The sequence below is a fragment of the Pseudoxanthomonas sp. LH2527 genome (genome assembly GCF_022539275.1).
Taxonomy (GTDB): domain Bacteria; phylum Pseudomonadota; class Gammaproteobacteria; order Xanthomonadales; family Xanthomonadaceae; genus Pseudoxanthomonas_A.
The window spans coordinates 62692-120362 of the sequence record NZ_JAKZBW010000007.1 but is presented as its reverse complement, the minus strand read 5'-3'; the positions used below and the strand labels follow the sequence as shown (position 1 = coordinate 120362).

Here is a 57671-nt window from a genome sequence, read left to right as displayed (position 1 = left end):
GGAGACACCGCGATGCAACCCCGCCTCTCCCACATCCACCAGATCGCCCTCACCGTCGGCAACGTCGATAGCGCACTGGCGTTCTACCGCGACGCGCTGGGCCTGCCCTTTCTGTTCCAACCCGCGCCGACGCTGGCATTCCTTCAGGCCGGCGATGTGCGACTGATGCTGACCACACCGCAGGGCGCGGGGGCGGTCGGTGCCAATTCGATCCTGTACTTCCGCGTGGACGACATCGTCGCCACGCAGGCCGCCCTCGTCGCGCGCGGCGCGACGGAAGAGCGGCCGCCGCAACTCGCCGCGCGCATGCCGGACCATGAACTGTGGACCGGCTTCCTGCGTGATCCGGATGGCAACCTGGTGGGGCTGATGGAGGAGAAGCGCTAACCCGCGACAGGTGCGCTTACCGCGCAGCTGCGGGCGACTCGCGCGCGGGCTCGGCGGGTGACGACTGGGGAGACGCGACGTGCATCGATGGCTCCTCCCGCGCTGCCAGTTCCCTGGCGACATCCGCCTGGAACTGGCGTGCCCAGGGGCCGCGCAGATATTCGCCGAGCACGGCCGACATCGGGTCGCCTCCGCTTGTTGGTCCTGCCCGCGAGACGCGCTCCACGATGTCATTCAAGCCGGGCCACACGGACCGGTCCGCTGCCTCTTCGACATATCCGCCCACGGCTTTCCCGGTCGCCTGCGACGACGCTCCGGTGCGGCGCTCGAACTGGGCGTCGAGGGCCTCGTCGATCGGCGCCTTGCGGTTGCAGTCGTCGACCACCGCCTGCCGGCAAAGCCGCTCCGGCGCCAGCGTGTCCACATGGTCGCGCACGCCGTCGCGGTCGTAGCCACGCGTGCCGTACAGGCCGCCCATGTGCTGGTCGGAGCGGTGGATCACGTACTGGTCGGGATCCTCTGGCAGGGGACGCTTCTCGAGATACGGCGTGTCGCTGAGGCGGTTGAGGAATTCGACGCTCAGGTTGAAATTCTCGATGCCCAATCCGTTGCGGGAGTAGGTGTCCGCCATGTCCCCGTGAGACCCGGGGCGGACGAGGTTGAGGCTGCGGTCGTCTTCACTGAATCCCAGCGACACGTGCAGGGTGGCCTTGAACAGATCACGACGCTCGTTCTCAGCCGTCAGCTGGAACGTCGTCAGCGTAGACGGAGGCAAGCGGCGATCATGCTCCTCAACCCCCGTTTGAACGGGGTCGATCATCAGCGCCACTTGCGGCGTCACGCCTGGCTGCACGAGCAGGGGGCGGTCGGCGTACTCGATACGGGTGATCAGGTTCTCCCCGTTCACACGATAGTCCGCACTTTCCGGATCGCGTATGCCACGCTCATGGATCATTCGCTCAAGCGCCGCCATCTGCTCGCCGCCGCGACTGAACCCGATGCCGGCGACACGGATCTGCGCCGCCGGATCCTCTCTCAGCCATTCCTTGGCCTGCACGCAGAACTGGAAGTAGGCCGTCTCGACCCGCTCGTCAAAGGTGTGTCCGAAGCGCCCATCGAACAACTTTTCCGGTGTCCTGAGCCATCCATTCTGTGTAAATGTCCCTTCCACATAGCCTGCCGCCACTCTTGGCGGCCTGGCTTCTTCTATCTGCTTGTAGATCTTCGCGACCGCGCTCCAGTGCGCGGGATCATCATCGAACAAACTGTTCCCGGTCCCATCCAGGCCGGCGATATACAAACGTTCGTGCGCATTTCCTTCGCGAAGAAACAGGGGAACACGAAGCTTGGCCAGTTCGGCCTCGGCTTGACGATAGCTTTCGCGGCCCGCTTCTCCGGTGCGCTCTACCTCTATCCTGCCGTCCCGATCCTGCGCCTCTTCACTCGATTGCATGGCGAGCGCTCCTTGCTCAGTAGTTCCGACTGAATACCTTGATCAGGTCATTTCGGAAGTCGCTGTACCGGTTCCCCGGCTCTTGCAACTCCCTGGTGGAGATGTGCGCCCGCATGTAGACGCTGATCGTGCGATCGTTGACCTCAAGAATGATGGCAGGCAGCAATCCCGGGCCTGGCCCTTGCTCCGATATCTCCTCCTGCCTGAGATTGTGCCGGACCAATCCATCCCGGAAGATCTCGCCGATATCGATCTCCGCCTCAAGCGGTGTCCCGTCCTTCGAGCGCCATGTGACGCGGGCCGGGGGCGGGAAATTCGGGATGGGGCCACGGCCCGCGCTCAACAGCTTGTCGAGCGGTCGTCCATACGATGCGACCGAGGGCGACGGTCTGTCTTCCGATCCGTGACTGAAACCCCGGTAGAGGATCGCGCACGATTGGGTATCGAAGCAGTGCCCACCAAAATAATGCGCCCTGAACTTCAACGGCCACTCGGCGCCGACGTTGGTGTAGTGGCCTTCCGGCAGCGCGGAAGAAGGACCGGGTGAGGTCGATGTGGCCATGGTGGCGTGGCATCCTGTCGTGGCAACGGAGATCAGCGCGCTGGTGGCGATACTCCGGATGAGGCGTCGTTCCATGAAGACGTTCCGTGCCGGGGGCGCAGCGAACGTAGCGCGATGCAATGCGGCGCGCAACGTCGCCAGCCGGGTATCCGCGTGTAGCTTGGCTGTTGCGGCATCAGGGCCGAGGGCGAACGTGAGAGTCACCCGACGCATGACGCATGACGCAGGGCCGCGACCGCTCCGTTCGCCGACGCAAGCGACGAAGGCTGACGCTCAGCCTTCGCGCGCCGCGAGCAGGGTGGCTACCTGTTCACGCAAGGCGGCGACCTCGCCCTCCAGCGCCGCGACGCGCGCTTCGAGTTCCGCATTCGCAGGCTCGCCCGCGGACGACGACGGCAGCCGCGCCGCGATCGCCGCCACGTCCACCGGACCGCCGAGCAGATGCATGTAGCGATCCTCGCGCTGTCCCGGACCGCGCGGGATCTGCACGACCAGCGCAGGTTCGCGCTGGATCAGGCGGTCCAGGTGATGGCGCACGTCATCGGCGTCGGCAAACTTCAACAGCCGCTCGCTGCGCGCGAGCAGTTCGTGCGTGGTCTGCGCGCCGCGCAGCAGCAACAGGCCCAGCAGCACGGCCTGCTGCTGCGGGATGCCGAAGAACGCCGCGGTGCGATGCTCGTAGCGCTCGGCGCGCGAAGAGAACACCTGCTTGGCCAGGCCCTTCTGCTCCAGCTGGCGCAACGCATGGTTCACCGCGCCCGGGTCCAGCGTCATGACCGGATCGCGCGCGGTCTTCTGGTTGGCGGCGGACTGCGCAGCGTTGACCGTCAGCGGATAGGTCTCCGGCGTGGTGGCTTCCTTCTCGATCAGGCAGCCGAGCAGGCGGGCCTCGGTGGCATTCAGGACGAGCGCGGTGTCTTCCATGGAGGCATCGGGAACAGGAACGGGCCGGCAGGATAACCCGCGCGCACCGGCATCGACCGACGGGTGTAACAGCGGTCGGCTAGAATTCCCGCACATTCGAAATGGGATCTTCCATGCGCGTTTCCCTGCTCGCCGCCGGCCTGGCGGCTTCATTGCTGACCCTGGCCGCCTGCAAACGCACCGAGCCCGTGGCCGCACCAGCCGATGCCGCCGCGCCTGCCGCCACCGCGACGGCGGCCAAGCCCACCGGCACGCACGACAACCTCAACGCCGTGGCGTGGGTGCAGACCTCGGTCGAGTACCGCGCGATCACCACGCAGACCTTCCGTGCCGCCGCCGACCACCTGGATGTCGCGCTGAAGGAAAAGAACTGGGACGCGCTGGTCCCGGGCGAGCGCGGCAACGCCGCCGCCGGCCTGAAGCCGGCCGTGGTGATGGATGTGGACGAAACCGTGCTGGACAACTCGCCCTACCAGGCACGGCTGATCCGCGACGGCAAGGAGTACGACGAGATCAGCTGGGACCAGTGGGTCGCCGAAAAGAAAGCGAAGCCGCTGCCGGGCGTGGTCGATTTCGCCAAGGCCGCGGCCGAGAAGGGCGTGACCATCCTGTACATCTCCAACCGCGCCGTGCACCTGAGGGAAGCCACCCTGGCCAACCTGCGCGAGGCCGGCCTGCCGGTCGCCGACGACAGCGTGTTCCTCGGCCTGGGCACGGTGCTGGAAGGCTGCGAGCAGAACGGCAGCGAGAAGAACTGCCGCCGCCGCCTGGCGGGGCAGCAGTACCGCGTACTGATGCAGTTCGGCGACCAGATCGGCGACTTCACCGAAGTGGTGGCCAACACCGGCGACGGCCGACAGGCCCTGTTCGACGAGTACGACGACTGGTTCGGCGAGCGCTGGTGGATGCTGCCCAACCCGACCTACGGCTCGTGGGAGCCGGCGCTGTTCAACAACGCCTGGGACCAGCCGCCCGCCGCCCGCACCCAGGCCAAGCGCGACGCCCTGGACTACGCGCCGTGAGCGCAGCCGGTCCCGTTGCACTCAGCGCGCGCGAGCGCCTGATCTTCGCGCTGGACGCGCCGTCCGGCGCCGACGCGCTGGCCTGGGTCGACCGGCTGGGCGACGCGGTGCAGTTCTACAAGATCGGCATGGAGCTGCTGGCCAGCGGCGACTACTTCACCGTGCTGGATGAGCTGGCCCGGCGCGACAAGCGCGTGTTCGTCGACCTGAAGTTCTTCGACATCCCCGCCACCGTGGCCGGGGTGATCCGTGGCCTGTCGCGCTGGCCGGTGACCTACGCCACCATCCACGGCTGGCACGCGGGGATGATGGAAGCCGCCGCCGGGGCGCGGGCCGGCGAGTTGCGGCTGCTGGCGGTGACCGTGCTGACGTCGATGGACGGTGGCGATCTTCGCGCCATGGGCATCAACAGCGGCGAACCGGCGGACATCGTCGTCCAGCGCGCGCTGGCGGCGCAGTCGGCCGGCATCGACGGCGTGATCTGTTCGGGGCAGGAGGCGGGGATGATCCGCGCCGCCACGGGTACGGGCTTCTCCATCGTCTGCCCGGGCATCCGCCCCGGCGGCCCGGTGAGCGACGACCAGAAGCGCACCGTCGGCGTGGCCGAGGCCTTCGCACGGGGCGCCGACGCCATCGTCGTGGGCCGGCCGATCAGCCAGGCCGCCGATCCGCGTGCCGCGGCCGAGGCGATCCAGGCCGAGATCGCCGCTTCGATCAATTAAATCAATAGCTTGCATATATCTATTTCAGGTATTGCCTTAGCATTCGGGCGCAGGTAGGCTGTGCGCATCCGGTCCTTGGACCGGAGATGTGCCACAACACTTCGTCCTCCGGTTTCGGCCGGACTTCAGGAGGTCCGCGACGTCGCAAGACGGCCGGCCTCCTTTTTTATTGGGCGGGAGTAGGGAATGGGGAATAGGGAATGGGAACAACTGCGGCGTTCGCAGTCCCTGCACTCCATTCCCCAATCCCTACTCCCCATTCCCGACCTCCCAACTGCGACCGCCATCCTTGCCGCGTCGGCCGGCGCCCGCGAAGATGCGGAGCGACTGGGGAGTCACACCGCATGAAGCCGAAGCCGTCCGCGTCCGTCCTGCGCGTGCTGGCAGCCGCCGGGCTGTCGCTGCTGCTGCTGGCCGCCTGCAGGAAGCAGGCGCCGGAGGAGTTGGCCGGTGCGGCCAGCGAGCCGGCCGCCAGCGTGCGCCAGCTGGCGACCCATCTGCAGAACAACGACCTGGTCGGCTTCACCCGTGACGCCGTGCCGCCGGAGCTCCACGCGCGACTGGACGCCGCCTGGCGCGCCGGCCACAGCCGCTGGCCGCTGACCGAGCTGCCACTGGAAGACAAGCTGGTGCCGATGCTGGTCGCCCTGTCGGCCAAGGACGCGGAAAAGACCCTGCAGCGCAGCTTCGACCGCCAGTTCGCCCGCCAGGACCGCGACCTGAAGGAAGCCGCGCGCACGCTGGGCCTGTTCGGCGTGCAGTACGTGAAGAACGAAGGCGATTACACCCAGGAAGAACGCGACCACTACGCGCAGGTCATCGCCGCGCTGGGCGAGTGGGCGCAGCAGGCCCCGCTGGGCGACCCCGCACTGGCGCGCGCCACGCTCGCACGGCTGGCACCGGCGGCACGCCGCAGCGGCCTGACCAGCGAACAGGCCCTCAACGACGCCGGCATGGCCGGCAGCCTGCAGCGGCTGACCCCCGTCTTCGTCGAGACGAAGGCGACCTTCGCGCGCTACGGACTGCCGCTGGACGCCACCTTCACCGACCTGCGCACCGGCCTGGTCGAACAGAAGGGCGACACCGCCACCGTGCGCATCCACTACCCGCTGGGCGAGCGCGAGATCGACACGGTGGTCAGCCTGACCCGGCGCAACGGCCAGTGGTACCTCACCGACTACCTCCGGCATGCCGAAGCCGTGCTGGCGGCAGTGCCCGCGCCGACCGCCCCGCCGGCGGCGACGCCTGCCGACGGTGAGACGCCGTCCCCGCCATGACGGCCTGCAGGCGCTGGCCGAAGGCGTTCTTCGCGCTGGCCGGACTGCTCGCATGCGCTTCCCCCGTGCATGCGCACTCGGGCGGCCTGGACAAGAACGGCTGCCACACCCAGCGGAAGACCGGCGAATACCACTGTCATCGGCACAGCACGCCGACAGGGTCCCCTTCCGTCGCGCCCACGCGCGTTCCCCGGTTTGCGCCGTCCGCGCCCTCCCAACTGCGCGACACGGCACCCACCCACCCCTTCCGCAATTGTGACGAGGCCCGCGCCCACGGCGCGGCGCCCGTCCGGCGCGGTGATCCGGGTTATGGGGCGCATCTGGACCGGGACAACGACGGCGTGGGATGCGAGCCCCGGCGCCGGCGCTGAACGCCCCGCTTTCAACGGCTCGCGCCTCTCCCCGGGATGCCGGCGAGCCCGCCCGGCGCCATGAATGAGACACGCCGCAGCCGGTAACCGCTTTCCAGCCGGCCATGGGCGTGGGCCATAATGCGGCCGATGCCTGAACAGAACTCCCTGCCGTTTCCGGACGGCCCGACGCCGACGCCGCCCGAGAAGACATCCGCGGCGGCGAACGCACCTGCGCCCGGCACCTCGCCGGAGGCCGCGATCGCTGACGATGCGCCGGTGACCGCGGGCCTGCCGATGGCGCCGTACGGCGCCACCCGGCAGGCCAAGCGCCCACTGTGGGCGCGGCTGCTGGGCCGCCTGGCCGATCCCTGGCTGGCGTTGAACATCGAACCCGGCGTGCCGGCCGACCTGCTGGACGGCCGCCCGGTCTGCTACGTGCTGGAAGACTACGGCCTGTCCAACGCGCTAATCCTCGACCGCGCCTGCCGCGACGCCGGCCTGCCCTCGCCGCTGATGCCGCTGCCGGTGGGCGGCAATCCGCTGGGCCGCAAGCGCGCCTACGTGGCGCTGTCGCGCCGCAACGCCAGCACGCTGATCCCCGACCAGGTCAGCGCCAAGACCCATTCCGGCTCGCTGGCCAAGCTGCTGCAGGCGCATCGCGCCAACCCCGCGCTGGACGTGCAGCTGGTACCGGTGTCGATCTTCGTCGGCCGCGCACCGGACAAGCAGAGCGGCTGGTTCTCGGTGCTGTTCTCCGAGAACTGGGCCATCGTCGGCCGCTTCCGCCGGCTGCTGGCGATCCTGCTCAACGGCCGCGGCACCATCGTCCGGTTCGCGCCGCCGGTGTCGCTGCGCGGCACGGTCGATGAAGGCCTGGAACCGGAACGCACCGTCCGCAAACTCTCGCGCGTACTGCGCACGCACTTCCACCGCATCCGCGAAGCCATCATCGGCCCCGACCTGTCCACGCGCCGGCTGCTGGTGGACCAGGTGCTGGCCGCCGAGCCGGTGAAGGAAGCCATCGTCGAACAGGCGCGGCGCGACAAGTCCAAGCCCGAGGACGCGTGGAAGAAGGCGCACGCCTACGCCTGGGAAATCGCCGCCGACTACTCCAACCCGGTGGTGCGCTCGGCCAGCTTCCTGCTGAGCCACGTGTGGAACCAGATCTACGACGGCGTGCTGGTCCACCACCTGGACAAGTTCAAGGAAGCCGCGCCCGGCCACGAAGTGGTCTACGTGCCCTGCCACCGCAGCCACATGGACTACCTGCTGCTGTCGTACCTGCTGTACGAGCGCGGCATCGTGCCGCCGCACATCGCCGCCGGCATCAACCTCAACCTGCCGGTGGTGGGCACGCTGCTGCGCAAGGGCGGCGCGTTCTTCATGCGCCGCAGCTTCCGCGGCAACCCGCTGTACTCGGCGGTGTTCACCGAATACGTGGCGCAGCTGGTCTCCGGCGGCTATTCGCTGGAGTACTTCATCGAAGGCGGACGCTCGCGCACCGGCCGGCTGCTGCCGCCGAAGGGCGGCATGATCTCGATGACGCTGCGCGCGTTCCTGCGCCAGCCGCGCAAGCCGGTGCTGTTCCAGCCGGTCTACATCGGCTACGAAAAGTTGCTGGAAGGCACCAGCTACCTGGACGAACTCAGCGGCCGGCCGAAGGAGAAGGAATCCATCTGGGCCGTGCTGTGGGGCATCCCCAAGGTGCTGCGGCAGAACTACGGCCAGGTGGTGGTGAACTTCGGCGAGCCGATCCCGCTGAACGACGCGCTGGCCACGTACGCGCCCGAGTGGGACGGCAAGCCGGTGGGCGAAGAAGAAAAGCCCGCCTGGCTGTCCGACATCGTCGACGCCCTGGCACAGCAGATCCAGGTCAACATCAACCGCGCCGCCGACGTGAACCCGATCAACCTGCTGGCGCTGGCACTGCTGTCCACGCCCAAGCACGCAATGGGCGAAGCCGACCTGATCGCGCAGATCGAGCTGTCGAAGGTGCTGCTGGCCGAACTGCCCTACTCCGACCGCGTCACCGTCACCCCGCACTCGCCCGACCGCATCATCTCCCACGCCGAGGAGATCAACATGCTGCAGCGGATCAAGCATCCGCTGGGCGACGTGCTGAGCGTGGACGACGACACCGCCGTGTTGCTCAGCTACTACCGCAACAACGTGCTGCACCTGTTCACGGCCTCGTCGTGGATCGCCTGCTGCTTCCAGAACAACCGCCGCATGAGCCGCGCCGGCGTGCTGCGGCTGGGCCGCACGCTGTATCCGTTCCTGCAGGCCGAGCTGTTCCTGCCGTGGAGCGAGGACGAGTTCGCCGAGCGGATGGAACGCACCATCGAGGTGTTCGTCCGCGAAGGCCTGCTGCAGCAGGTCAACGACGACGATGGCGGCATCCTCGCGCGCAGCGCCGGCCAGACCGACGAAGTGTTCCGCCTGCGTGCGATCGGCCACTCCCTGCAGCAGGCGTTCGAGCGTTACTACATCGCCATTTCGGTGCTGGTGAAGAACGGCCCCGGCACGCTGGGCGCGGCGGAACTGGAAAGCCTGTGCCAGCAGGCCGCGCAGCGCCTGAGCCTGCTGTACGCACCGGCCGCGCCGGAGTTCTTCGACAAGACCCTGTTCCGCGGCTTCATCCAGAAGCTGCGCGAACTCAAGCTGGTCTGGCCCGACGAGAACAGCAAGCTGCTGTTCGACGACCGCCTGGATGCCTGGGCGCGCGACGCCAAGGCCATCCTCGGCCGCGAACTGCGCCACACCATCGAGAAGGTCAGCCCGGAAGCCGCCAAGCCGGCCGAGCCGGTGGCGGCGCCGCTGGACTGAGCGCACGCCGGCGGTCGAGGAAGCTCAGCCGCCCAGGGCGTGGAACGACCGCGTCAGCCACGCCTTGGCGGGCAACGCGCGCGCGGGCTCGCGGATCAACCGGTGCAGCGGCGAGCCGCATTCGGACAGGTAGGGCTCGTCCTCCATCACCAGCACCATGCGCAGCAGGTCCACGCCACCGGGCAGGATCGCCGGCGGCAGGTATTCGCGGAAGCCGTAGTGCTCGAACACGCCATGCAGGAACGGCTCGCAGGCGATCAGGCAGAACTGGATGCGCGATTCCTGCGCCCAGCGGTAGACCTCTTCCATCAGCCGGTCGACCACCGGCTTGTTGCGCTGGTCGGCCTGCACGGCGAAGCGAGTGCCCACCGCCACCTGCGACAAGGGCCAGGTCCGCGCGAAGTCGTCGATCTGGAACAGGCTGCCGTACTCCACCTGCACTGCCAGCGGCGAGAAGTCATGCAGCCGCAGCGTGGCGATCGCCTGCGCACCCTTCTCCACCGCCAGCGTGGTGCCGCACGCATCCAGGCCGTCGGTGACGCGCCGGCTGCGGTCGCCGAACTGGCCCTGTTCGTGGAAATACACTTCGCGGCGCAGGCGCGGCACGTCGCCCAGCGGCTCGCCCGGCAGGATGCGCAGCATCCGCAGCCCGATGCCGGCCAGCGCCGCGTCGGCCGACGCCGAGGCGATCCGCGCCTCGCGGGCGGACACCGGCATCCGGTGGTTGAACGGCTTGTCCTGCTCCATGCCACTCCCTCGCCACCGCGCGTCAGCGCAACGGCTTGTCATTGGGAACCGCGGCGCCGGCAGGACGGCAGACGGTCAGTCGGTAGGGGAAATCCCCACACCCGGCTATGAAGCAAACATCGGGCCAACTGCACGCACGACCGCGCGCGGGCCGGAAACGACCGCCATGCGGCGTTCCGGCAGTGTCCACATGCGCGATGGGCGACGAGCGCAACGCCGCGGGTGACGTCCAGCGTCAGATTCGAGCTTCGACCGTCCGGCCGGAGCGACACCGTGGCGTCAGGCGGGTTCGTCCGGGATCAGCGCGCTCTCCAGCCGCGCGATGCAGTCCTTCAGCCACAGCTTGCGCTTCTTCAGCCGCTTGATGGCCACCTCGTCGGCATCCCCTTCCTCCACCAGACGCACGATGGCGTCGTCCAGGTCACGATGCTCGGTCCTGAGTGCGGCGATCTTCTCGGCGATGTCGGCGGGGTTGTCGATTTCCACGCGGCGAGCGTACACCGCCAACGGCGGGAGCGTCACCGCGCCCCGGTACAATGGCGCCATGAGCACCGTCCTGCCCTTGCCCGACCCCGTCCTGCGCCGTCCCGCTGCCGATCCGCGCCGGGTCGCGCACGAGCAGGGCAAGCTGGCCAGGCGCCTGCGCCGGCAGGTGGGCCAAGCGATCGCCGACTTCGGCATGATCGAGGAAGGCGACAAGGTGATGGTGTGCCTGTCCGGCGGCAAGGACAGCTACACGATGCTGGACATCCTGCTGCAGCTGCAGAAGAAGGCGCCGGTGCGCTTCGAGCTGGTGGCGGTGAACCTGGACCAGAAGCAGCCCGGCTTTCCCGAGCATGTCCTGCCGGACTACCTGGAACGCATCGGCGTGCCGTTCCACATCATCGAGCAGGACACGTACTCGGTGGTCAGCCGGGTGATCCCGGAAGGCAAGACGATGTGCTCGCTGTGCTCGCGCCTGCGCCGCGGCTCGCTGTACCGCTATGCCGAGGAGAATGGCTTCACCAAGATCGCGCTCGGCCACCACCGCGACGACCTGGTCGCCACGTTCTTCCTCAACCTGTTCTTCCACGCCAAGCTCTCGGGCATGCCGCCCAAGCTGCTGTCGGACAACGGCAAGCACGTGGTGATCCGCCCGCTGGCCTATGTGCGCGAGGACGACATCGCCGAATACGCCGAGGCCAAGGGCTTCCCGATCATTCCGTGCAACCTGTGCGGCAGCCAGGAAAACCTGCAGCGCAAGCAGGTCAAGAAGATGATGGACGCCTGGGAACGCGAGACGCCCGGCCGTATCGAAACCATCGCGCGCGCGCTGGGCGACATCCGCCCGTCGCAGCTGAGCGATCCGAAGCTGTTCGATTTCCTCTCGCTGGGTCACCGTGATGGCGCCGCCTTGCCCGATGTGCAGGCGTGGCTGGCGGGCGAACCGCACCCTGCCCTGGCGAACAAGGACACCTGACCTCGCCACACCCCGCCGTCATCCCGGCGAAAGCCGGGATCCATTCTGCTTCTGCTGTCCGCCAGCCCGCTGAAGCACAAGAGCGATATGGATCCCGGCTTTCGCCGGGATGACGGGCAAAACAACCGCACGCATTCCCCTCATTTACCGGACCCTGATTCCCCGATGTTCTTTCGCAATCTGACCCTGTTCCGCTTCCCCACCACGCTTGATTTTTCCCAGCTCGATGAACTGCTGCCCGAAGCCGCGCTCAAGCCGGTCGGCCCGCTGGAGCTGTCCTCGCGCGGCTTCATCTCGCCGTTCGGTCGTGGCGAAGAGGCCCTGTCCCATCGCATCAGCGACGCCATCTGGCTGAGCGTCGGCGGCGAGGACAAGATCCTGCCCGGCGCGGTGGTCAACGACCTGCTGCAGAAGAAGCTGCTGGAGATCGAGGCGAAGGAAGGCCGCAAGCCCGGCGGCAAGACCCGCAAGCGGTTGAAGGACGACCTGCTGCACGAGCTGCTGCCGCGCGCGTTCGTCAAACCCTCGCGCACCGATGCGCTGATCGACCTGGAGCATGGCTTCATCGCCGTGGATGCGTCCTCGCGCAAGACCGGCGAGAACGTGGTGTCGGAAGTGCGCCGCGCGCTGGGCAGTTTCCCCGCGCTGCCGCTCAATGCCGAGGTGGCGCCGCGCAACGTGCTGACCGGCTGGATTGCCGGCGAGCCGCTGCCGGAAGGCCTGTCGCTGGGCGAGGAGTGCGAGCTGAAGGACGCGATGGAAGGCGGCGCGGTGGTGAAGTGCCAGAACCAGGAGCTGCAGAGCGACGAGATCGCCAAGCACCTGGAGGCCGGCAAGCAGGTCACCAAACTGGCCCTGGTGCTGGACGACCACGTGTCGTTCGTCCTCGGCGAGGACCTGATCGTGCGCAAGCTGAAGTTCCTCGACGGCGCCGTCGACCAGCTGGAGAACACCGAGCACGACGACCTGCGCGCCGAGCTCGATGCCCGCTTCGCGCTGATGGCCGGCGAACTGAAGCGGCTGTTCCTGGTGCTGGAGCACGCGCTGAAACTCAGCAAGGCGGAGTGAGCTCCGCTCTGCGCGATGCCTTCGCCGCACACCGCTTCCGCTACCATCGCGCCATGCCGTCCCTGCTCCAGCGCCTGACCACCCGCACGCCCCGCAGCGTCGAACGCGACACGGTGACGCTGCAACTGGAGGATGGCCGCGACCTGGAGATCCAGCGGGTGCGCGACCCGCGCGCCAAGCGGCTGAAGCTGAGCATCGACGAACGCGGCGCGCGGCTGACGCTGCCCTGGCGCGCCAGCTTGGTGGCCGGCGAGCGCTTCCTGCAGCAGCACCGCGGCTGGCTGGCCGACCAGATCGCCCGCCACGCACCGGACGACGACGTCGCCGCCTTCGTGCCGGGCGTCTCCATGCACCTGCCGCTGCGCGGCGGGGACGTGCCGCTGCACTGGCACGAGGGCCGCTTCGCCCGCATCGAACGGCAGCAGGACGGCATCCACGTGCACCTGCCCGCCCGCGTCAGCGAGGCCACCTTGCGGCGCACCCTGCGCGCGTTCTACGAAGCCGAGGCGCGGGCCGACATCGGCCGCTGGCTGCCGGCCTACCTCGCGGGGCTGCCGCGCGCGCCGCGCCAGATCCGGCTGAAGGTGATGTCCTCCCAATGGGGCTCGCTGGCGCCGGATGGGACGTTGACGCTGGACCTGGCACTGGTGCTGGGCCGGCCTTCGGCCTTCGAGTACGTGCTGGTCCACGAGCTGTGCCATCTACTGCAGGCCAACCATTCGCCGGCCTTCTGGCGGGAAGTCGAGGCGCGTTTCCCCGACTGGCGGGACGAGCGGGCATGGTTCCACGCCGAGGGGCGGCGACTGAAGGCCAGGCTGCACCGGCTGCTGGCGGCGGACTGAGGGCGCGGAACGTGATGTGAGACACCTCATGTCCGGAATGAGATGTACATCACGATTTGAGGGGCAAGCCGATGCCGGCAGGTCCCTGGGGACCCGGCCGCGCGGCCCTCCTTTCCCTTCGAAACCGCCCATGGACCGTCGCCCGATTTTCCCGCTGTCCTCCGTCCCGCCTGTCGACCCGTCGGCTGTCGGCAACCCGGTCGCCACCGCCCGCACGCCCTCGCTGCGCGGGTTTTCCCTGTACGCCATTCCGCCTTCTGAAACGGCCGCCAGCCTCGGCGCCCGACGCGCGCTGATGAGCCGCAAGAGCCTGTCGGTGGAGGAAGTGGGTACGCGCGCACGGGAGCGGCGCCGCGCCGCCAGCAAGATCGAGCGCTTCGACCGCCTCGCCCGGCTGCTGCTGATGCTGCTGGTGGTGGCCGGGGTGGTCGCCTGGCTGGGCAGCGCGCGCGACTCGGTTCCGGCCCTGCTGGCCGGTTATGTGCTGCTGGGCCTGTCGGCCGCCGCGCTGATCGCCCGGGTCACGCGCACCCCCGAGGCCGCACGCCTGCCGCTGGAGCGCTACTACCTGCCGGACGAACAACTGGCCAGCGCCGAGGACATCGCCCTGCTGCGCCGCCTGGCGCAGGAGGACAGCGAACTGGATGCCGCCACCGCAGCGTGGTGGCGCAGCACCGCCCCGATCCGCAAGGGCGACGTGCGCTTGGCGGTGGAGTTCTCCCACGCCAAGCGCGCGGGATCAGGCCTCGCGCAGAAACGCTGAAAACCGCGCCGCCACCGCGGCCGGATCTTCCATGTGCAAGTGATGGGTGCCGGCCATGACGTGCAGCCGGCCGTCCGGCAGCAGCGCGGCGCGCTGCGAGCGCAGGGGCTCGGGGAAGTAGGCCTGCGGCGGATCGGCGAACACGATCGTGGCCGGGCAGGCGATGCCGGCCACCAGCGCCGCCAGCTGCGCTTCGTCCAGCCGCTGTGGCGTGGGCAGGGTCAGGCGCGGATCGCTGCTCCAGACAAAGCCGCCTTCCACCGGCCGCACCCCGCGCTCGACCAGCAGCCGTGCCGCCGGTTCGCTCAACTGGTTGGCCAGCATCCGCGCGCGCACCGGCGCGGCGAGATCGGCGAACACGCGCAACTGCTTGCCCGGCAACGCACGCGCGGCCGCGATCGCCTCGCGCCAGCGATCGGCGGTGCGCTCGACGGTTTCCGCCAGGCCGCCCAACGCTTCGATCGCGACCAGCCGCTGCACCCGCTGCGGCACCGCAGCCGCCATCAGGCTGGCGATGCCGGCGCCCATCGAATGCCCCAGCAGCGAGAACGTCTCCCAGCCCAGCGCATCGGCGATGTCCAGCACCGCGTTGACCGCCACGCCGCTGGTGTATTCCGCGCCCGGCGCGAGATGCGCGCTGCGGCCATGGCCCGGCAGGTCGGGCGCCACCAGGTGCACACCCGGCAGATGCGCGGCCAGCGGCACGAAGCTCGCCGCGTTGTCCAGCCAGCCGTGCAGCGCCAGTACCCGCGTGCCCTCGCCGCCGCCGCGCAGGCCGGTGATGCGCCCGAGCGGAATGTCGACGGCGAACTCGCGCAGCCTCATGCGTCCGCGTCGCCCGCCCGGCAGGCCAACGCGGCCAGCGCTTCCACATGGCGGGCATCGTCGTTGAGGCAGGGGATGTAGCGCAGCGCGCCGCCGGCGTGGGCGAACTCCTCGGCGAAGCCGATCCCCACTTCCTCCAGGGTTTCCAGGCAGTCCACCGCGAAACCCGGACAGACCACGTCGACCTTGCGCACGCCGCGCGCGGCCAGGGCCTGCAGCGTGGTGTCGGTGGCCGGCTCCAGCCAGCGCTCCTTGCCGAAACGGGACTGGTAGGTCAGCGTCCATTCGTCGTCGCGCAGGCCCAGCGCCTGCACGATGGCGCGCGTACTGGCCTCGCAACGCTGCGGGTAAGGATCGCCGTTGCGGGCCAGCCGCTGCGGCAGGCCGTGGTACGAGAACAGCAGGTGCTCACCGGCGCCCTGGCCATCGCGCCACTGCCGGATCGAGTCCACCACCGCGGCCACCCAGCCGGCATCGACCGAATAATCGTCGATGAAACGCACGTCCAGCCCCGCCGCTTCGCGCACCACCACATCGCGCACCGATTCGGTGGTCGTGGTGGAGTACTGCGGATACAGCGGCAGCACGACGACACGCTGCACGCCGTCGGCACGCAGCGCGCGCAGGCGCGTCGCCACGGAGGGCGCGCCGTAGCGCATCGCGTCGTGCACGCGCCAGTCCGGCAACCGCGCCTGCAGGGCCTCGGCCAACCGCCGCGTGTAGACCGCCAGCGGCGAACCCTGGGGCAGCCAGATGCTGGCGTACTTCGCCGCCGCCTTCGGTCCGCGCAGCGGCAGGATGATGAAGTGCAGCAGCGGGCACCACAGCCAGCGCGTCAGCTGCACCACGCGATGGTCGTGCAGGAACTCGGCCAGGTAGCGGCGGACGGCGCGTGGCGTCGGTGCCTCGGGCGTGCCGAGGTTGACGACGAGCAGGGCGGTGGAGGGCGTGTCGGGCATCCGCGTATTGTGGCAGAGCACGCGCCCGGCGCCGTCGCTGTCAGCGCCGATTCATCCGCCCCCGCCTAGTTTCAGGCGGTTGCAGCCGTCTGCTGCGAAACCCCTGTATGGAGCCGCCATGAACCGCACCTCCCGTCGCCTGCTGCCGCCCACCGCGCTTGCGCTGGCCGCCGCCCTGTTCGCCGGCCAGGCCATCGCGGGTCCCAAGGAGGACGAGCGCGCCACCAATGCGGTACGCGTGCTCAACGAGATCCAGCGCATCCCCGAAAACGGCATTCCCGACAAGCTGCTCGACGAAGGCAAGGCGATCATCGTCATCCCCGACACGCTGAAGGCCGGCCTGGTGATCGGCGGCCGTCGCGGCCATGGCCTGATGTCGGTGAAGAATGCCGACGGCAGCTGGTCGCAACCGGTGTTCATCAAGCTCACCGGCGGCAGCATCGGCTTCCAGGCCGGCGTGCAGTCCTCCGACGTGGTGCTGGTGTTCCGCAACGATCGCTCGCTCGACTCCATCGTCAACGGCAAGTTCACCCTGGGCGCCGATGCCGGCGTCGCCGCCGGTCCGGTCGGCCGCAATGCCAGCGCGTCCACCGATGGCCAGCTGAAGGCCGAGATCTGGTCGTGGTCGCGCGCGCGCGGCCTGTTCGCCGGCGTGGCGCTGGATGGCGCGGTGCTGCAGATCGACGATGACGCCAACACCGCCGTCTATGGCAGCGCCGCCACGCCGCGCGCCATCTTCGAGAGCCGCGCCGGCCAGCCGTCGAATGCCGTGGTCGGCTTCCGCGACGAGCTGGAGGAAGTCACCGAGCTGGCCCGCAACAACCGCGGCACGACCGGTGCCGCCCCCGCGGCGGCCCAGGCGCCCGCACCGGCGGTCGCGCCGGTGGTCGTCGAGGCGCCCGCCCAGACGCAGGGGACGCAGGGATTCGAGCCCGTGCAGGACGGCGAAGTGCGCACCGAGCCGCTCGACACCACACCCTGACGGAAGTAATGGGCGATGGGTCGCCATCCCGGCGGCCCGCCTGCGCTATCCTGAGCGCCCCAACTTTCCTGCGAGCACACCATGGGCGGTTTGAGCATCTGGCATTGGATCATCGTGCTGGTGGTCGTGTTGCTCGTCTTCGGCACCAAGCGCCTGCGCAATGCCGGCCAGGACCTGGGCGAAGCGGTCAAGGGCTTCAAGAAGGGCATGAAGGACGACGACAAGCCGGCCGGCCAGTTGAACGACCAGTCGCGCACCGACGAGTCCAGCGCCGCCAAAGAGCGCGACCGCGACGCCAGCTGATCGCGCGGCATCGCAGCCGCCATGTTCGATATCGGCTTCAGTGAACTGCTGGTCGTCGCGGTCGTCGCGTTGATCGTGCTGGGTCCCGAGCGCCTGCCCAAGGCGGCGCGCTTCGCCGGCCTGTGGGTGCGCCGCGCGCGCGCGCAGTGGTACTCGGTGAAGGACGAGTTGGAGCGCGAACTCGCCTCCGAAGAGCTCAAGCGCAACCTCAAGGACGCCCAGGACGCGCTGCGCGACACCGAACAGCGCATCCGCGACAGTGCGAGCGAGACCGAACGCCAGTTCGAGGAGGTCCGCCAGGCGGCGCGGGATGATGCCAAGGCGCTTCGCGACGACATCGAGTCCGCCATCACGCCGCCCGCGCTGGCGAAACCGCCCGCCGCACCGGCGGCCGCGGACCCCGATCCGGTGATCGAACACGAGGGCAGTCCCGCCTCCCCGGCCGATGCGCCTGTCGATGCGCCGCAGGACCAGGCCGCCGAACCCGCGACCGGCACCACCGCCGACCTGTTCCCGCCGAAGGAAGCGCGATGAACCGCGAATTCGGGGGCCAGGAGGCCGAAAGCAGCCTGATGGAACACCTGCTGGAACTGCGTACGCGGCTGATGCGCGGGCTGGCGGGTACCGGCGTCATCCTGCTGGCGCTGCTGCCGTTCGTGCGCCAGCTGTACGACCGCCTGGCGCAACCACTCATTTCCCAGCTGCCCGCCGGCCAGGCGACGCAGATGATCGCCAGCGATCCGACATCCGGATTCTTCGCACCGATCAAGCTGGCGTTCTTCCTCGCCCTGTTCCTGTCCTCCCCGTGGCTGCTGTACCAGGCGTGGAGCTTCGTCGCGCCCGGCCTGTACAAGCACGAGAAGCGGCTGGCGGTGCCACTGCTGGTCTCGTCCATCGCGCTGTTCTATGCCGGCTGCGCGTTCGCCTACTTCCTGGTGCTGCCCAGCGTGTTCCACGCGTTGACGGTGTTCACCCCGGACATCGTGACGCTGGCACCGGACCCGGCCAAGTACCTGGACTTCGTGATGGTGATCTTCCTGGCCTTCGGCGTCAGCTTCGAGCTGCCGGTGGCGCTGGTGATCATGGTGCTGCTGGGCTGGGTGACGCCGCAGCAGCTGCGCGAAGGCCGGGGTTACGCCATCGTCGGCGTGTTCGTCGTCGCCGCGCTGATCACCCCGCCCGACGTGGTGTCGCAGCTGATGCTCGCCATCCCGATGTGCCTGCTGTACGAGCTCGGCATCATCGCGGCGGGCTGGTTGAAACCGCGCCCGCACCCCCACAGCCCCTGAGCGCGCGGGACGCCGGGCGTCCAGCAGCGGAACTACTTCGTTTCATTTCCTGCCCGCTTCGTAGGGTGCGCCCTGGCCCACCGTCGCGCGATGCCGGACGCTCAGACCTCGATCCGCGCCGGTGCCACCGGCACACCCGGCGCGTCCGCGGCGCCGCCCAGCATCTGCCGCCACGCCGCATACGCCGCACCGGCCAGCACCGGCATCACCAGCGCCAGCAGCGCGAACTGCCACAGGCCCATCGCGATGGTCGCGCCGACCGCCAGCGCCAGGATCGACGCCACCAGCAGCGAGCCCATGCCGACGGCGAAGATCGCGATGCCCGCCAGCAGGTAGAACACCAGCATGGCCGTCCAGTTGTGCAGGCAGGCGCGCAGGCTGTTGCGCATGGCGTCCATGACGTGGGCGCCGGAGAACAGGATCTGCGGCGAGGCGACGAACGTCATCCACTTCACCGCCACGAAGACGATCGCCACCAGCAGCAGCCACAGCAGCAGGCGGCCGGCCGGCAGGCCTTCGACCAGCGAGGGATCGGGCTGGCCGCCGGCGGCCGCGATCGTCTGCATCTGCTGGTAGACCTCGGCCAGGTGCTGCAGCTGTTCGGTGCCGACCAGCACGAACAACAGTGCGCCCATCACCAGCGCGGCCAGCAGTTGCGGCAACAAGGTGGCCAGCAGGGCCGGCGCATGGCCGTCGCGGACCGGCTGCAGCAGGTGGGACGGCTGCGCGGCGCGTCCCTGGTCGACTTCGCGCACGGCCCACAGCATGCCGGCGAAGAACAGCGGCCCCGCCAGCACCAGCAGAAACTGCATCGCCAGCGTCATCGCCGGCAGCGTCACCGCCACCAGCATCACGACCATCGACAACAGGCCCCACAGCACGGCCAGCGTGGCCAGCGGCACCGGCGCCCGCTTCAGCAGCGCAAAGCCTGCCAGCAGCCATTCTGCGCCGGCACTGGCCGGCACCTTGTTGATCGTCGACATCGGGGATCTCGGGGGAGGTATGGAACGGAGAGACTCAGCGCGCGTGCAGGCCACGCGCATGGCGGACGAACCGCCGCAACAGTTTGCGGGCTTGCGGCGCCGCCGTCACGCCGCGCGCGATGGTGCCGGGGCAACGGCCCTCGCTGCGCAGGTGGTCGGCACGCGCGTGCACGTAGCCGCGCATGTGGTGGGTGGCGAATTCGGGGTGGAACTGCACGCCCCAGGCACGGTCGCGCCAGCGGAACGCATGGCAGTCGTCCTGCTCGGAGCGGGCCAGCACGGTGGCGCCTTCCGGCGGCCGCGCCACGGTCTGCACGTGGGTCGCGTGCGCGGTGAATTTCAGCGGCAGCGCGGCGAACAGCGGATCGTCCTGCGCCTGCGGATGCAGGTCGATGTGGACGGTGCCGGATTCGCGCCCGGCCGGGTTGTAGGCCACCTCACCGCCCAGCGCATGCGCCAGCAGCTGGTGGCCGTAGCAGATGCCGAGCAGCGGCAGGCCTCCGTGGGCGGCGTCGCGCAGCCAGTCGGCGCTGCGCTCGCTCCAGTCGGCGCGGTCGGTGACCATCGCGGCCGAGCCGCTGACGATGACGCCGGCAAAGCCTTCGCGCGACGGCAGCGCATCGCCGCGCTCCACGTTCGCCACCACCGTCTCGTCGGCGTCCAGTCCGGCGGCCACGCGGATCCAGTGCGGGAAGCCGCCATAACGCCGCATCGAGCGCACCGGCTGGCCGGTTTCGACGATGAGGAACGGGGCTTTCACGGAGGTATCCACGACGGCGGCGAACGGGCGAAAAGGGCGGAAGGACAAGGGCTTGCCCGTATACTAGCCCGCTTTTCCGCAGTGCACGATAACGCGATGACCGGACAAACCATTTCACCGGTAACCAGCTTCCAGGGCCTCAGCTTCCAGGCCCTGATCCAGACCCTGAACGAGTACTGGGCCGATCAGGGCTGCGTGCTGATCCAGCCGCTGGATCTGGAAGTGGGCGCCGGCACGTTCCACCCGGCCACCTTCCTGCGCGCACTGGGACCGGAGCCGTGGAATGCCGCCTACGTGCAGCCCAGCCGCCGCCCCACCGACGGCCGCTACGGCGAGAACCCCAACCGCCTGCAGCGTTACTACCAGTACCAGGTGGTGATGAAGCCCAACCCGGACAACATCCAGGAGCTGTACCTGGGGTCGTTGAAGGCGCTGGGCATCGACCCGCGCGTGCACGACCTGCGCTTCGTCGAGGACAACTGGGAATCGCCGACCCTCGGCGCCTGGGGCCTAGGCTGGGAAGTGTGGTTGAACGGCATGGAAGTCACCCAGTTCACCTACTTCCAGCAGGCCGGCGGACTGGAATGCCGCCCGGTGCTGGGCGAGATCACCTACGGGCTGGAACGCCTGTGCATGTACCTGCAGAACGTCGACAACGTGTACGACCTGGTGTGGACGGTCGGCCCGCAGGGCGTTGTGAAGTACGGCGACGTATACCACCAGAACGAGGTGGAGCAGAGCACGTACAACTTCGAGCATGCCGACGTGGAGGAACTGTTCCACCGCTTCGACGCCTGCGAGAAGGAAGCGCTGAAGCTGGTCGAGGTCGGCCTGCCGCTGCCCGCGTACGAGCAGGTCTGCAAGGCCAGCCACAGCTTCAACCTGCTGGACGCACGCCGCGCGATTTCCGTCACCGAGCGCCAGCGCTACATCCTGCGCGTGCGCAAGCTGGCGCAGGCGGTGGCCGAAGCGTATTACGCGCAGCGGGAGAAGCTGGGGTTTCCTGGCGTGAAGAAAGAATCCGCTTGAAGCCCCTCTCCCACCGGGAGAGGGGTTGGGGAGAGGGTCCGGCGACACCCGGATGGTTGACCGCCACGGACTCCGCCGCACCCTCATCCGCCCTTCGGGCACCTTCTCCCGCAGGGAGAAGGGAACAACTCAAGGTTGCATGCACATGAGCGAACAAACATCCCTGCTGATCGAACTGGGCACCGAAGAGCTGCCGGTCAAGGCGCTGCCGGGCCTGGCGCAGGCCTTCTTCGATGGCGTGATCGCGGCGCTGGAAAAGCGCGGCATCGGTTTCGAGCGCGGCGACGCCAAGCCGCTGTACACGCCGCGCCGCCTGGCGGTGCTGTTGCCGGCGGTGGACGTGGAGCAGCCCGAGCAGAAGTCCGAAGTGCTGGGTCCGTACCTCAACATCGCGCTGGATGCGAACGGTGCGCCGACCAAGGCGCTGGAAGGCTTCGCCGCCAAGGCCGGCATCGACTGGACGCAGCTGGAGCGCACCACCGACGGCAAGGGCGAGCGCTTCGTCCACCGCGCGGTGAAGCCCGGCGCGAGGACGGCCGACCTGCTGGCCGACATCGTGCGCGAGGCGCTGGCCGGCATGCCGATTCCCAAGCCGATGCGCTGGGGCGACCACGACTACGCCTTCGCGCGGCCGGTGCACTGGCTGGTGCTGCTGCTGGGCCAGGACGTGGTGGATGCGCAGCTGCTGTGCGTGACCTCCGACCGCATGAGCCGCGGCCACCGCTTCGAGCACGACAAGCCGGTGTGGATCGGCCAGCCTGACGACTATGTGGATGCGCTGCGCGCTGCCAGGGTGCTGGTCGATGCCGACGCACGCCGCACGCGCATCGTCGAGGAAGTGCAGCAGGCGGCGGCACGGGCCGGCGGCAGCGCGCGCATCACCGACGACAACCTGGAACAGGTGGTCTGCCTGACCGAGTGGCCGTCGGCGGTGCTGTGCAGTTTCGAGTCCGCGTTCCTGGCGGTGCCGCAGGAAGCGCTGATCGAGACGATGGAGATCAACCAGAAATTCTTCCCGGTGCTGAGCGACGGCGGCAAGCTGACCGAGCATTTCATCGGCATCGCCAACATCGAATCGCAGGATGTCGACGAAGTCCGCAAGGGCTACGAGCGCGTGATCCGCCCGCGCTTCTCCGACGCGAAGTTCTTCTTCGACGAGGACCTGAAGCAGGGACTGGTGTCGATGGGCGACGGCCTGAAGACCGTCACCTACCAGGCCAAGCTGGGCAGCGTCGCCGACAAGGTCGCGCGCGTGGCCGCGCTAGCCGAGACGATTGCCGCGCAGGTGGGTGCTGATCCCGTGCAGGCGCGCAAGGCGGCGGAACTGGCGAAGAACGACTTGCAGTCGCGCATGGTCAACGAGTTCCCCGAACTGCAGGGCATCGCCGGCCGCCACTACGCCCTCGCCGCCGGTGAGCCGAAGGAGATCGCGCTGGCCATCGACGAGGCCTACCAGCCCCGCTTCGCCGGCGACGACATCGCACTGTCGCCGCTGGGCAAGGTGCTGGCGATTGCGGAACGGCTGGATACGCTGGCGGGTGGCTTTGCGGCAGGGTTGAAGCCGACCGGCAACAAGGATCCGTTTGCGTTGCGGCGGAATGCGCTGGGGTTGGCGCGGACGGTGATTGAGAGTGGATTCAATATCTCCATCAAGGATCTGATCGCGAAGTCCATCGCATCACTCCCGGAAGCGATACAGCCACACGCGGATCGCAACACGGAAACGATGGGGACGGACCTCTACGACTTCATCCTCGACCGCCTCCGCGGCTACTACGCCGACAAGGGCGTACCCGCCGCGCACTTCACCGCGGTCGCCGAACTGAAGCCGCCCTCGCTGTACGACTTCGATACCCGCCTCGATGCCATCGGCACCTTCGCCACACTGCCGGAGGCCGACGCGCTGGCGGCCGCCAACAAGCGCATCGGCAACATCCTGAAGAAGGCCGACATCCCCATCCCGCACACGATCGACCGCGCGCTGCTGACCGATCCCGCGGAAAGCGCGCTGGCCGAAGCGGTGGAGGCCGTGATCGGCGAGACCGACGAAGCGCTGCACCACCACGACTACGTCACCGTGCTGAACCACCTCGCCCGCCTGCGCCCGCAGGTGGACGCGTTCTTCGACAGCGTGATGGTCAACGCCGATGACCCGGCCGTACGCGCCAACCGCTTGGCCCTGCTCAAGCGCCTGGCCGACCGCTTCCGCGCAGTGGCGGCGATCGAGCATCTGTCGGGCTGATCGCTCTCTCCTTCTCCCCGCATCTGCGGGGAGAAAGTGCCCGGAGAGCCTGCCCCGTACTCGATACGGGGGCGGATGAGGGGCAGAGCGCGGTGCTGCTTCAGGCGCCGACGCATCCCGTCTCCGTTCGCCCCTCACCCGCCTTCGGCACCCTTTCCCCGCTGCGCAGGGAGAGGGGATGTTCCGCGCGGTGGTGGTGATCGAGCATTTGTCGGGCTGACCGTGTTTCCTTCTCCCTGCGTGTGGGGAGAAGGTGCCCGAATGGGCGGATGAGGGGCGTGCGCGGTTCTGCTGCCGGCGTCCACGCATCCCGTCTCCGTTCCCCCCTCACCCGCCTTCGGCACCCTCTCCCCGCTACGCAGGGAGAGGGGATGTTCCGCGTGGTGGTGGTGATCTAGCATTTGTCGGGCTGACGTCCTCGCATTACGCCCCCTCCCCTGCTTGCGGGGGAGGGCTGGGGTGGGGGCAAGCGCGATGCATGTTTCGCTTGGATGGACATCACTCGCGTCATGTTTCTCTCGCCCCCATCCCGACCTTCCCCCGCATGCGGGGGAAGGAGCGCATCACGGCGACCGCATGTTTCCGTGAACGATGCGCTGCGTGATCGCGCCACCCCTTCACCCCCCTTAACCCGCACCGGGTATCCTGCGCGGATGCGTCGATTCCCCCGCCTCGCCACCGCTTTCGTCCTGTTCGCCGCCATGGGCCATGCCTGGGCTGCCGCCATCGTCGACAAGGTGCAGATCGAGGGGCTGGACGACGAATTGATGGTGGAAAACATCAATACCGCGCTGTCGCTGAACGACTCGCTGGGCAAGCGGCTGGGCGAGTCGCGGCTGGAATACTTGCTCGGCGAAGCGGTCGCCGAAACGCGCGAAGCGCTGGAGCCGTTCGGCTATTACTCGCCCACCGTCACCCTCGACGCACCACGCACCGAGGGCGCCCGGGACGAGCGGTTGACCGTCACCGTGCGCGTGCAGCTGGGTGAGCCGGTGCGCGTGCGCACGCGCGACCTGTCCATCGAAGGCGAAGGCGGCGAAGACCGTTACCTGAAGGAAGACCTGGCCGCGTTCGCGCCCAACGTCGGCGAGGTGTTCGACCACACCACGTACGAAGCCAGCAAGCTGGTCATCGTGCGGCGCCTGGCCGACCGCGGCTACTTCGATGCCGACTTCACCCATCGCCGCGTGGAGGTCACGCGCGCAGACCATGCCGCCGACATCGCGCTGGGCTGGGTCAGCGGCATCCGCTACGACATGGGCGCCACCACCTTCCACCAGGACAAGTTCGAGCCGGGCCTGCTGGACAAGCTGGTGTACTGGGAAGAAGGCAGCTACTTCCACCAGGGCAAGTTGGACCGCCTGCGCGAATCGCTGGTGGGGCTGGACTATTTTTCCAGCATCGACATCCAGGCCAATCCCGACAAGGCGGTCGAAGGCCGCGTGCCCGTGGACGTCAACCTGGAACTGGCCAAGCGCGACATCTACACCGCCGGCGTCAGCTACGGCACCGAGAGCGGCCCGGGTATCCGGCTGGGACTGGACCGTCGCTACGTGAATTCGCGCGGGCACAAACTTTCCACGCACCTGGATTACGCGCAGAAGCGCAAGACGCTGCTCACGCAGTACCGCATTCCCGCGTTCAAGTGGCTGGACGGCTGGTACACCGTGGGCGTGCAGGCCAGCGACGAACAGACCGACTACATCGACCTGCGCCACGTCGAGTTCACCGGCAGCCGCAGCGGCCAGGTCAGCGAGGACTGGACCGCGGTGGCGTCGATCCACGCGCTGCGCGAGCGCTGGCGTTATGTCGAGGACGATCCGCTCACCGGCCTGCCCGACACCACCGTGCAGTACGCCACGTTCACCTACCCGTCGCTGCGCGCGGATTACACCAACTCGCCGGTCGGCTCGAACCGGCCCGACCAGTTGGCCGGTTCCATCCTGCTGCGCGGCGGCGTGGACGGTGCGGGGTCGGACGCCAACTTCCTGCAGTTCCACCTGCGCGCGCGCTGGTCGCAGCAGTACAAGACCAACAGCGCGCTGATCGTGCGCGGCGAATATGGCCACACCTTCACCAGCTCGCTGGTGGCGATGCCGCCGTCGCTGCGCTTCTTCGCCGGCGGCGACCGCAGTATCCGCGGCTATTCCTGGCGCGAAGTCGGCCCGCGCCGCGGCGACTACGCGCTGGGCGCCAAGAACGTGGTCACCGGCAGCGTGGAATACGAGTTCTATCCCAAGGGTGGGCCGTACGGCGGCGCGGTGTTCGTCGATACCGGCAGCGCATTCGACGGCAGAACGCCCGACCTGAGCACCGGCGTCGGCATCGGCCTGCGCTGGCGCTCGCCGGTGGGACCGGTGCGGCTGGACCTGGCGCATGGCCTGAACGATCCGGATTCCAGTTTCCAGATCTACCTCAACATCGGGACGGACCTGTGAGGAAGAAGTACCGGCTGCCGGACAACCTGACGCCGGAAGAGCGCGAAGCGCGCATCGCCGAACTGCGCGCGCGTCGCAAGGCGCGCATGCGCACGCTGGCGATCCGCAGCGCGATCGGCACCGGCATCCTCACCGTGCTGCTGTGCATCGGCCTGTACTGGCTGTTGCAGACCGTCGCCGGCCGCGACGTGCTGCTGGCGCAGATCAGGGCGCGGCTGCCGGCGGACGCGTCGCTGGAGTATCGCGACGTCGAAGGCCCGATCGCCGGCCCGCTGACACTGCGCGGCGTGGATTTCCGCTGGGACACGATCCGCTTCACCGCTGACGAGGTGTACCTGGAGCCGGACCTGCGGCCGCTGCTCGGCAAGCGCCTGCGCCTGGACGTGCTGAAACTGCGCGGCGCGATGCTCGACGTGCCGAAGAGCGACGAGCCGTTCGAGCTGCCGCACTGGCCGGAGATGCTGCCGCAGATCGAGATGCCGCTGGCGATCCAGGCCGATGAACTGCACATCGACCGCTTCCTGGTCCGCCAGAGCGGCCAGCCTCTTATCGACATCGCGCGCGCCACCGGCGGCATCGACATCGGCGATGGCTACGTGCATGCCGAGAAGCTGGCCATCGCCAGCGACCGTGGCACGTTCGGCGTGCACGGCGGCTACGCGCCGCGCGATGGCTATGCCACCGACCTCACCGTCACCGGCGTGTTCCCCGCGACGCTGGGGCGTACGCCGGCACGCATCGGACTGGTGGCACGAGGCAACCGCGCACGCATGAACGTGGGCGTGTCCGGCGCCGCGCCGGCCCCCGTGCGCGCCACGCTCACGCTGCGTGGCGAGACCAAGCCGACCTGGAACTTCGCCGCGAAGACGGAAGCCTTGGACCTGTCGCTGCTCGGCGTGATGGACGACAGCACGCCGGTGGCGTTCGACCTGGTGGCCAAGGGTGCCGGCGGTGCGGCCGATCTGCAGGGCACGGTGCAGCAGGGCGACATCGCGGTGGTGATCGAGCCCTCGCATGCCCGCATCGACGGCGAGGTGCTGACGGTGGAACCGCTGGCGATCCGCGCGTTCGACGGCTATGCCTCGCTGCGCGGACGTGCCGACTTCACCGTGCCGGAGAATCCCGAGTTCCGGTTCGCGGTCAACGCGCGCGGCCTGCGCTGGGGCACGGAAGCCGACAGCATGATCGGCGCCGAAGGCGACTTCGGCCTGGCCGGCAAGCTGGAGGCGTGGGCGGCCATCGGCAAGGCCACGCTGACGCGCGGCGACGACAGCGCGCTGCTGGAATTCGATGGCCGCGGCAATGCCGAGCGCGTGCAGCTGGAAACGCTGCGCGCCACCATGCCCACCGGCACGCTCGATGCGACCGGCACGGTCGGCTGGGCGCCGGTGCTGGACTGGGACGTCACCGCCACGCTGGCCGGCTTCGATCCCGGCTATTTCGCCGCGGGCTGGAACGGCAACGTCTCCGGCAACCTCGCCTCGAAGGGGCGGCAGCGCGAGGACGGCCTGTTCCAGGGCACGCTGGAGGTACCGAAACTCAGTGGCCGCCTGCGCGACCGTCCGCTCGACGCGCGCGGCACCTTCGCGCTGGACGGCCACAACGGCGAAGGCGATCTGGCGTTGTCGCTGGGCGGCAGCCGCGTCACCGCCAAGGGCAAGGTGGGTGACACGCTGGCCATCGACGCCGCGTTCCGCCCGCTCAACCTGGCCGACCTGCTGCCCGACGCCAGCGGCACGCTGGCCGGCACCGTCAACCTCACCGGCGCGCGCACTGCGCCGAACATCGACGCCGACCTCGGTGGCGAGAACCTGCGCTGGAACGACTGGAGTGCCGGCGCGCTCAGCCTGCGCGGTCGACTCCCGTGGCGCAGCGGCAGCGGCGACCTCGCGCTGCAGGGCAGCGCCGTGGATGTCGGCACCGTGCTGGACACCGTCAGCCTCAACGCGCGTGGTGCGGTGGAAGACCTGCGCATCGAGGGCGATGCGCGCAATGCGATGGGCGCCGTCGCGCTATCGGGCACCGCGCAGAAGCGCGGCGCCAACTGGCAGGGCACACTCGATGCCTTGCGCATCGCGCCGTCGAAAGGCAACCCGTGGACGCTGCGGCAGCCGGCGCGCTTCGCGCAGAACGGCGCCAACTGGACGCTCTCGGAGAGCTGCCTGGCCTCCGACATCGGCGGCGCGCTGTGCGCCAGCGCCAACTGGCCGCGGCAGGGGCTGGAGGTACGCGGCGAGGCGCTCTCGCTGGCGCTGGTGCAGCCGTGGCTGCCGCCGGCCGATGGCCGTCCGCTGACGCTGCGCGGCGAGTTCACGCTCGACGCGACGCTGCGTCCCGCCGGCACTGCGTGGCAGGGCGAGGTGCACCTGGCCTCGCTCGATGGCGGCCTGAAGATGGGCACCACCGCGCGCGGCGAGATCATCCGCTACGACAACTTCACCCTCGACGTCGACTTCACCCCGCAGCGCATCGAGGGGCGCCTGGGCACCGGCTTCAAGGGCGACGGTTATGTCGATGCGACCTTCAATACCGGCTGGGACGCGTTCGCTCCGCTGAAGGGCGACCTCTACTTCAACAATTCGCGCCTGTTCTGGATGGAGCTGTTATCGCCGGATCTGGTGCGCCCGCGCGGCACGCTGGCCGGCCACATCGGCGTCGCCGGCACGCGCGGGCGCCCGCTGCTCAGCGGCGAGGCGACGCTCACCGAATTCACCGGCGAACTGCCCGCGCTCGGCGTGTCGCTGGTCGAAGGCGGCGCCGAGCTGGTCGCCCTGTCCGACGGCAGCGCGCGCATCGACGGCAGCATGAAGACGGTCTCGTCCACCGGCGGCACCGGAACCGGCGGCGTGCTCAACGTGGCCGGCACGCTGGGCTGGAACAACGACACCACCCCGCTCCAGTTCCAGGTGCGCGGTGAGAACGTGCTGGTGGCCGACACCACCGACCTGCGCGCGGTCGCATCGCCGAACCTGCAGGTCGGTTTCGCCGACAACACCATCCAGGTGCGCGGCGAAGTCGGCATTCCCTCCGCCACCATCGACGTGGAGAAGCTGGACGACGGCGTATCGGCCTCGGAGGATGTGGTGGTCCTCGACCCGGTCGACCCCGAGCGTGCGCCGAGTTCACGGCTGGACCTGGACCTGGCCCTGAAGGTCGGCGACCAGGTCGAACTGAAGGGCTACGGCCTGGAAGGCACGCTGGCCGGCACGATGCACGTGCGCTCGCAGCCGGGCCGCGAAATGCTGGCGACCGGCCGCCTGGACGTCGACGGCCGCTACGAGGCCTACGGCCAGAAGCTGCGCATCACCCGCGGCGAACTGACCTGGAGCAACAACGCCGTCTCCGATCCGCGCATCAACATCCGCGCGGAACGCGAAGTGGTCAGCGCCAGCGTCACCGCCGGCATCGACGTCACCGGCCGCGCCAGCCAGCCGCGTGCGCGGGTCTGGTCGAATCCGGCGATGGCCGAATCCGAAGCACTCGCCTACCTCGTGCTGGGACGCTCGCTCAACACGGCCAGCAGCGACGAAAGCCAGCGCATCAATGCGGCCTCGTCAGCGCTCGGCGCCGGCGCCGGTCTGCTCGCATCGCAACTCGGCGCGAAGATCGGCCTGGACGACGCCGGCGTGCTGGAATCGCGCACGCTGGGCGGCTCGGTGTTCGGCGTGGGCAAGTACCTGTCGCCGAAGCTGTACGTCAGCTACGGCGTCTCGATGGTCGGCTCCGGCTCGGCGGTGACGTTGAAGTACCTGCTGCGCAAGGGCTTCGACGTGGAAATCGAATCCAGCACCACCGAAACGCGCGGCTCGGTCAACTGGCGCAAGGAGAAGTAAGCGTGCTGCCGTCACTGACGGCGCGACGCCTGCAGGCACAGCGGATCACCACGCCTGTCGCCGCCTCGCCCGCCGATGCCGTGCGGCACATGGCGGCGATGCAGGCGCAGGACTACCACGCGGCGTTGTGGGCCGTGGGCCTGCGCACGGCGGATGCGACGCTGACCCAGGTCGAGGACGCGATCGTGCGTGGCGAGATCGTGCGTACCTGGCCGATGCGCGGCACGCTGCACCTGCTGGCGCGCGAGGACGTGCGCTGGATGGTGGCGCTGCTCGCGCCGCGTGTGCAGGCCGCCAATGCCGCACGCATCGCGCGCGACTTCGGCTTCGATGCGCCCGCACTGGCGCAGGGCCGGCAGGTGATGGAACAGGCGCTCCGCGACGGCGTGCCCGCGACCCGATCCGAGCTGTACGCCCGCATGGACGCGGCCGGCATCGCCAGCGGCGGCCAGCGCGGCCTGCACCTGCTGAACTGGCTGGCGCACGAAAGCGTCCTCTGCCAGGGACCCCGCCACGGCAAGCAGCCCACGTTCGTGCTGATGGATGCGTGGGTGCCGCCCAGCGCACCGCTCGGCCGCGACGAAGCGCTGCACCGGCTGGCGCTGCGCTATCTGCAAGGCCACGGGCCGGCGACCGTCGCCGATCTGGCATGGTGGTCCGGACTGACGCAGAAGGATGCATTGCATGCGTTGACCCTGGCCGCACCGGAGCTGGGACACGAGACCCGCGACGGCACGACATGGTGGTGGCGGGCCGATGCACCGGCCACGTCGCGCTCGCGCACCTTCCACCTGCTGCCGGCATTCGACGAATACCTGATCGGCTACCGCGACCGCACGCCGGTGCTGGACGCGGCGCATACCCGGCGCGTGTTCGGCGTCAACGGACTCGTCGCCGCCACGGCGATCGTCCGGGGCCGCGTGGCGGCGACCTGGAAGCGCGAGGCCGGCGGCGGCGTGGCGCTCGACCCCTTGCGCACACTGGACGACGCGGAGCATGCCGGCATCCAGCGCGCGGCGCAGCGCTGGCAACGCTTCCTCCGCGGCTGACGACACGACACGGACCGTCATTGCCGCACCGGCACAGGCCCGATATCGTTTCCGTCTTCCTTGCAGGATCCCGACCATGCGCCATCGCCGCTCGACGACCGCCCTCGCCCTGGGCATCGCCCTGTCCCTGCCCGCCCACGCCGACGAAGGCATGTGGATGCCGTCGCAATTGCCCGCGCTGTCGAAGACGTTGCGCGAGGCCGGCTTCAAGGGCGATCCGCAGACACTGGCTGACGTCACCGCCGCGCCCTTGAGCGCCGTGGTGCGCGCCGGTGGCGGTACCGGTGCGTTCGTCTCGCCGGATGGATTGATCCTGACCAACCACCACGTCGCCTACGGCGTGATCCAGTACAACAGCAAGCCCGGGCACAACCTCATCGACGACGGTTTCATCGCCGCCGACCGCGCAGGCGAACTGCCGGCGAACCCGGATTTCCGCGTGCTGGTCACCGTCGGCTACGACAAGGTCACCGACACCGTGTTGAAGGAGACGGCCGGCAAGACCGGGCGCGACTACTTCGACGCGGTGGACCGCGCCAGCAAGGCCATCGTCGCCGAATGCGAAGCCGGCGGCGGCGTGCGCTGCAGCGTTGCCAACATGTACTACGGCACCGACTTCTACCGCATCACCCAGCTGGAACTGCGCGACATCCGCCTGGCCTACGCGCCGCCGCGCGCGATCGGCAACTACGGCGACGAGATCGACAACTTCATGTGGCCGCGCCACACCGGCGACTTCACCCTGCTGCGCGCGTATGTCGGCCAGGACGGCAAGCCGGCCGCCTACAGCCCCGACAACGTGCCGTACACGGCGCCCGCGCACCTGGCACTCGCCAAGGACGGGCCGAAAGCCGGCGACTACGCCATGCTCGCCGGCTATCCGGGCGTCACCTTCCGCCACCGTACCGCCGCCGAGTTCGACGGGCAGGTCAATTGGACGCTGCCCACGCGCGTGACGGTGTTCGACGAGCTGATCGCCGTGGTCGAAGCCGCCGGCGCGAAGGATGCCGAGGCGAAGACCCGCTACGCCGCGCAGCTGCAGTCGCTGAAGAACAACCGCAAGCGCGCCGCCGGCGAACTGGAAGGCCTGCGCCGCAGCGACGCGGTGCGGGTGCGTGCCGAAGACGAGCGCGACATGCTGGCCACCGACGCGGCGGCGAAGGAACGCGCCGACATCGACGCGCTCGCCGCCTCGATCGCCAGCGGCACGGCGGTACGCGAGCGCGAGCTGCTGCTGTCCTTGTTCGGTGCGCAGTCGCAGCTGATGCGCGCGGCGATCACGCTGGAACGACTGCGCCTGGAATCGGCCAAGCCGGATGCGGAGCGCGAGAGCGGCTATCAGGCGCGCGACCACGCACTGATCGAAGGCGTGCTGAAGCAGGTGCAGCGCCGCTACGCGCCGGAGGTGGAGAAAGCCCTGCTGACCTCGCTGCTGGTCCGCTACCAGCAGCTGCCGGACGCGCAGCGCCTGCCCGGGTTCGACGCTGCGTTCGGCCGCACGCCCGCGGCACTGAAGCAGGCGCTCGACGCCCTGTACGCCGGCACCAGGCTGGGCGACGAAGCCGAAAGGCTGTCGCGCTTCGCCGCCGCACGCGAGGGCAAGCCGCTCGCCGCCGATCCCCTGATCGACCTGGCGGCGACGCTGGTGCCCGAGCAACTGGCGCTGGAGCGGGAACGCAAGACCCGCGAAGGCGAACAGCTGCGCCTGCGTCCCGCCTACATGCGCGCCTTGTTCGCCTGGCGCACGCAGCAGGGACGCGCCCTGTATCCCGATGCCAACGGCACGCTGCGCGTCAGCTTCGGCAAGGTCGACGGGTTCTCGCCGCGCGACGGCGTGCGCTACACGCCGGTGACGACGGTGGCCGGCATCGTCGAGAAGAACACCGGCACGGTGCCGTTCGATGCGCCCACGCCGTTGCTCGACGCCATCGCCCGCGGCGACTTCGCCGGCACCGAAGATCCGGCGCTGAAGACGCAGACCGTCAACTTCCTCACCAACCTCGACACCACCGGCGGCAACTCCGGTTCGCCCGTGCTCAACGCCCGCGGCGAACTGATCGGCCTGAACTTCGACAGCAACTGGGAGTCGGTCAGCGCCAGCTGGATGTTCGACCCGCGCTACAAGCGCGCCGTCCACGTCGACATGCGCTACCTGCGCTGGCTGATGGGCAAGGTGTACCCGGCGCCGCACCTGCTGAAGGAAATGGGCGCACCGTGACGCCCGACGACGACCCGCGCCCGCTCGCACCCGAACCCCCGCTGCCCAGCGACTGCTGCAACAGCGGCTGCCCGATCTGCGTGCACGATCTGTATGCGGAGCAGCTGCAGCATTACCGCGAGCAGTTGGCGGCGTGGGAGGCGCGGCATCCGGAGCGTTCCCTGTAGGAGCGACGTCAGTCGCGACCGCAGACTCCCGGTGACAGCGCACCCTGTGATCGCGGATGCGCTCAGCTCTGTGTATCGGAAGGCGTGCGGTCGCGACTGACGTCGCTCCTACAGCGGCGCCAAACGCTTACGCCACCCGCGTACGCCTTGCACGCTCCAGATGCACCAGCAGCAGCGAGATGGCGGCCGGCGTCATGCCGGGGATGCGCTGGGCCTGGCCGATGGTCTCGGGCTGTACGCGTTCGAGCTTCTGCTGCACTTCGGCGGACAGGCCGCGCACGCTGGCGAAATCGAAACCGGCGGGGATGGGCGTGGATTCGTTGCGTTGCTGGCGTTCGATCTCGTCGCGCTGGCGGTCGAGGTAGCCGGCGTACTTCACGCCGATTTCCACCTGCTCGGCCACCTGCGCATCATCCACGCCAGGGCCGATCGACGGCACGGCGACCAGCTTGGCGTAGTCCAGTTCCGGGCGCTTGATCAGGTCGAGCACGTTGGTCTCGCGACTGACCTGCACGCCGAGCGTATCGGCGACCTCGCGGCCCAGCGCATTCGCCGGCGTGGCCCACAGCGCGCGCAGGCGGCCGGTTTCGCGTGCGATGGCTTCGCGCTTCTCTTCGAAGCGCTGCCAGCGCGCGTCGTCGACCAGGCCCAGCGTGCGGCCGGTTTCAGTCAGGCGCAGGTCGGCATTGTCCTCGCGCAGCTGCAGCCGGTACTCGGCACGGCTGGTGAACATGCGGTACGGCTCCTTGGTGCCGTGCGTGATCAGGTCGTCGACCAGCACGCCCAGGTAGGCCTCGTCGCGACGCGGCGACCAGGCCTCTTTCTGCTGCACGAAGCGCGCCGCGTTGAGGCCGGCGAGCAGGCCTTGCGCAGCCGCCTCTTCGTAGCCGGTGGTGCCGTTGATCTGGCCGGCGAAGAACAGGCCCGCAACCGCCTTGGTCTCCAGCGAGGCCTTCAGCCCGCGCGGATCGAAGAAGTCGTATTCGATGGCATAGCCCGGCCGCGTGATGTGCGCGTGTTCCATGCCGCGGATGCTGCGCACCAGCGCCAGCTGCACGTCGAACGGCAGCGAGGTGGAAATGCCGTTCGGATAGATTTCGACCACGTCGAGGCCTTCCGGTTCGACGAAGATCTGGTGGCTCGCCTTCTCGGCGAAGCGCACCACTTTGTCCTCGATCGACGGGCAGTAGCGCGGGCCGATGCCTTCGATCTGGCCGGAGTACATCGGCGAGCGATGCAGCGCGCCGCGGATGATCTCGTGCGTCTGCTCGCTGGTATGGGTGATCCAGCACGACACCTGGCGCGGATGGTCGGCGACGTGGCCCATGAACGACATCACCGGCAGCGGATCGTCGCCGGGCTGCTCTTCCATCACCGAATAATCGAGCGAGCGGCCGTCGATGCGCGGCGGCGTGCCGGTCTTCAGCCGGTCGACGACGAAGGCGCCCTCGCGCAACCGCTGCGCCAGCGCGGTGGCCGGCGGATCACCGGCGCGCCCGGCGGCGTACTGCGTCTCGCCGACATGGATCTTGCCGGCGAGGAAGGTACCCGCCGTCAGCACGACCGCGGGCGCATGGAAGGTCAGCCCCGTCTGCGTGACCGCGCCACGCACGGTGCCGTTCTCGATGACCAGGTCATCGACCGCCGCCTGGAACAGCGTCAGGTTGGGCTGCGCTTCCACCGCGCGGCGGATCGCACTGCGGTACAGCGCGCGGTCGGCCTGGCAGCGCGTCGCGCGCACGGCCGGGCCCTTCGAGGCGTTGAGCGTGCGCCACTGGATGCCGGCGCGGTCGGCCGCCCACGCCATCACGCCGCCCAGCGCGTCGATCTCCTTGACCAGATGGCCCTTGCCGATGCCGCCGATGGCCGGGTTGCAGCTCATCGCGCCCACCGTCTCCACGTTGTGCGTCAGCAGCAGCGTGCGCGCGCCGGCCCGCGCCGACGCCAACGCGGCCTCGGTGCCAGCATGGCCGCCGCCGATGATGATGACGTCGTAGTGGTGGAAGCTCGGGCTCATGGGACGGGTTCGGTGGCGGAGGCCGGAAGGCGTGGGATCGGGGGTGGCATCCGCACACGGCGGCGGGGAAGTTGGCACGCTTCCTGCTGTATCCCCCTGCACCCGTCGTGGCAAGCGACCAGGGGCGCCGGGCTGGTAATTGGAACAGGGGCCAGCCATGCGCACGCCGGGGATGCCGAGGGGCCGGTAGTCGGGGGACTGCCGGCCCCTTTTTTATGCGCGCAGGATACCAGAGCAAGAAAAAAGCCCGGCAAAGCCGGGCTTTTTGTTAGGCGCCGACGCCCGATGGGGCCGGAACAGGGGGGATCCAGATTTCCCCACCGGACGTCGACATTGAACCTTTAATTGCCGCTTACGTCAGAAAGCGACGCTACCGGTCAACTCAGGCTCGAAATCGTGTCAACGGCAGGGGAAAGGCGACGGACGGCGGTCAGCAGGCCCGGATCACCGTTCCAGCTGGCGGGTGCCGCCGTCATCGCGCGGGGCCGGGCGGGAGGGCGGCGCAGGCCGCTCCATCCGCGGCGGCGGGGCGCGACGTTCAGCGCGCGGCGGCGGGGCGGCCCGCTCCATGCTGCGCGGCCGTTCGGCCGAACGCGGCATCGAGGGGGAAGGCATCACGCGCGGGGGTCGATACCCGCCTTCGCTCACACGGGGCTGGCTCGGCGACGACGTGACCTGGCCGGGGCGGCCCGGGATCATCGGCTGCGCCCCACCCTCGCGCCAGCGACCGGTCGGGTCGCGCCACGGCGGTGGACGATTGCCTCCCCCGCTGGTCGGCGGAGGACGCGGCGGCGGATTGTGGTCGTCCGGACGCGGCGGGCGCGGAGGACGGGGCGGGTAATACGGATAGTGCGAGCCGTAATACCCGTAGTAGGGATAGCTGTAGTAGCTGCTGTAGCGGTAAGGGCCACCGTAACCGTAACCGCCATAGACGCCAACGCCACCGTAGTAGCCGCCGTAAGGATCGGAATACTGGGTGCTCGGCCGTCCGTGGTAGTAGCCGCCCGGCGCGGTATCGCCGACATAGTCATAGGTCGCGCAGCCCCCCAAGGTGAGGCTGGCGAAGGCGATGGTGAAAAGAGATGAGCGCTTCATGGCGGAACCCCCGTTACTCTGCCCAGGCAGCATCGGCCTGGGGCATTGAATCCGTGCTTAACCCTGCCGGCCTGGCCGGCGGCCACAAGCGGAGGTTCATCGCAGGACGATGCGCTAACCTTTCCCCATGCCGATGCTCCTGCCCACTTTCGACGACGTCCTCGCCGCCGCCGCCCGTATCGCCCCGCACGCTCATGCCACGCCCGTCCTGCGCTCCCGTGCCCTCGACGCGCTGGCCGGCTGCCAGCTCCACTTCAAGGCGGAGCCGCTGCAGCGGACCGGCGCGTTCAAGTTCCGCGGCGCCTGCAACGCGGTGTGGGCGCTGGATGAAGCCATCGCCGCCCGCGGCGTGGTGACCCATTCCTCGGGCAACCATGGCGCGGCCCTGGCGCTGGCCGCTCAGACGCGCGGCATCGCCTGCCACGTGGTCGTGCCGGAGGGCGCGAATGCGGCCAAGCTTGCCAATATCGCCCGTTACGGCGCCCACCTGCATACCTGTGCCGCCACCATCGACGCCCGCGAGGCCGCCGCGGCCCGCGTGCAGGCCGACACCGGCGCCACCCTGATCCATCCGTACACCCATCCGCATGTGATTGCCGGCCAGGGCACGGCGGCGCTCGAACTGCTGAACGCGCAGGGGCCCCTCGACACCGTCGTCGCCCCGGTCGGCGGCGGCGGCCTGCTGTCGGGCACCGCGATCGCCGCGGCGGCTACCGCGCCGGGCTGCCGCGTCGTCGGTGCCGAGCCGGAGGGCGCTGCCGACACCGCCAACTCCCTGGCGGCAGGCGAGCGTCGTATCGACTTCGTGCCCGACACCGTCTGCGACGGCCTGCGCGGCACGCTGGGCGAACCGAACTTCGCCCTGCTGCGTGCGCATGGGGTGGAGGTGGTCACCGTTTCCGACGCCGACACGCTGGCTGCCATGCGCCTGCTGTGGCAATGCCTGAAGCTGCTGGTGGAACCGTCCTCGGCAATCGCGCTGGCGGCGATCCTGCAGCAGCCGGAACGCTTCGCCGGGCAACAGGTCGGCGTGCTGCTCTCCGGTGGCAATGTCGACCTGGCGGCGTTGCCGTGGGAGCGCGGCGCATGAGCGCGCGGCGACGGAAGTCGGGGCGTGGCCTGGTCGGCTGGGCTTGGCGCCTGCTGCTGCTCGCACTGGTCTGGCTGGTGGGCGTGGCGGCCTACATCATCTGGGTGGGACAGCGCGACGACGCCGCGCCGGCCGACGCCATCATCGTGTTGGGTGCCGCCGCCTACGACGCCAAGCCGTCGCCGGTGTTCGAGGAGCGCATCCGCCACGGCATCGACCTGTACAAGCGCGGGCTGGCGCCGACGCTGATCTTCACCGGCGGCTACGGCGGCGTGGGCGCGCGCTTCTCCGAATCGCAGGTGGCGCGTCGCTACGCGCTGCGCCAGGGCGTGCCGGAGAAGGCGATCCTGATCGAATCGCTGTCGCGCAACACCCACGACAACCTGCGGCAGGCGCGCACGCTGATGCAGCAGCACCAGTTGCACTCGGTCATCATCGTCAGCGACCCGCTGCACATGGCGCGCGCGCTGCGGATCAGCCGCGACCTCGGCATCCGCTCGGTCGGCTCGCCCACGCCCACCAGCCGCTTCCGCAGTTTCGCCACACGCTGGCGTTTCCTGCTGCAGGAAGTCTATTTCTTCCACCGCGATCGACTTCCGCGTTGAGGGTGCGGCGTATCATCCGCCTGCCACCCACCCCACGGGATTCCACCATGAAGATCGACGGCACGCGCCGGCAGGACCGCGCCACCGAACTCGTCCTCAGCTACTACGCGGCCTTCAACCGCGGGGACTGGGAAGGCATGCTGGCCATGTTGACCGACGACGTGGTGCACGACCTGAACCAGGGCGCGCGCGAAACCGGACGCGAGGCCTTCGCGGCCTTCCTCGGCCGCATGAACGCCAGCTACCGCGAACAGCTCCGCGACATCGTCGTCATGGTCACCCAGGACGGCCAGCACGCGGCTGCCGAGTACATCGTGCAGGGCGAATACCACCACACCGACGAAGGCCTGCCGCCGGCGAACGGGCAGACCTACGTGCTGCCGGGCGGCGCCTTCTTCGACATCCGCGACGATCGCATCGCGCGCGTCACCAACTACTACAACCTGCAGGAGTGGTTGCGGCAGGTGCGCCGCGATAGCGCTTGAGCCGACGCGCAGGTGCAGTGAGCCGTGGCGAGTGCGGTGGTCATCCGGCGTCGACGAAAGGTAAGCGGTAATGTCGTCAATATCAGACTCAATCATTGCCGAGTACCCCACGGAGGGATACGTGGAGGCACTTATGAGCGTCGGCGGTGGCCCAAGCCTTCGCGTGTGTGTCGCCATCTATGATCAAGGTCGCACAGCTGCAATAGCGGCGGCTGAGGAAATCTTGCCAGCTCTGCTACAGAACATTCCGGTCGTCGAAGCAATGGCCACCGCGACCACTGGCAGCACCAGCCCGGCGACCATACTCGATGTCTGGATCTACCCTGATGGAACCGCGTCATATACCTGCGGCTTCCTTGAGGGTGAATCAGACGGGGAACTGATGTCCGTGAAAAGAAGCGCGGATGGTCATCTTGAGCCGCCACAGCCATGACAGTTCACTCACTTGGATGCCGCTTCACACGACGGCCTGATCCCGGCGCTATTCGCCTTTCCGCCTGATCGGAATCTTCGCAAGCGGCACCGTCGCGATGTCTTCGCCCTGTCCGCGGATGGGCGCTCCCGGTGGCGGTGCCCAGGCGTGCGCGTAGATGACGTCCCACGTGCTCGGCAGCTTGCCGTCGGCGCGCCGCAACGGCTCGTACGCGGCCGCGGCGGTGGCGAAGCGCGCGCGTCCGGTCAGCGTGTGCCGGCGCCGCTGCAAGGCATTGGTCGCGCCCATCGCGCGCAGTTCGCGCATCAGCGCGGGCAGGTCGTCGTAGGTCAGGGTGAAGCGGTCGCGGTCGAGTACCGGGTCGCGGAAGCCGGCCAGCATCAGCGCATCGCCGAACTGCGCGATCGGCGGGAACGGACTGACATGCGGCGTGTCGTCGGCCTGCGCGAAGGCCTCGCGCAGTTCCAGCAACGTCTCGGGGCCGAAGGTCGAGCACACCAGCAGGCCACCGGGCTTCAGCACGCGGCGGAAGCCGTTGAACGCGGCAGGCAGGTCGTCCACCCATTGCAGGCTCAGGTTGCAGAACAGCACGTCGACGCTGGCTTCCGCCAGTGGCAACGCACGCAGGTCGGCGCAGACGCGCTGGAACGGTTTCCACCAGCCGGCCTGCTTCTTCGCCTCGCGCAGCATCGGCAACGCCAGGTCCAGCGCGATCACCTGCGCCTTCGGCCAGCGCTTGCGCATGGCGGCGGCGGCGTGCGCGGGGCCGCAGCCGACGTCGAGCACCACCTTCGGATCGGCGGCGTCATCGCCCTGCCGCAGGCGGAAGTAGTCCAGCGATTCCAGCAGGCGTTTCTCCACTTCGTGCTGCAACGCCGCCGCCGCGTCGTAGCCCGCCGCCGAACGCGAGAACGCACGCCGGATATGGCGATGGTCGAAGGTGCTCATGCCAGCGCGTCCTGCGGCAGCGATTGCAGGAAGCGATCCAGGTCCATCGCCACGCGATCGGCGTGGCCGAGGAACGGCGCGTGTCCGCCGCCGGCGATCTCGATGAAGGTGGCATGCGGTGCGACGGCCGCCGCGGCGCGCATCGCCTTCGACGGCACCAGCAGGTCGCGGCGTCCGCCCAGCCAGAGGCTCGGCACCGGCAGCGTGGACAGCGTCGCGCGCAGGTCGGTGTGTTCGAGCAGGTGCAGGCCGCGTTGCAAGGCGGCCGGCGCGGGCTCGCCGCGCGCGTACAGGTCGTGCTTCAGCGTGCGCAGCTCGCTGCGGGCGTGTTCGGAGCCCATCGTGTCCAGGGCGAGGAAGCGCTCGAGCGTGCCCGCGTAGTCGTTGCGGAGATCGTCGCCGAACTGCGCGAACACGCGGGCCTCCACGGCATGCGGCCAGTCCGCATCGCGCACGAAGCGCGGCGTGGCGGCGATCATCGCCAGGCCGCGCACCTGCGGCGACGAGGCGGCAGCGTGCAGGGCGAACAGGCCGCCCAGCGACCAGGCCAGCCACGCGGCCGGCGGCGTGCGCGCGAGGATGGCGCCGACGGTGGCTTCCAGCGTCAGCGCGACCTCGCTGTCACGGCTGTGGCCATGCCCGGGCAGGTCGACGAGATGGAGTGTGTAGCGGTCGGACAGTCGCTGTACCAGCGGCGCGAACACGCCGCCATGCAGCGCCCAACCATGCAGCAGCACCAGGGAAGGGCCGCTGCCGAGGGTTTCGATATGCATGCCGCGTATTGTCGCCGATCGCGCGCGGTCCGGAACCGCAGGCGTCGCCCTCAGGCCACGGCGCCGTGCACGCGCTGCACCGCTTCCCACGAGCGCGCCAGCGTCGTCACCAGTCCGTCCACGTCCTGCAGCGAATGCAGGGCCGACAGCGTCACCCGCAGCCGCGCCTTGCCGTCCGGCACGGTCGGTGGGCGGATCGCCGGCACCAGGTAACCGGCGCTGTCCAGCGCAGCGGACAGCGCCAGCGCGGTGGCATCGGTGCCGCACAGCACCGGCTGGATCGGCGAATCGGACGCCATCAGCTGCAGGCCTGCACGCTGGGCGCCGCTGCGGAAGCGGTCCACCAGCGATTGCAGCTTGTCGCGGCGCCACTGGTCGCGGCGCGCATGCTTCACGGCGGTGCGCGTGGCGGTGGCGAGCGCGGGTGGCATGGCGGTGGTGTAGATGTAGGGTCGCGCGGTTTCGGTGAGGTGCTGGATCAGCGTGTCGTCGCCGACCACCACGGCGCCGTAGCCGCCCAGCGCCTTGCCCAGGGTGACCAGCTGCAGCGGCACGTCCGCCACGCCCATGCGCGCTTCGGCCACGCTGCCACGGCCCTCGGGACCGCGCACGCCCACGCCGTGCGCGTCGTCGACGAAGAACAGCGCCTGCTGCATGCGCGCCACCAGGCTGAGCGCGCGCAGCGGGGCGGTGTCGCCGTCCATGCTGAAGACGCCGTCGGTGGCCAGCATCGCCGCGCCCTCCGGCTGCAGCTTCAACTGGCGCAACGCGCCTTCGGGATCGAGGTGCGGGTAGCGGCGCAGCTTCGCACCGGCCAGGCGGGTGGCATCGAGCAGGCTGGCGTGGTTGAGCCGGTCCTGCACGCAGACGTCGCCGTCTTCCAGCAGCGCCTGCTGCACGGCGAGGTTGGCGAGGAAGCCGCTGCCGAACAGCAGGGCGCGCGGGTAGCCCAGCCAGTCGGCGATGTCGCGCTCCAACGCTTCATGCGCCGCGTGGTGGCCGCTGACCAGGTGCGACGCCCCGGCGCCGGCGCCTTCGCGCGCGGCCGCGTCCTGCAGCGCATTGGTCACTTCGAACTGCTGCGCCAGGCCCAGGTAGTCGTTGCTGCTGAACTCGGTCAGCCAGCGACCATTGACCTCGACGCGCACGCCGTCGCGGCGGGTGATGGTGCGGCGCGTCCGCTGCCGGCCCAACGCGATGCGCTGCTGGCGCTGGGCAAGGATGCGGTCGTGCAGGTCGGTGCGGGTCATGTCGACGGGCCTGGCATGGGAGGGCGCCGGGGCGCATGGCGGGCAGCGACGACGACACGCCGGCCCGCGTTTCCGCGCCAGCGTGCTGCGTCCGCTACTGCCCCCTGTTGCCCCGACTTACGCCGCCCGGCCGCAGGACGGCTCGGGACGGGTGATGTCGGCATGCACCGTACCGCTGCCCGGGGCATCGGTTCTGTGATGGTCGTGCACGTTTTCCACCTGCACCGCCATTGGCCGCAGCCCCAGGCGGGAGAACAGCGCCTGGTCGCGCGCCGTATCCGGGTTGCCGGTGGTCAGCAGCTTCTCGCCGTAGAAGATCGAGTTGGCCCCGGCCAGGAAGCACAGCGCCTGCAGTTCGTCGCTCATCGCCTCGCGGCCCGCCGACAGCCGCACCATCGAGGCCGGCATGACGATGCGGGCGACGGCGATGGTGCGGACGAACTCGAACGGGTCCAGCTCGGCGGTGCCGTGCAACGGCGTACCGGCCACCTGCACCAGCCGGTTGATCGGCACCGAATCCGGATGCGCGGGCAGGTTGGCCAGCGCCTGCAGCAGGCCGGCGCGCTGGTCGCGCGACTCGCCCATGCCGACGATGCCGCCGCAGCAGGTCTTCATGCCGGCATCGCGCACGTGCGACAGCGTGTCCAGGCGATCCTGGTACTCGCGCGTGCGGATCACGTCGCCGTAGAACTCCGGCGCGGTGTCCAGGTTGTGGTTGTAGTAGTCCAGCCCGGCGTCCTTCAGCGCCTGCGCCTGCTGGCCGCTGAGCATGCCGAGCGTCGCACAGGTTTCCAGCCCGAGCGCTTTGACGCCGCGGATCATCTCGGCCACCTTGGGGATGTCGCGGTCCTTCGGCGACCGCCATGCCGCCCCCATGCAGAAGCGCGAGGCGCCGGCGGCCTTGGCCTGCGCCGCCCTGGCCAGCACCTCATCGGCATCCATCAGCTTCTGCGCATTCACGCCGGTGTCGTAGCGCTGCGCCTGCGGGCAGTAGGCGCAGTCTTCCGGGCAGCCGCCGGTCTTGACCGACAGCAGGGTCGAGACCTGGACCTCCGCCGGATCGAAATGGGCGCGATGCACCGTCGAGGCCCGATGCAGCAACGCGGGAAACGGCAGGTCGAACAAGGCCAGCAGCTCGTCGCGTCGCCAGTCATGGCGCACGACCGGCGGATCGGTGGAAATGTGTGCGGACATCGTGGCCTCGGCGGAATACAGTCGGGGAAGTCTGGAAACCGGGCCCTGCCCTGTCAACCGCATGGATGCATCGAGAGTTGACGGCGGATGGCGTCGCGCCATCCGCTTGCTGTTCCCGCCCCGCTGCCTGATCTGCCGCGAAACCGGCAGCAACGGCGCCGATCTGTGCCGTTCCTGCATCGAACGGCTGCCCTGGAATGCGAGTGCGTGCCCGCGCTGCGGAGTACCGATGGCGGCCGCCGGCGACTGCGGCGATTGCCTGCGCAAACCCCCGGTGCTGACGCGGACGCAGGCGGTCTTCGTTTACGGGTTCCCGCTGGACCGGCTGGTGCCGCGCTTCAAGTTCCATCGCGACCTGGCCGCCGGGCGGCTGATGGCCGAGCTGATGGCGGGCGCGCTGTCTTCGGCGCCGCGGCCGGACGCGATCGTGCCGGTGCCACTGCACGCCCAACGCGTGCGCGAGCGCGGCTACGACCAGGCGCTGGAACTGGCCCGCCCGCTGGCGGCCCGGCTCGCCCTGCCGCTGCGGCCGGAGCTGCTGCAGCGCGTGCAACCGACCGCGCCGCAGTCCGAGCTCGACGCCGTACAGCGGCAACGCAATGTCGCCCGTGCCTTTGCGGTGCCGCCGCAGTGCGTGCCGCCCGGGCACGTCGTGTTGCTCGACGATGTCATGACCACCGGCGCCACCCTGCACGCGGCGGCCCGCGCCCTGCTCGCGGCGGGCGCGACACGCGTGGATGCCTGGGTCTGCGCGCGCGTGCCCTGAGGGCATGCGCTACCTCAGGGGGTCAGGCCGCTCGCGGTGACCCGGCACTGCAGCGTCAGCACGACCTGTCCGCCCGCGGGGAATGTCGGAATGCCCACGCCGGCAGGTCCGGTCAGGTTGGCCACCGGGACCGTGGCGCCCGGGCAACTCGCCCCGCCCGAAGCGGCACACACGGCGGTGGTCGCGGGATCGGCGCAGTCCAGGCCGGTACCCGGCGTGTCGCGGATGATCGTCCCGTTGGCGGCGCTGGGGCCGGGATTGCTGGCAGTGAGGGTGTAGGTCACCACGCTGCCGGACTGGGCCGTCGTGGGACTGGCGGCCTTGACGATGGACACGTCGGTGCGCGGGATGCGCACGTTGCGGAAGACGCAGCTCAGCTGGTCGCCCGCCACCGGCGAAAAAGTGAAGGAGGTCGCGCTGCCGCTGGGTGCGGACCCGCCACTGCGCGCGTTGCTGCAGGAGTAGGTCGTCGTGTAGTCGGCCAGGTTGGCGCCGCCGGCCCCGGTTTCGGAAAAGGTATAGCTGGCGCCCGCCGTCGCCGGGCCGACGATGGCCGTCTGCGTCGGGGTATTGGTGGCGCCCGTGGTCGTCACCGACGCGCTGGCACCTGCACCGCTACCGGCGATGGCCAGCGTGAACTGGTCCGTCGCCAGCAGCCGGCCGTCGGGCAGTTCCTTGCTGAGCCGCAGGATCGGGCGCGCGGTATTGGTGATGGTGCAGACGATCTGGTCGTTGGCAGCCGGCGTGACGTTCCAGGTGGGCGATGCGCCTGCCGGGGTGAACGCCGTGCCATTGCGCGTGCAGCTGATCGAGGCCGTGTACGCACCGGCCAGCGTGGACGCACTGCCGGCCACCATGGTGTCGCGCAGGTAGTAGGTCGTCCCGGTGGTCACTGCCAGCGCGCCCGTGCTGGCCTGCTGGCCGACGCCGGCACCGGAGGTGGTGGCTTCGCGCACGGTGCCGCCCGCCAAGGTGGTGCCGATCTGTACGGTGAACTGGTCGCTGGCGGCGGCGCGCGGTGCGCCCAGCGCCTTGTTCAGGGTGATGGTGGTGCCGTTGCCGGTGATGGAGCCGTTGCAGCCGTTCGCACTGGCAGCGGCGGCGGGGTCGCGGAAAGCGCTGGCCGGGATGATGACCGGGGTGGCGCTGCCGGGCGGCGTCCACCGCAACCGGGCGAAGTTGATGCCTCCGTGGTTCAGCCAGTACACGCGCACCAGCGCGCAGCTGTTGGCATTGGCGGCGGTGAAGTTCCCGAGGCTGACGTAGGTGTTCTCGTTCGCCGTGTAGTCGTTGACCGTGCCGACGGGTACGTCGTAAGACGCGCTGCGGTAGGAGGTGTTGGCGTAGTCGCTGGAGAATCCCACTTCCACGTTGTCGTCGTTCGCGATGCTGACGTTGTAGCTGCCCGCGAGCGGGAACTGGATCAGCGCATACGACACGCGCCCCATCGCCTGCAGGCTGCAGGACGCGACGCTGGCGGCCGGCGAATCCATGTTGCAGAGATGGTTGGCGGCCTGCCGATAGTTGATGTCCGCCGCCGTGCCGGAGCGCACCGCATTGGCGGGATTGGCCGCGATCGCGCGCAAGGCGTTCAGGCGTGCCGCACCGGTGCCGGTGTTGTTGGCGAACGTCGGCGCACCTGCCGGGCCGGTGTACACCGTGCCGACACGATCATTGCCGCGATAGTCTTCCCAGCGTACGGTCTGCGCCGCTGCATTGGCCATGCACATCGCCAGCACCACGCCGACCCACCAACGCCCGCACTCCTTCAGCGGGAATGCGAAGATTCCCGTGCCCCTGTTGTGTTTTGTCATGCCGTGCGTTACGTGATGTCACATCGATAAGTGTGAACACTATCACACTCTTGCGGGGACACCCTGAACGTGCGGCACCGCTCAGCGGGCAAGATCCAGCGCCAGTCCGGCGAACACCGCCGCACCGATCCAGTTGTTGTGCAGGAAGGCGCGGAAGCACGCCTGGCGCTCGCGATGACGGGCCATGACGAACTCCCACGCGGCCAGCATCGCCGCCACGCCCAGGCCCGCCCAGTAGTACGCACCCAAGCCGGCCTGATCGCCGACCAGGTACAGCGCCACCAGCACCAGCGCGTACAGCACGCCCTGGATCGCCAGGTCGAGATCGCCGAACAGGATGGCGGTGGATTTCGACCCGGCGCGGATGTCGTCCTCGCGGTCGACCATCGCGTACCAAGTGTCGTAAGCGGTCGCCCACAGGATGTTGGCGCCGTACAGCACCCAGGCCACCGTCGGCACCTCGCCCTGCACGGCGGCGAACGCCATCGGGATGCCCCAGCCGAACGCCAGCCCTAGGTAGACCTGCGGCAGGTAGGTATGGCGCTTCAGGTAGGGGTAGCTGGCCGCCAGGAACAGGCCCACCACACTCAGCCACACGGTCAGCCGATTCATCGTCAGCACCAGCGCGAACGCCGCCAGCATCAACACGGCGAACACCACCAGGGCTTCGCGCCCGGAGACCGCGCCGGTCGCCAGCGGACGCCCGCGCGTGCGTTCCACCTGCGGATCCAGCCAGCGGTCCGCGTAGTCGTTGATCACGCACCCCGCCGAACGCGTCAGCCACACCCCGGCGGTGAACACGAACAGCGTCCACGCCGGCGGTATTCCATCAGCCGCCAGCCACAGCGCCCACCACGTCGGCCACAGCAGCAGCAGCACGCCGATCGGCCGGTCGCCACGCACCAGCTTCCAGTACTGGCCCAGCCGCTCCCGCCAGCGCGGCGGGCCCGCCGCTTCGAAACGCTCGTATCCCATGCCGGAAAGGGTAGCAGGCCCGCCCGCCGGGCCGGTTCCTGCAGCGCTCGGGCCGAATCGGGCCATCGGCACCGGTTTGCGGCTAGAATGCCGGTCCCGTGCGCCTGTAGCTCAGCCGGATAGAGTAGTGGCTTCCGAAGCCATTGGTCGGGGGTTCGAATCCCTCCAGGCGCGCCACCCCTCCCTGCTCTCCGCCACGGCGCGAAGCGCGATACCCTCTCGTCATCGGGCCATGGTCGCCAGACTGCCGGCGCGTGTGGCATCCCGCCTTCTACCGACCGTCGACGATGTCCGAGTTGGAAGTCCGCGCACTGGCGCTGTTCGACGAGTACGCCGAACTCGCGCCACCGCAACGCGCCGTCGCCCTGAAGCGGCTGAAGGCGCGCGAGCCTGCGCTGCATGACGCACTGCTGCGGCTGCTGGCGGCGGATGCCGCCGCGCACCCGCTGGAAGACGTCGCCTTCGACACCCTGGTCGGGGCGCAGGCCGGCCATGACGTGGACGCGGCGATCGACCGCATCGGCAACCGGCTGGGCCCGTGGCGGATCGACCGCGTGCTCGAATCCGGCGGCATGGGCACGGTCTACGAGGCCAGCCGCGCCGATGGCCAGTACGAGAAGCAGGTCGCGCTGAAATGCATGCGGGCCGAGATGTCGACGCCGGCGCTGATCGACGCCTTCATGCGCGAGCGCACCCATCTGGCGCAGCTGGATCATCCGCACATCGCCCAACTGCTGGACGGCGGGGTCGAGGAAGACGGGCGGCCCTGGTTCGCCATGCGCCTGGTGCACGGCACGGCCATGGACGTGTACGCCAACCAGCACCGCCTCCCGCTGGCCGCGCGCGTCCGCCTGCTGCTGCAGGCCTGCCAGGCACTGCGCTACGCGCACGGCCGGCGCGTGCTGCACCAGGACATCAAGCCCTGCAACATGCTGGTGTCGGCCGATGGCCGCGTGCACCTGATCGACTTCGGACTGTCGGCGATGATCGACGGCCTGGACGGCGACCACGTGCCGCGCCTTGCCATCACCAACGGCTACACGGCGCCGGAAGTGCTTGCCGGCGGCATCGCCACGGCGGCCAGCGACATCTATTCGATCGGCGTGATGCTGTACCAGTTGCTGGTCGGCGACTGGCCGCGCCCGCTGCAGCCGCTGCACGCCGGCCTGCTCGGCCGCCCGGCCGCTGCACCGGCCAGGGCACCCTCGGCGCTGGCGTCGACGGCCTCGGCCGACACCGCCTGGCAACGCGCCCTGCGCAGCCCGCGCCGGCTGCAGGAGCGCCTGCGCGGGGACCTGGATGCCATTGCGCTGAAGGCCGTCGCGCATGCCCCTGCGGACCGCTATGCCAGCGTCGATGCGCTGATCGATGATCTCCAGCGCTGGCTGGCACGACGTCCGGTGATGGCCCGCGGCGGCGGTCGCGCCTACGTGGCCGGGCGCTTCGTGCATCGCAATGCGCTGGCCTGCATGCTCGCCGGTGGCGTGGTCCTGGTAGCGACCGGGGGCGCCAGCGTGGTCGGCTGGTCCTACGTCCGCGACCGCCAGGAGCTGCGCGACATGCAGGCCGTGTCCGCGGTGTTCGAGCAGACGCTGGGTGCGGTGACGCTGTCGGGCCTGGCCGACGCACGCCCGTCCTCGCGCCACATGCTGCAACTCACCGAGCAGCAGCTGCGCGACCTGCCGCTGCGCTCGAACCCGGCGATCAAGGCACGGGCGATGGCGTCCCTGGCGCGCAGCTATGCCGCGCTCGGCGACTACGCCCATGCCCTCGCGCTGGCCGGCGAAGCCCATCGCCTGCTGGCGGACGATCCTGCGGCGTCCGCCGACACCCAGGCCATGCTGGCGATGCTGCTCAACCTCCAGGCCCGGCATGCGGAGGCGCGCGACATCGCCACGCGCGGCCTGGCGCAGTCGGCCGGCGCGCAACCGGCCGCCGACCCGGCCACGCTCGGCCTGCTGGTCGAACTGGCCCGCGCGCACTGGGGGCTGGCCGAGTACGACAGCGCCTTCAACACGCTCGCCTTCGCGCAGGAAAGCACCGACGGCGCGATGGCGCAAAGCGCGCTGGCGGCACGCGCCACGCTGCTCCTGCTGCGCGCCCAGTGGCATCTGCAACTGTTCGATCTGGCCGCCGCCGAGCGCGACCTGCAGGACGCCGCCGCCGCCGCGCCGCGGGACGCGTCCGTTCTGGCCGACGACATCGACGAGGCACGCTTGTCGCTGTTGCTCCTGCAGCAGCGACCGCCGGAAGCCGCGCGCCTGGCCGCGTCATTGCTCGCCGACCGCCGCCAGCGCCTTGGCGCGACGCACCCCGACACCGCCCGCAGCCTGCGCCTGCAGCTGGAGGCCGCCGAGCTGGGACCCGACGCCGAAGCGGTCAGCGACGCCGCACTGCAGGCGGCACGCCAGGCCATCGCGCAGGCCTACGACACCGGCCACCCCGAATACGCCCAGCAACTCTGGCTGGAGGCCCGCGTGGCCATGCGCCGCGACGCGCGCGAGGGCCTCGCGCTGTCCACGCAGGCGGTCACGCTGCTCGAGCAGACGCTGGGCCCGCGCCATCCCGCCACGCTCGGCGCCAAGGAAACGCGCGCGCGCGCGCTGCTGGCCCTGGCCAACACGGCCACGGCAGATGGAGCGCGCGCATTGCGGGAGGAAGCCATCGGCCTGCTGCGGGAATCCGTGCATGCCGCGCGGCAACGCCAGTGGCCCGCGCCCAGCGCCAGGTTCTGGCTGGCGCAGGCGTTGCTGGATCGCGCCGGCTCCGTTCCGGCCGCCGACCGGCGCCAGGCGGAAACCCTGCTGCAGGACGCACTGGTGGAAGCCCGCCGCCAGTTGGGCGCCGGGCATGCCACCACCGTGATGATCCGCGACGCGCTGATCCGGCGCTACCAGCCACCGGCGACCACGCCGGCCGCGGCATCGCCAGACGCACCACCGCCCTCATCGTCCTGACGCGAGGGCCGGCGTGGACGCCGGCCGCGAAACGGGCGGGGATTGCCCGCCCGCGGGACACCTGTCAGTAGGTACCGACCAGGTTGAGGAACCAGCCCTTGTGGTCGTAATCGAAGTCGGTCAGGTCGTCGCTGAACTCGGTGAAGTTATAGCCCACACCGATGCGGAAGTTCTTGCCGAGGTCGCGATCGACGCCCACCAGGAAACCCTGGCGCGTACCGCCATCGTCGACATCGAGCCAGCGGTATTCCGCCAGCGCGTGCCACTTCGTGCGCAGGTCGTAGCGCACCTGTGCCGCACCGAAGGTGGTGGCCGAATCCAGCCATGCGCCGGTGCCGCGCCCCAGCCGCACTTCGCCTTCGCGACGCGCCAGCTTGCCGGCGAACTCCCAGCGCTGGTCCAGCTTGTACACGCCCTCGAACGAGAGGATCTGCGACTTCTGGTCGTAATCCGCGCCGCCCACCTGGCCGAGCGTGGCCAGGTCGTACAGGTAGGTGTAGCGGCCGTACAGGCCCCAGCGCTGGTTGTTCCAGGGACGGTAGGCGAAGCCGACGTTGCCCTCGATGAAACGCGCGCTGGCCAGCGGATCGAGTTCGTCCTCGGTGTCGGCGTAATTCAGGCGCGCGGCGATGCGCCAGCTTTCGTTGATCTTGTGCGTCAGGCGGTGGGTGCTGACCCACTGCTCGCGCTGCTCGGCACCCTGGTCTTCGCGCCATTCCAGCTTGCTCTGCCAGTCGGTGTCCGCTGAGGTGCGGCCGCCGGAGATGCTGATGGCGCGCCGGTCAATGTTGCCGCCGGCGGTGTTGGTGAGCTCGCCATCGGACAGCGTGAAGCCCAGGTTCCAGCCCTGCGCCGGATAGAAATCCATGCCAAACGTGTGCGCCAGCCCCGACTCGTTGCGCTCCTTCAGGAACTGGCTTTCGTTGTACAGGTTGACCTGGTTGGACAGGCGCCAGCGCTGGCCCAGCGTCCAGCCATTCTGCGCGCTGCGGTTGAACAGCGACTCGTAATCGGTGGTGTCGGTGGAGTAGGTGTAGGCACCGTAGACCGAATGCTCCGCGGTCAGGCGATGCTCGGCGTTGACGGTGGCGCCTTCGCCGCGATCGCCGGTGGTGACTTCCGCACCCACCGACGACTGGTTGCCGTACAGGTACTTGCCGCCCAGCGTCAGCGCGTTGTTGTCGGCGTACTGGCCGCCGTCGTCATCCAGCGTCACCTGCCCGATGCCGTACAGCTCCAGCGTGCTGCCGAAGCGGTGCAGGTACTTCAGCGCGCCCAGCGTGCCGGCGGCATCGGCCGAGGCGCCTTCCTGGTCCACGCGGCGCAGCTCGGCACTGAACGTGCTGGCGTCGTTGACGCGCCACTCCAGCGTGGCCTGCGCCTGCGTCAGCGATTCCGCACCGCTCTCGGCGCGGGTGTAACGCGTGTACAGGCCCAGGTTGGGCGTGAACTGGCCCAGCAGCTCGGCGCCGTACTCGGTCACCGGCCGGCCGGTGTCGTAGCGGGAGATGGAATAGCCGGCGCTGGTGTTGCGCCACCAGGCGCCCACGCTCCAGTCCTGTTCCGTCCAGCCCAGTTCCTTGAAGTTGGCCCGCGCTTCCAACGACTTGGCCTCGCCCTCGCGGAACAGTGCGGTGTCGTTCTGCTGGATGAAGCTCAGGCCGCCGTTGTCGGAGAAGAACACCGGCGCACCGAACGATTCGGTCTGCGCGTATTCGGCCTTGAGGTAGGTGCCCTTGCCCGCCTGCAGGGTCAGGTCGCCCGCGGCCAGGGTGTAGTCCTCGCCCGCGCGGTTTTCCTGCACGTAGGTCGCGCCGACGCCGACGTGGTTGCCGAACCAGTGCTTGCCGCGGAAGCCCGCGCTGACATCGTCGGCATCGAAGCCGGACGGCACCCATTCGTAGTCCACGATCAGCCGCTGCTCGAAGCCGTCCAGCGGCGCGTCGCGCGTCAGCGTGGGGATGTTCTCGCGGGTGATCTGCGCCAACGCACGGGTCAGCAGCACGCGCCCCTGCAGTTCGTCGATCTCGTAGTCCGCGCCGCGTTGCAGGACCACGCGGTTCTCCGTGCGGCCGGTGGTCAGGTCGCGGATTTCCAGCGTCACCACGTCCGAGCCCGGCAGCAGGTCGGTATGCCGCAGGTAGTACAGGCTGCCACCGGTACCGATGAACTCGTTGTGGCCCGGCGCGGTTTCCGCCTGCGAGCCGAACACGCGCAGTTCGCTGCCCGGATCGCCCCAGCGGTTGGTCGCGTTGGAGCGCCAGTTCAGCGCCGCGCCGTACAGCGAGCGCTGGTACTGCGCGTACTCGGTGCCGGTGATGCCGGTGCTGTAGTTGCCCCACAACGCCTGGTTCTTGTCCCAGTCCACGCGCAGGTAGAACCGGCCCATCGTGTCCACGTCGCGGTACGTCGTGGAATCGTCGCCGTAGACCGGGTAGTAGAGATCCGGGTCGAGGCGGCGGAAGATGTCCTGCGGATCGGCCTCGGTGAAGCCGTCGAACAGGCGCTCCAGGTCGCGCTGGGTGGTGTCGGCCTGCGCCGTGACCAGGTATTTGCCGGCGTACTTGGCCTTGCCGTAGAACGCCAGGCGGCCGTCGCTGATGACGTCGTCCTGGTACCGGGTGTCGTTGGCGAACGCCGCGTCCGAACCGCTGACCTTGTTCTGCGCGATGGTCACATCGGCCAGGCCGACGCCGAAGAAGTAACGCCCGGTGACGTCGACGTCCAGCGTGTAGCCAGGCTTGGCCGACGGCGTACCTTCGCCGCCGCCCACGCCGATGTCGAAGCGGTGCCTGCCGACCGGGACCAGGTATTCGGCCACGAACTTGCGCTCCAGGTCGACCGGATAGCTTTCGCCATTGATCGTCAGCTGGCCACGCTCGGGAATGTTGCGGCCCTGGATGCGGATGCGCGAGCCGTACAGCGGGATGTTCTGCTGGCGCAGGCCGTTGTCGGCGAACACGTTGTCCAGCAGGCTCTGCGCCTGCGCCTGTTCGCCGCTCAGCGCGGTGCCCAGCGAGCGCTCTACGCTGCCGCGGAGCAGATCGGTGCCGCGCTCGGCCTCTTCCGGCGACACCAGCTGCAGCGTGCGCGGATAGGTCTCGTCGAAGCTGTCGCCTTCGCCATAGGCGCGCAGCACGTAGACCAGTTCATCGCCCTTGCGGAACGGGTATTTCGACGGCAGCGCGCCGTCCCAGTCCGCATGGCTGACCGCCGCGACGTCCATCGGCACGGTGGCGATGGGTTCGATCAGGTCGGCGTCGCTGCTGCGGTAGACCGAAATCTCCAGGCGCTTGATGAAGGCCGGATAGTTGCCGCGCACATAGAACTGCACGGGCTTGGTGATGCGTTGCCCGTCGAAGGCCACCATCGTGGGTGCGGACACCGACAGCTCCGGCTGTCCCAACGTGGGATCTTCCGTCGCCCAGATGACCCCGCCGCCCGGCAGGTCGATGGAGAACTTGCCCATCGCCGTCGCCTTGCCCGGCTGCTCGGTCGCCACGCTGACGCGGCGATCCGGCTGCAGGGCGTCGGAAGACGACCCCGCATCGGTCCCCTGGGTCACGGGCCTGTCGTAGCTGCGCGTGCGCAGGCGGAACAGCAGCCCGTCCTCGCTGCTGCAGCCCTCGTCCTGGCAGTCGACCGGCTTTGCGGCAGCGCCGCCGCCCTGCGCGGGGGGCGCCGATGTCTGCGCCACGGCAAGGGGCGCGGTACCGGCGAGCAGGCCGATCAGCGTGTAGTCCAGCAGCTTCATCTTCATACGCTTCTTCATGATCGGCCCCCTCACTTGCGCACGCCGACAGGGGCGGTCGGATCGTTGCTCGCGTCCACGCGCACCTTGGCGCGCACCTCCGGGCTCAGACGCGCGGCGATGGCGTCGTAGACGGCCTTGGCACGACGCATGCCCAGCGCCGTGTTGTACGCATGGGAACCACGCAGGTCGGTGTGGCCGACGATGGCGATGCTGCCGCCACCGCGCTTCTCGAGCGACGCCGCGATGGCGTCCAACAGCGGCCCGAACGCCGGACGGATCGCGGACTTGTCGGTGTCGAACAGCACGGTGCCCAGCAGCGCACCGCCCTCGTCGACGCCCACGACCAGCGAACCCGGGTCGTCGACATTGCCGCGTGCGCTGACCACCAGCGCCTTCGCGGCCTGGTCGTCCAGCTTGGCCAGCAGCGCCGTCTTCACCGCCTCGGCACGCTGGAAGGCCAGGCCTTCGCTGTCGCCGTTGGCGTTGATCACCACTTCGCCGCCCTGGTGCTTGCGCACCTGCGCGGCCATCGCGTCGATGACCGGCAGGTATTGCGCACGCACTTCGGCGCTGCCCGGGGCGAAGAACACCTCACCCAGCTCCAGCTCGACCTGCTCGACGCCGCCTTCGATCACCTGCTCCGGCAACTTCACGCCGAAGTCGAAGCGGACCGGCACACCGGGGGTGATCCGGCGCAGCAGCGGGTTGTCGGTGGTGAACTCTGCACCGGCCGGCAACGTGGACGGGTCGACCTTCAGGATGAAGTTGCGACCGCGCTCCCACGCACCGCCCGATATGCCGGCCAGGTGGTAGCGGCCGTACTGGTCGGTTTCGATCAGCAGGCCTTCCACCGAGGCGATGCGCACGCCGGGGATGCCGCGCTCGTCGATGCCGGTGTTGCGGATGATGTAGTCGACCACATAGCCGCCCTCACCCTGCGACACGCGGCGCTCGACCGTCGGCGTGGCGGCATTCAGGCCCTTGGCCGCATCGCCGGACTGCTCGACGCGGGTATTGCCTGCCGCATCCATGCGCACGGTGACGCCCTGGTCGCTGGTCAGCACGAAGTCGTCGGTGAAGCTGGCCTCGCTCAGGCGCTGGCGGATCACCACTTCCTGCGCGTCGGCCGGCTCGGCCACCGACTGGCGACCCGCGATCGCACCCACCGCGATGCCATGCAGCATCGGCGAGCTGGCATCCGGCTCCGGTTGCGGGCCGGCGCCACGGTCCACCGTGGTGGAGTTGGCGATGTAGGCGCCCGGCGCGAAGCCGCCCTGCACCTTGACGCCACTCAACGCAGCGCTGTCCTGCCAACCGTCGCCATCGCGGTCGTTGAAGACCGTACCCATCAGCAAGCTGTCGTCGATCAGGGCATCGGCCGTCAGCACGACTTCCGCTGTGGCCACGTTGGAGACCGGATCATCGGTCCCCGAACGCGCCTGCGCCTGGTTGACGTGCGTACCCGGGCGGACACCGGCACCGACGCGCATCACGTAGACCAGCGTGGCGGTTTCGCCCGCACGCACGTCCACGCCTTCGATGCGGATCGGCTGGCTGCCCGACACCGTCGCCATCCGATCGGCATCGCCGGCCAGCAGCGAGCCTTCGACATAGGTGAAGCCCGCCGGCGGCGTATCGGTGATGCGGCCACCGACCAGGTCGGTGCTGCCCACGTTTTCGACGGTCAGCGTGTAGCGGACCAGGTCGCCGATCTTCACTTCGCGCGCACCCGCCGTCTTGCTGAGGCGGATCTCGGGCAGGTCGACCTGGTGCTCGGTGCTGCAGCTCTGGCAGGTCGGCGGGTCGCCGGTCGGATCACCGCTGCTCGCCACGACCACGTTCGACACGCGGCCGTTTGCCGAGGCATCGACGGTCGCGGTGTAGGTGAACGTATGCATGCCCACCGCCGTACCGGCCGGCAAGGTGCAGGTCATCGTGGTGCCGTTGTACGCGCAGCCCGCAGGCATCGCGCCCAGCGTCAGGCCCGTGCCGGGGGTATCGACCAGCGTCACCGCCGCCCGGGTGGCCGACTGGCCGACCTCGACGGACAGCACGTAGGTGATCACCTGGCCCGGTTCGACGGTGGTGCCGTTGGCCGGATCGGCGCTCTTGTTGACCATGATGATCGGCGCGGCGACCGGCGTCTCGACATCGCAATCCGTCGCACAGATCGGGTTGTCGTCGCTGCTGCCGACCACGCTGTTGCGGACCACCTGGGACGCCTGGGCGTTCACCGTGGCGGTGTAGCTCACCTCGTACACGCCCGGCGCCGTGCCGGTCGGCAGCGTGCAGACCAGCGGCTGGGTGCCCGAGCAGGCGTAGGCGCCGGCACTGGTCACTGCACCGAACGTCAGGCCGTTGCCCAGCGTGTCGGTCAGGGTCAGCACGCCGGACGTCGGCGCCGCCGCGATTGTGGTGGTCAGCGTGTAGGTGATCACGTCACCCGCCACGACTTCGACCTTGCCTGCCGGCAACGTGACCGACTTGCCGTAACTGATGATGGCCGGCAGGGGTTCCGTCACGATCGTTTCGGTCTGGCAGGCGCCCTGGCAGGTCGGTGCATCGTCGCCAGTGGCGACCACGGTGTTGCGCACGAAGCCCGTGGCCAGTTCGTTGACGATCGCCGTGTAGGCCACGACGTACGTACCCGGGACCGTGCCCGCCGGCAACGTGCACACCAGCGGATTGCCGGTACCGCAGCTGAAGTCGCCTGCCGTCACCGTGCCCAGCGTCAGGCCATTGCCCAGCGTATCGGTCAGCGTGAGCGGCGCCGTGGTGGCCGCATCGGCCACCACAACCTGCAGCGTGTAGGCCAGCGTGTCGCCGACCGAGACTTCGGTCTGGCCGACCGGCAGGGTGACCGACTTGCTGAACGACACAACGGGATTGGCGACCGGCGTATCGATGGTCGTCGTGCACGTCGGATCCGTGCTGCCCGCCGGGCAGACCGGACTGGTCACCACCGCCGTGTTGCGGATCGTGCCTGCATCCGCGTCGGCCTGGGTCACCGTGTACGTACCCACCAGCTGGCAGGTCGCACCCGGCGCCACGCTCGCGCAAGTCACACTGTTCGGCGTGATCGGCGCATCGCTCACCACCACGTTGGTCAGGGTCGTGTTGCCCGTGTTGCTCAGCGTCACCGTGTAGGTCAGCACGTCGCCCACCGCGACGTCACCGCCCGTGCTGTCGCCGGTCAGTTCCTTCACCAGGGTCTGCGACGGGGTCTGCGGCACCGGGGTGTCGATTGTCGTCGTGCATGTCGGATTCGTGCTGCCCGCCGGGCAGATCGGACTGGTCACCACCGCCGTGTTTCGGATCGTGCCTGCATCCGCGTCGGCCTGGGTCACCGTGTACGTACCCACCAGCTGGCAGGTCGCACCCGGCGCCACGCTCGCGCAAGTAACACTGCTCGGCGTGGTCAACGGATCGCTCACCGTCACGTTGGTCAGGGCGATTCCGCCCGTGTTGCTCATGGTGATCGTATAGGTCAGCACGTCACCCACGCTCACCGTGCCACTGCTGTCCGCGTCGGTGTTGCCGGTCATGGCCTTGGAAAGGCTTTGGGCGGGAGTAATGTCCGTGATCGTGCCCGTGGCCGTGGCATTCGGACCCACGGTGTAACCCGTGCCCGCACCCACCGTCACCAACACCGTCTCGTTGCCTTCGGCGATCGTGTCCGTCAGCGTCGGCACCGTCACCGTCGCCGTCGTCTGACCGGCCGGGATCGTCACGCTCACCGGCTGGTTGTTGTAGTCCAGCACCGGCGTGGCCGTGCCCGCATACGTCAGCGGGATCACGATGTCCTGCGTCGAGGTGCCACCGGTCAGTTCCACCGTGTACACCAGGTCAGCGCCTTCCGCCGCCGTCGGCGTGCCGGTGATGTTCACCGTCAGCGTCGGCGCCACGTCCGTGATCGTGCCCGTGGCCGTGGCATTCGGACCCACGGTGTAACCCGTGCCCGCACCCACCGTCACCAACACCGTCTCGTTGCCTTCGGCGATCGTGTCCGTCAGCGTCGGCACCGTCACCGTCG

At 69.3% G+C, this 57671-nt stretch carries 46 protein-coding genes and 1 tRNA gene; 28 read left to right on the top strand and 19 right to left on the bottom strand.

What is annotated here, in order from left to right; genetic code table 11:
• Positions 1–12 precede the first annotated feature (12 nt).
• Complete coding sequence (locus MMG85_RS06100; RefSeq protein WP_241045224.1) at positions 13–387, top strand: VOC family protein; 375 nt, start codon at positions 13–15, stop codon at positions 385–387.
• A gap of 16 nt (positions 388–403) precedes the next feature.
• Here the strand turns inward: MMG85_RS06100 and MMG85_RS06095 are convergent, their stop codons facing one another.
• The 3 genes from MMG85_RS06095 to MMG85_RS06085 all read right to left on the bottom strand — a co-directional run bounded on the left by MMG85_RS06095 (position 404) and on the right by MMG85_RS06085 (position 3326).
• A complete protein-coding gene (locus tag MMG85_RS06095; protein WP_241045223.1) occupies positions 404–1840 on the bottom strand; it encodes a DUF2235 domain-containing protein in 1437 nt (478 codons plus the stop codon).
• A gap of 16 nt (positions 1841–1856) precedes the next feature.
• Positions 1857–2477 carry a hypothetical protein gene (locus tag MMG85_RS06090; protein WP_241045222.1) on the bottom strand — a complete coding sequence of 207 codons (621 nt, stop codon included), beginning with the start codon at positions 2475–2477 and terminating at the stop codon, positions 1857–1859.
• Between the two features lie 198 nt (positions 2478–2675).
• Positions 2676–3326 carry a DUF480 domain-containing protein gene (locus MMG85_RS06085; protein WP_241045221.1) on the bottom strand — a complete coding sequence of 217 codons (651 nt, stop codon included), beginning with the start codon at positions 3324–3326 and terminating at the stop codon, positions 2676–2678.
• 113 nt (positions 3327–3439) lie between these two features.
• Between MMG85_RS06085 and MMG85_RS06080 the strand changes: the two genes are divergently transcribed.
• The 5 genes from MMG85_RS06080 to plsB all read left to right on the top strand — a co-directional run bounded on the left by MMG85_RS06080 (position 3440) and on the right by plsB (position 9526).
• Positions 3440–4348 carry a 5'-nucleotidase, lipoprotein e(P4) family gene (locus tag MMG85_RS06080; RefSeq protein ID WP_241045220.1) on the top strand — a complete coding sequence of 303 codons (909 nt, stop codon included), beginning with the start codon at positions 3440–3442 and terminating at the stop codon, positions 4346–4348.
• Positions 4345–5070: an orotidine-5'-phosphate decarboxylase gene (gene pyrF, locus MMG85_RS06075; protein WP_241045219.1), complete on the top strand. Its 726-nt coding sequence runs from the start codon at positions 4345–4347 to the stop codon at positions 5068–5070. The genes MMG85_RS06080 and pyrF overlap by 4 nt, the downstream gene beginning before the upstream one ends.
• A gap of 344 nt (positions 5071–5414) precedes the next feature.
• Positions 5415–6347: a hypothetical protein gene (locus MMG85_RS06070; protein ID WP_241045218.1), complete on the top strand. Its 933-nt coding sequence runs from the start codon at positions 5415–5417 to the stop codon at positions 6345–6347.
• A complete protein-coding gene (locus MMG85_RS18445) occupies positions 6344–6718 on the top strand; it encodes an excalibur calcium-binding domain-containing protein (protein ID WP_277399761.1) in 375 nt (124 codons plus the stop codon). Before MMG85_RS06070 ends, MMG85_RS18445 begins: the two co-directional genes overlap by 4 nt.
• 120 nt (positions 6719–6838) lie before the next feature.
• On the top strand, positions 6839–9526 hold the full coding sequence (plsB, locus tag MMG85_RS06065; protein ID WP_241045217.1) for a glycerol-3-phosphate 1-O-acyltransferase PlsB: 2688 nt from the start codon (positions 6839–6841) through the stop codon (positions 9524–9526).
• Positions 9527–9550: 24 nt separating this feature from the next.
• Here plsB and MMG85_RS06060 read toward each other — a convergent pair whose 3' ends face one another.
• Both MMG85_RS06060 and MMG85_RS06055 read right to left on the bottom strand, forming a co-directional pair.
• Complete coding sequence (locus tag MMG85_RS06060) at positions 9551–10273, bottom strand: GNAT family N-acyltransferase (RefSeq protein WP_241045216.1); 723 nt, start codon at positions 10271–10273, stop codon at positions 9551–9553.
• 279 nt (positions 10274–10552) lie between these two features.
• The gene (locus MMG85_RS06055; RefSeq protein WP_241045248.1) at positions 10553–10759 is read right to left on the bottom strand and encodes a YdcH family protein; all 207 of its coding nucleotides are present in this window, start codon (positions 10757–10759) and stop codon (positions 10553–10555) included.
• A gap of 58 nt (positions 10760–10817) precedes the next feature.
• Between MMG85_RS06055 and ttcA the strand changes: the two genes are divergently transcribed.
• The 4 genes from ttcA to MMG85_RS06035 all read left to right on the top strand — a co-directional run bounded on the left by ttcA (position 10818) and on the right by MMG85_RS06035 (position 14405).
• Positions 10818–11732 (top strand): tRNA 2-thiocytidine(32) synthetase TtcA, encoded by a 915-nt coding sequence (gene ttcA, locus MMG85_RS06050; RefSeq protein WP_241045215.1) that lies wholly within the window; start codon positions 10818–10820, stop codon positions 11730–11732.
• Between the two features lie 165 nt (positions 11733–11897).
• The gene (locus MMG85_RS06045; RefSeq protein WP_241045214.1) at positions 11898–12800 is read left to right on the top strand and encodes a recombination-associated protein RdgC; all 903 of its coding nucleotides are present in this window, start codon (positions 11898–11900) and stop codon (positions 12798–12800) included.
• A gap of 53 nt (positions 12801–12853) precedes the next feature.
• Entirely contained in the window at positions 12854–13642 is a 789-nt protein-coding gene (locus MMG85_RS06040) for a SprT family zinc-dependent metalloprotease (RefSeq protein ID WP_241045213.1), read from the top strand.
• A 130-nt stretch (positions 13643–13772) separates the two neighbouring features.
• Positions 13773–14405, top strand: coding sequence for a hypothetical protein (locus MMG85_RS06035; RefSeq protein ID WP_241045212.1), 633 nt, complete (start codon positions 13773–13775; stop codon positions 14403–14405).
• Here the strand turns inward: MMG85_RS06035 and MMG85_RS06030 are convergent.
• A complete protein-coding gene (locus tag MMG85_RS06030; RefSeq protein ID WP_241045211.1) occupies positions 14382–15230 on the bottom strand; it encodes an alpha/beta hydrolase in 849 nt (282 codons plus the stop codon). The two genes, MMG85_RS06035 and MMG85_RS06030, sit on opposite strands and share 24 nt — an antisense overlap.
• Positions 15227–16189, bottom strand: coding sequence for a ferrochelatase (gene hemH / locus MMG85_RS06025; RefSeq protein ID WP_241045210.1), 963 nt, complete (start codon positions 16187–16189; stop codon positions 15227–15229). The genes MMG85_RS06030 and hemH overlap by 4 nt, the downstream gene beginning before the upstream one ends.
• Before the next feature lie 118 nt (positions 16190–16307).
• Here hemH and MMG85_RS06020 point away from each other — a divergent pair, with 118 nt between their 5' ends.
• From MMG85_RS06020 to tatC, 4 genes are all read left to right on the top strand, one after another.
• Entirely contained in the window at positions 16308–17171 is an 864-nt protein-coding gene (locus MMG85_RS06020) for a lipid-binding SYLF domain-containing protein (protein WP_241045209.1), read from the top strand.
• 81 nt (positions 17172–17252) lie between these two features.
• A complete protein-coding gene (tatA, locus tag MMG85_RS06015) occupies positions 17253–17474 on the top strand; it encodes a Sec-independent protein translocase subunit TatA (protein ID WP_241045208.1) in 222 nt (73 codons plus the stop codon).
• 21 nt (positions 17475–17495) lie between these two features.
• Positions 17496–18008: a Sec-independent protein translocase protein TatB gene (gene tatB, locus MMG85_RS06010; protein WP_241045207.1), complete on the top strand. Its 513-nt coding sequence runs from the start codon at positions 17496–17498 to the stop codon at positions 18006–18008.
• Positions 18005–18763 carry a twin-arginine translocase subunit TatC gene (gene tatC / locus MMG85_RS06005; protein ID WP_241045206.1) on the top strand — a complete coding sequence of 253 codons (759 nt, stop codon included), beginning with the start codon at positions 18005–18007 and terminating at the stop codon, positions 18761–18763. The genes tatB and tatC overlap by 4 nt, the downstream gene beginning before the upstream one ends.
• 101 nt (positions 18764–18864) lie before the next feature.
• Here tatC and MMG85_RS06000 read toward each other — a convergent pair whose 3' ends face one another.
• Positions 18865–19746: a BPSS1780 family membrane protein gene (locus MMG85_RS06000; RefSeq protein ID WP_241045205.1), complete on the bottom strand. Its 882-nt coding sequence runs from the start codon at positions 19744–19746 to the stop codon at positions 18865–18867.
• A gap of 34 nt (positions 19747–19780) precedes the next feature.
• Positions 19781–20518 (bottom strand): glutamine amidotransferase, encoded by a 738-nt coding sequence (locus MMG85_RS05995; RefSeq protein ID WP_345778840.1) that lies wholly within the window; start codon positions 20516–20518, stop codon positions 19781–19783.
• A gap of 84 nt (positions 20519–20602) precedes the next feature.
• On the opposite strand from MMG85_RS05995, the gene glyQ reads away from it, so the two are divergent.
• The 7 genes from glyQ (at position 20603) to MMG85_RS05960 (ending at position 33482) form a co-directional block, all read left to right on the top strand.
• Positions 20603–21535, top strand: coding sequence for a glycine--tRNA ligase subunit alpha (gene glyQ / locus MMG85_RS05990; RefSeq protein WP_241045204.1), 933 nt, complete (start codon positions 20603–20605; stop codon positions 21533–21535).
• Between the two features lie 145 nt (positions 21536–21680).
• Positions 21681–23777, top strand: coding sequence for a glycine--tRNA ligase subunit beta (glyS, locus tag MMG85_RS05985; protein ID WP_241045203.1), 2097 nt, complete (start codon positions 21681–21683; stop codon positions 23775–23777).
• Between the two features lie 653 nt (positions 23778–24430).
• Positions 24431–26215, top strand: a complete 1785-nt coding sequence (locus MMG85_RS05980) for an autotransporter assembly complex family protein (RefSeq protein WP_241045202.1) — start codon at positions 24431–24433, stop codon at positions 26213–26215.
• Positions 26212–30048, top strand: a complete 3837-nt coding sequence (locus tag MMG85_RS05975) for a translocation/assembly module TamB domain-containing protein (RefSeq protein ID WP_241045201.1) — start codon at positions 26212–26214, stop codon at positions 30046–30048. Before MMG85_RS05980 ends, MMG85_RS05975 begins: the two co-directional genes overlap by 4 nt.
• Before the next feature lie 2 nt (positions 30049–30050).
• The gene (locus tag MMG85_RS05970) at positions 30051–31097 is read left to right on the top strand and encodes a winged helix DNA-binding domain-containing protein (protein ID WP_241045200.1); all 1047 of its coding nucleotides are present in this window, start codon (positions 30051–30053) and stop codon (positions 31095–31097) included.
• 76 nt (positions 31098–31173) lie between these two features.
• Positions 31174–33315 carry a S46 family peptidase gene (locus MMG85_RS05965; RefSeq protein ID WP_241045199.1) on the top strand — a complete coding sequence of 714 codons (2142 nt, stop codon included), beginning with the start codon at positions 31174–31176 and terminating at the stop codon, positions 33313–33315.
• Entirely contained in the window at positions 33312–33482 is a 171-nt protein-coding gene (locus MMG85_RS05960) for an oxidoreductase-like domain-containing protein (protein ID WP_241045198.1), read from the top strand. The genes MMG85_RS05965 and MMG85_RS05960 overlap by 4 nt, the downstream gene beginning before the upstream one ends.
• Before the next feature lie 127 nt (positions 33483–33609).
• Here MMG85_RS05960 and mnmG read toward each other — a convergent pair whose 3' ends face one another.
• A complete protein-coding gene (gene mnmG, locus MMG85_RS05955; RefSeq protein ID WP_241045197.1) occupies positions 33610–35499 on the bottom strand; it encodes a tRNA uridine-5-carboxymethylaminomethyl(34) synthesis enzyme MnmG in 1890 nt (629 codons plus the stop codon).
• Between the two features lie 444 nt (positions 35500–35943).
• A complete protein-coding gene (locus MMG85_RS05950; RefSeq protein WP_241045196.1) occupies positions 35944–36594 on the bottom strand; it encodes a hypothetical protein in 651 nt (216 codons plus the stop codon).
• A 127-nt stretch (positions 36595–36721) separates the two neighbouring features.
• On the opposite strand from MMG85_RS05950, the gene MMG85_RS05945 reads away from it, so the two are divergent.
• From MMG85_RS05945 to MMG85_RS05930, 4 genes are all read left to right on the top strand, one after another.
• Entirely contained in the window at positions 36722–37684 is a 963-nt protein-coding gene (locus MMG85_RS05945; RefSeq protein ID WP_241045195.1) for a pyridoxal-phosphate dependent enzyme, read from the top strand.
• Positions 37681–38289: a YdcF family protein gene (locus tag MMG85_RS05940; protein ID WP_241045194.1), complete on the top strand. Its 609-nt coding sequence runs from the start codon at positions 37681–37683 to the stop codon at positions 38287–38289. Before MMG85_RS05945 ends, MMG85_RS05940 begins: the two co-directional genes overlap by 4 nt.
• Before the next feature lie 47 nt (positions 38290–38336).
• Positions 38337–38774 (top strand): ketosteroid isomerase-related protein, encoded by a 438-nt coding sequence (locus tag MMG85_RS05935; protein ID WP_241045193.1) that lies wholly within the window; start codon positions 38337–38339, stop codon positions 38772–38774.
• Between the two features lie 133 nt (positions 38775–38907).
• Positions 38908–39207, top strand: coding sequence for a hypothetical protein (locus tag MMG85_RS05930; RefSeq protein WP_241045192.1), 300 nt, complete (start codon positions 38908–38910; stop codon positions 39205–39207).
• A 48-nt stretch (positions 39208–39255) separates the two neighbouring features.
• Here the strand turns inward: MMG85_RS05930 and bioC are convergent, their stop codons facing one another.
• From bioC to bioB, 4 genes are all read right to left on the bottom strand, one after another.
• Positions 39256–40155 carry a malonyl-ACP O-methyltransferase BioC gene (gene bioC / locus MMG85_RS05925; RefSeq protein WP_241045191.1) on the bottom strand — a complete coding sequence of 300 codons (900 nt, stop codon included), beginning with the start codon at positions 40153–40155 and terminating at the stop codon, positions 39256–39258.
• Positions 40152–40928, bottom strand: a complete 777-nt coding sequence (bioH, locus tag MMG85_RS05920) for a pimeloyl-ACP methyl ester esterase BioH (protein ID WP_241045190.1) — start codon at positions 40926–40928, stop codon at positions 40152–40154. The genes bioC and bioH overlap by 4 nt, the downstream gene beginning before the upstream one ends.
• A 50-nt stretch (positions 40929–40978) precedes the next feature.
• A complete protein-coding gene (gene bioF / locus MMG85_RS05915) occupies positions 40979–42178 on the bottom strand; it encodes an 8-amino-7-oxononanoate synthase (protein ID WP_241045189.1) in 1200 nt (399 codons plus the stop codon).
• A 117-nt stretch (positions 42179–42295) separates the two neighbouring features.
• A complete protein-coding gene (gene bioB / locus MMG85_RS05910) occupies positions 42296–43372 on the bottom strand; it encodes a biotin synthase BioB (protein ID WP_241045188.1) in 1077 nt (358 codons plus the stop codon).
• Between the two features lie 61 nt (positions 43373–43433).
• On the opposite strand from bioB, the gene MMG85_RS05905 reads away from it, so the two are divergent.
• Complete coding sequence (locus MMG85_RS05905) at positions 43434–44138, top strand: ComF family protein (RefSeq protein ID WP_241045187.1); 705 nt, start codon at positions 43434–43436, stop codon at positions 44136–44138.
• Positions 44139–44152: 14 nt separating this feature from the next.
• Here MMG85_RS05905 and MMG85_RS05900 read toward each other — a convergent pair whose 3' ends face one another.
• Complete coding sequence (locus MMG85_RS05900) at positions 44153–45952, bottom strand: DUF11 domain-containing protein (protein WP_241045186.1); 1800 nt, start codon at positions 45950–45952, stop codon at positions 44153–44155.
• 81 nt (positions 45953–46033) lie between these two features.
• Positions 46034–46927, bottom strand: coding sequence for a 4-hydroxybenzoate octaprenyltransferase (ubiA, locus tag MMG85_RS05895; protein WP_241045185.1), 894 nt, complete (start codon positions 46925–46927; stop codon positions 46034–46036).
• A gap of 100 nt (positions 46928–47027) precedes the next feature.
• Between ubiA and MMG85_RS05890 the strand changes: the two genes are divergently transcribed.
• Together MMG85_RS05890 and MMG85_RS05885 are read left to right on the top strand one after the other, a co-directional pair.
• Positions 47028–47104: transfer RNA gene (locus MMG85_RS05890), tRNA-Arg, on the top strand.
• A 110-nt stretch (positions 47105–47214) separates the two neighbouring features.
• A complete protein-coding gene (locus MMG85_RS05885; RefSeq protein ID WP_241045184.1) occupies positions 47215–49884 on the top strand; it encodes a serine/threonine-protein kinase in 2670 nt (889 codons plus the stop codon).
• 64 nt (positions 49885–49948) lie between these two features.
• Here the strand turns inward: MMG85_RS05885 and MMG85_RS05880 are convergent, their stop codons facing one another.
• Positions 49949–53656, bottom strand: a complete 3708-nt coding sequence (locus tag MMG85_RS05880) for a hypothetical protein (RefSeq protein ID WP_241045183.1) — start codon at positions 53654–53656, stop codon at positions 49949–49951.
• An 11-nt stretch (positions 53657–53667) separates the two neighbouring features.
• The coding region (locus MMG85_RS05875) for an OmpA family protein (protein ID WP_241045182.1) at positions 53668–57671 on the bottom strand (4004 nt) is incomplete at its 5' end.

Excerpts from the sequence above, each read along its gene's own strand:
- MMG85_RS05940 (WP_241045194.1), top strand. The coding sequence starts at position 37,681 with ATGAGCGCGCGGCGACGGAAGTCGGGGCGTGGCCTGGTCGGCTGGGCT.
- MMG85_RS05945 (WP_241045195.1), top strand. The coding sequence starts at position 36,722 with ATGCCGATGCTCCTGCCCACTTTCGACGACGTCCTCGCCGCCGCCGCC.
- glyQ (WP_241045204.1), top strand. The coding sequence starts at position 20,603 with ATGACCGGACAAACCATTTCACCGGTAACCAGCTTCCAGGGCCTCAGC.
- MMG85_RS06090 (WP_241045222.1), bottom strand. The coding sequence starts at position 2,477 with ATGGAACGACGCCTCATCCGGAGTATCGCCACCAGCGCGCTGATCTCC.
- hemH (WP_241045210.1), bottom strand. The coding sequence starts at position 16,189 with ATGCCCGACACGCCCTCCACCGCCCTGCTCGTCGTCAACCTCGGCACG.
- MMG85_RS05950 (WP_241045196.1), bottom strand. The coding sequence starts at position 36,594 with ATGAAGCGCTCATCTCTTTTCACCATCGCCTTCGCCAGCCTCACCTTG.
- MMG85_RS06000 (WP_241045205.1), bottom strand. The coding sequence starts at position 19,746 with ATGTCGACGATCAACAAGGTGCCGGCCAGTGCCGGCGCAGAATGGCTG.
- MMG85_RS06030 (WP_241045211.1), bottom strand. The coding sequence starts at position 15,230 with ATGAGGCTGCGCGAGTTCGCCGTCGACATTCCGCTCGGGCGCATCACC.
- MMG85_RS06020 (WP_241045209.1), top strand. The coding sequence starts at position 16,308 with ATGAACCGCACCTCCCGTCGCCTGCTGCCGCCCACCGCGCTTGCGCTG.
- MMG85_RS06100 (WP_241045224.1), top strand. The coding sequence starts at position 13 with ATGCAACCCCGCCTCTCCCACATCCACCAGATCGCCCTCACCGTCGGC.
- MMG85_RS06045 (WP_241045214.1), top strand. The coding sequence starts at position 11,898 with ATGTTCTTTCGCAATCTGACCCTGTTCCGCTTCCCCACCACGCTTGAT.
- MMG85_RS05965 (WP_241045199.1), top strand. The coding sequence starts at position 31,174 with ATGCGCCATCGCCGCTCGACGACCGCCCTCGCCCTGGGCATCGCCCTG.
- MMG85_RS05930 (WP_241045192.1), top strand. The coding sequence starts at position 38,908 with ATGAGCGTCGGCGGTGGCCCAAGCCTTCGCGTGTGTGTCGCCATCTAT.
- MMG85_RS06080 (WP_241045220.1), top strand. The coding sequence starts at position 3,440 with ATGCGCGTTTCCCTGCTCGCCGCCGGCCTGGCGGCTTCATTGCTGACC.
- tatA (WP_241045208.1), top strand. The coding sequence starts at position 17,253 with ATGGGCGGTTTGAGCATCTGGCATTGGATCATCGTGCTGGTGGTCGTG.
- glyS (WP_241045203.1), top strand. The coding sequence starts at position 21,681 with ATGAGCGAACAAACATCCCTGCTGATCGAACTGGGCACCGAAGAGCTG.
- MMG85_RS06060 (WP_241045216.1), bottom strand. The coding sequence starts at position 10,273 with ATGGAGCAGGACAAGCCGTTCAACCACCGGATGCCGGTGTCCGCCCGC.
- MMG85_RS05935 (WP_241045193.1), top strand. The coding sequence starts at position 38,337 with ATGAAGATCGACGGCACGCGCCGGCAGGACCGCGCCACCGAACTCGTC.
- bioF (WP_241045189.1), bottom strand. The coding sequence starts at position 42,178 with ATGACCCGCACCGACCTGCACGACCGCATCCTTGCCCAGCGCCAGCAG.
- plsB (WP_241045217.1), top strand. The coding sequence starts at position 6,839 with ATGCGGCCGATGCCTGAACAGAACTCCCTGCCGTTTCCGGACGGCCCG.
- MMG85_RS06040 (WP_241045213.1), top strand. The coding sequence starts at position 12,854 with ATGCCGTCCCTGCTCCAGCGCCTGACCACCCGCACGCCCCGCAGCGTC.
- bioB (WP_241045188.1), bottom strand. The coding sequence starts at position 43,372 with ATGTCCGCACACATTTCCACCGATCCGCCGGTCGTGCGCCATGACTGG.
- bioC (WP_241045191.1), bottom strand. The coding sequence starts at position 40,155 with ATGAGCACCTTCGACCATCGCCATATCCGGCGTGCGTTCTCGCGTTCG.
- MMG85_RS06070 (WP_241045218.1), top strand. The coding sequence starts at position 5,415 with ATGAAGCCGAAGCCGTCCGCGTCCGTCCTGCGCGTGCTGGCAGCCGCC.
- MMG85_RS18445 (WP_277399761.1), top strand. The coding sequence starts at position 6,344 with ATGACGGCCTGCAGGCGCTGGCCGAAGGCGTTCTTCGCGCTGGCCGGA.
- MMG85_RS06095 (WP_241045223.1), bottom strand. The coding sequence starts at position 1,840 with ATGCAATCGAGTGAAGAGGCGCAGGATCGGGACGGCAGGATAGAGGTA.
- MMG85_RS05980 (WP_241045202.1), top strand. The coding sequence starts at position 24,431 with ATGCGTCGATTCCCCCGCCTCGCCACCGCTTTCGTCCTGTTCGCCGCC.
- tatB (WP_241045207.1), top strand. The coding sequence starts at position 17,496 with ATGTTCGATATCGGCTTCAGTGAACTGCTGGTCGTCGCGGTCGTCGCG.
- tatC (WP_241045206.1), top strand. The coding sequence starts at position 18,005 with ATGAACCGCGAATTCGGGGGCCAGGAGGCCGAAAGCAGCCTGATGGAA.
- MMG85_RS05880 (WP_241045183.1), bottom strand. The coding sequence starts at position 53,656 with ATGAAGAAGCGTATGAAGATGAAGCTGCTGGACTACACGCTGATCGGC.
- ubiA (WP_241045185.1), bottom strand. The coding sequence starts at position 46,927 with ATGGGATACGAGCGTTTCGAAGCGGCGGGCCCGCCGCGCTGGCGGGAG.
- MMG85_RS06085 (WP_241045221.1), bottom strand. The coding sequence starts at position 3,326 with ATGGAAGACACCGCGCTCGTCCTGAATGCCACCGAGGCCCGCCTGCTC.
- mnmG (WP_241045197.1), bottom strand. The coding sequence starts at position 35,499 with ATGAGCCCGAGCTTCCACCACTACGACGTCATCATCATCGGCGGCGGC.
- MMG85_RS05900 (WP_241045186.1), bottom strand. The coding sequence starts at position 45,952 with ATGACAAAACACAACAGGGGCACGGGAATCTTCGCATTCCCGCTGAAG.
- MMG85_RS05885 (WP_241045184.1), top strand. The coding sequence starts at position 47,215 with ATGTCCGAGTTGGAAGTCCGCGCACTGGCGCTGTTCGACGAGTACGCC.
- bioH (WP_241045190.1), bottom strand. The coding sequence starts at position 40,928 with ATGCATATCGAAACCCTCGGCAGCGGCCCTTCCCTGGTGCTGCTGCAT.
- MMG85_RS05905 (WP_241045187.1), top strand. The coding sequence starts at position 43,434 with ATGGATGCATCGAGAGTTGACGGCGGATGGCGTCGCGCCATCCGCTTG.
- ttcA (WP_241045215.1), top strand. The coding sequence starts at position 10,818 with ATGAGCACCGTCCTGCCCTTGCCCGACCCCGTCCTGCGCCGTCCCGCT.
- MMG85_RS06035 (WP_241045212.1), top strand. The coding sequence starts at position 13,773 with ATGGACCGTCGCCCGATTTTCCCGCTGTCCTCCGTCCCGCCTGTCGAC.